Raw genomic sequence first — 57,671 nt, forward strand, 5'->3', positions numbered from 1 at the left:
TCCACATATTGCGTGACCAGCCTCATGATAAGCAATAATCTCTTTCTCCTCAGGAAGAATAATTTTATTCTTCTTTTCAAGACCTCCGATAACACGATCAATTGCATCCTGGAAGTCGCTCATGTCAACTGCATCTTTGTTTTTTCGGGCTGCGATCAAGGCAGCTTCGTTACACACGTTGGCTATGTCTGCGCCGGCAAATCCAGGTGTTTGTTCGGCAAGTTTATGAATATCTAATGTTTGCGAAATCTTAATTGGCTTTAGGTGCACTTTAAAGATTGCCTCACGACCTTTTACATCTGGTCTGTCAATAGATATTTGTCTGTCGAAACGTCCTGGTCTTAACAAGGCAGTATCAAGTACATCCGGGCGGTTGGTAGCAGCAAGTATAATGATACCTATATCTGTTCCAAAACCATCCATCTCTACTAGTAACTGGTTCAACGTGTTTTCCCTTTCATCGTTGCTCATGATGGCATTTCTACCCCGTGCACGACCTATTGCATCAATCTCATCTATAAAAATGATACATGGAGCCTTTTCTCTTGCCTGCTTAAACAAATCTCTTACACGGCTTGCACCTACTCCTACAAACATCTCCACGAAATCACTACCACTTAAACTGAAGAAGGGTACCTGCGCTTCACCTGCCATAGCTTTGGCAAGTAATGTCTTACCTGTACCCGGAGGTCCTACCAAAAGTGCACCCTTCGGAATTTTTCCACCCAGCGCAGTATATTTTTTAGGATTTTTAAGAAAATCAACAATTTCCATCACTTCTACTTTGGCTTCATCCAAACCTGCAACGTCGCCAAAATTTATGTTTACCCGAGTACCTTTTTCAAATAAAGTAGCCTTAGATTTTCCGATGTTAAATATTCCGCCCGGTCCACCTCCACCACTAGGTCCACCCATTTTCCGCATAAGCAATACCCATAAGCCAACAAATAATGCTATAGTTACAAAAGTGTTTAAAACCGGTCCATACCATTCACCTTCGTTTGTTACAAGCTCAGGTACTTCATTAATGCGCAGGGGGTTTGCTGTAGAGTCTCTGAAAAAAGCGTTTTGGCCTGCGTTGAAACTCTCCCAATCAGTTACAGTAAATTCAAAATGCGGTCCTCCTTTGGTATTTCCGTTAGAAGGTCTTTTTAATTTACTTGTATAAAAAGGCTTACTTAAACTTTCTTGTTTAATGTAAACCCTAACTGATTCTTTATTTTTTATAAGCTCTAGCTTTTCAACATCTCCTTTTGCCAGCATTTCTTGCCTGAACTCCATCTCGTTCGTTTTAACAGCATCAGCAGACATATTAAATAAGTTAGCTGCAATTAGTACAACTGCTATTATCGCATATATCCAATAAATGCTGAATTTCGGGCCTTTACGCCCAGTCTTATCATCACCCGATGGAGGAATACCAGGGATATTTCTAAAATCTTTTTTTACTTTTTTATCTTCTTGTGCCATATTTCTTCATCTCTGTAAGGTAGAAACTCCCTTTTTTAATTTTTTACGGTGATAATTAATCCGCGTGCTCCTCTCTTTGTGCATCACTCCACATTTCTTCAAGTTGGTAAAACTTCCTTGGTTCGGGAAGCATCACGTGCACAACAATGTTTACGTAATCTATCAGCACCCATTGCAATGCCTGGTAACCTTCATGTTTGTAGGCTACTTCGTCGCAGTTCTTCTTAACCTCTTCTTCTATAGACTCTCCAATGGCTCGTAACTGTTGTGGGTTACTGGCTTCGCAAATAATAAAAAAGTCTGATACTGCCTCGTGAATTTTACGTAGATCAAGCGAAACGATATTTTCGCCTTTTTTCTCCTGAATAGCTTTAATAATCGTCTTAAAAAGCTTAGAGCTTCGGGTAAGTTTGGTGGCCGTATTTTTTTTACGGGTGGATAATAATGAAAGTGGTTCCAATAAATTCAAATCTTTAAATTAATAATACTGTTTGTGTTAGCGATAAACGCAGAACTTAGGCTTTAAGTTCAAACGGAAAATGATACGTAATTCTGTTTAATCAACTTGAGTTTTACCTCAGAAACGATTCAGGATTCTATCTTTGTCAAAAATACTAATTCTTTGCCAAGACATAATCCAGTTGGTAAACCGTTTTTTGAATTAAGTGAAGTAGAAAGCTCCAACAACTATGCCATGCAAATGGCACAAGCACATTTGGCAGTACATGGTACAACATGGTTTGCTCATTATCAAAACGCGGGAAAAGGCCAGCGGGGAAAGCGGTGGAATGCGGAGCGCAGCCAGAACGTAATGATCAGCTCCATCCTCGAACCAAAGATGCTTCTGGTTGAAAATCAATTTCTTTTAAATGCTACAGTCGCTTTAGCCTGTCATGATTTTTTCAAAAGATATGCTGTTGATAAAACTTACATTAAATGGCCAAATGATATTTATTGGGGAGACAGAAAGGCAGGTGGCGTATTAATTGAAAACGTATTAAGTGGAGAAAATTGGAGATACGCTATTGTTGGAATTGGAATAAATATTAACCAAACTTTGTTTCCTGAAGAAATAAGAAATCCTGTTTCGTTGAAGCAAATAACCGGAAAAACATACAATGTAATAGAACTTGCAAAAGAACTTTGTGCAAGTTTAGAGAATCGTTGGCAACAGCTCCTGACTTCGCCTGCTCCAGCTATAATAGAGGAATATTGCCTCCATCTGTACAAGATCAATCAGCAGGCAGCTTTCGAGAAAGACAGCGTGCGCTTTAACGGTATTATTAAAGGGGTTAATAAAAACGGAGAACTGTTGATAAGTAAAAACAACAGTTCTCCTGTTTCTTATAACGACGTTAAATGGGTTTTACCTTAATTAAAATGCACTTCTGAAAGTATTGAAAGGTCTTTCTCTTTTTGTCGTGCATCTATTTCAAAGCTATTGTTCTCGTACCCTTTATTGAAAGACTCTAAGAGATAAAAAAAGATAAACCGTAATATGCCCAGTTTTGCATATTGTTTTACATGCGCAACTTCATGTCGTACCCATCTTTTATTTCTTAAGAAATCTGCTTTAGAAGAATTGTGTAGGTGAATAGTTCTACCTACCACCATCGCCATTGAGGAACTATCCAATTTCCTGGCAGCAATTTTTGCCAACCACGAATTTTCTTTAATTTTTACCTTGGTCAAAGTGTGGGTTATTTCAGGGTGTGCTAATAAAAGAGTGGGGGTACACGAATATATGATCATTTCATTAATGTCAAAAGTTTAATTACGCTTACCGAGTATGATTCTCCTCCTCCTTTACATAACCTTTCAATCGCCCTTAGTTCCACGCGTCTAAAACTTGTTGAGTTTGGTTTTTTGTATCAGGCTTTGTAATGATCTTCTTTATCTTTCCCTCTTCATCAATCAGATAAGTTGTTCTTATAGTACCAACTGTGGTATTACCCATAAATTTTTTCTCTCCCCAGACATTATACATTTCAACTATTTTCTTTTCTTCATCAGCGATTAAAGGAAAGGGTAACTGAAACTTATCTTCAAATTTTTTGTGGCTTTTTACACTGTCGGTACTTATTCCAACCACTTGAAATCCCTTATTAATCAAGTCATGGTAATTGTCTCTGAGGTTACATGCTTGTGCTGTACAACCCGGAGTATCATCTTTAGGATAAAAATATAAAATCACTTTCTTGCCTTTAAAATCGCTTAATGATACTTTGTTGCCATTCTGGTCTACTCCTTCAAAAACTGGCGCCTGGGCTCCTTCTGTCAATTGTGTCATAATTGTTGGGTTTAAAATAATTTCAGTTAACAGCTCTTATCTGTAAATTGTTTAAAACCTAACAATTGGTATACCTAAGTCTTTTTCGACTTATGTCTTAAAGAAGAAAATCAGGAAGCTTTGGTTGCAAGCAGGTGAATAAAGATGCCGTCAAGGTTATGTCACTCACTGCTATGAAAAAGAGGCAGCCATGGTTTTAATATAAGTGCCACCAAAGTGGGTGGCTACAGTCGATTGCTTTTAATGAGCATCCATACCTATTATAAGAATTTTAATTGCTGAAACAGGAGTTTTTGTAATTCGTGTTCGGGTTTGCATAACGCAGGTGTTGGTTTTAATAATAGCAACTTCTGACCAGTAAAAAAGTACGGGATTTCGAGTTGCCACACTTTCTAAAACCTACGCTTCTTTTACATGTAGACCTGTACCATGTGTTTTTACTAAGCTTAATTGAATGCAGTTAAAGCTCGGTTACCTGGAAACTTGTTACCCAACGAATCCTCGGTTCTTACCGGGTAAAAACAAAAGTCTTCTCGTTTACGTTTCCTGCAAGATCTTCAACTGTAACTATGAGTTCATGTTTTCCCGGAGATGTTCTGTAGTCGAAAGTATGAATAAAAGAGTCTTTTTTTCTGCTAAATAGCAACCAGTTGCCATCAAGCAAAGCTCTAAAGCTTTTAATTTCTCCAAGGTTATCTGTTACCAGAAAAGAAATTGATTTTTTGCTGCTAACAGAGCCCCCATTTACAAAACCTGTTGCAGTAATTCGTGGAGCGATGTTATCTATCACCAATTTTACCATTCCAAGGTCTCTGAATTTTGCTTCCATCCAATCATTTACCCAGAACCCTTTTACTACGTCTGTTTTTCGATTGTTAACCAGTTGCACCACTACTTTTTCTCTATCCTCTGTAGTGAGGAAATCAGAAGGTTTTATACGTACAGTGAAACTGTCGTGAACCGGTGTTGTATTATTATGCAGGTAAAGAATGGGCGACACTGCCTTGGTATCATTAGAAATAACAGATTTGTAAACAAAAGGAACAGTGTCATAAAAAGCTTTTTCTGAAAAAACCGCTTCAACATCGGTTGTTTTAAAAACGTTTTCTTTCCCCGGTATCATTGAGAGATTATTTGCATTAAACATCAACTTTTCATTTGCTGATCCGTCCCATTTCAACTTAAATTTTATCACGGACGCGTTACCTGCTACATCTTTAACTACAACTTCAGCCTGATGAATTAACGTATCTGAAAGCACAATTTGGCCGTCATCGTCCTGTGAAAATATAAGACTGTAATTACCCGGCAGTCTACTTAAGTGTTGAATAAAGTTTCCACCTGACAGCCTTGTTTTGTAATCGATACTTGCATTTATATACCTTGTCTCATCATACGAAAAGTCGTTTAACTTAAAGGTTGATCGCAAAGAATTATCAACTGAAATACTCGCCTCATAAATACCATAATAATTTGATACAGCAGTTATTTTATCACCTGCAGCAATACCGAAACTTACTAAAGGAGACTGTAGCGTTACAACGTTACTTGTTGCAGAATAATTTCCATTTGATCCTGATATAGGTATTGAAGTAGGGCCGACCTGGTATGTGCTGTACCTTCTATCGTAAGCATAAAGGCGGAAAATAGTTGGTTTAATATTATCGTCTAAACCGAAATTGAAAAGCCAGGGATTTAGATTGTTGCCTGTTTTTGTATCCCTGATTTCAAAATGAAGATGTGGACCTGCTGACCCTCCTGTGTTACCACTGAAAGCTATGAACTGACCTTTTGTTACAGGAAATTGATTAGGTTCAAACTCAAACTCCTGCTCCCATTTTTGATCGTTATATTGTTTCTCTTTTAAATAGTCATCTAAAGGCTTATAAAAGTCATTTAAATGAGCATATAAAGTAGTATAGCCGTTAGGGTGGTTTATATATATAGCTCGACCAAAGCCAAACCTTTCAATTTTTATTCTGCTTATATATCCTTCGGCTGCCGCATAAACAGGCAGGTTTTCTCGTTGATTGGTACGGATATCAAGACCCATGTGAAAGTGATTTGGCCTTAACTCCCCAAAATTCGCAGCAAGTTTAATAGGGATATCAAGAGGATTTCTAAAGTAGCCTTGCGGATACTCTGCTGTAGTAGTTTGCGCTTGCATCTTTGGTTTAGTCACTGGGGCGTCAGAAACTTTTGAGAATAAAGAATACGCAAACAAAAGGAGGAATACGAGTAATGCTTTCATCAATGCTTTAGTTACTATTATTAAAGTTCACGTGAGAAAAACAAAAATCTTACCATAAGAGAAGTTGTTCTTAACATTAACCTTCTAAACTACCTCATACAACTTTAAGCGATTGAGCTATTAGCAGTAGGAATAAAATTTATTAGAGTTTGGTAACGAAGACTTTTTAAATTCATTGTTCTGGTGCTTTTTTTAATTGCTTAGGCAAAGAACCAGAAACATAGGCAATAATTGCAAAAACAGATTTAACGGCTTAGGGGTGCGACGCAAGAATGTTTAATAGTAGCAATCAGGCTGACTGCCGTAATACAAACCCAAATAAAACCCGTTCTAAATTAAGGTGTTAAAGCTTTTGGACCTTTGCCTATCGAAAATCAGGAAAAGAGGAATGGTTTCTTTAAGCCATGGGTGTAATTGAACAGTCGAAACTGCTCCATGGAAAACTGTATTTTTGCAAGGCTATGAATATAAGTGATGATTTACAGAGTCGTTGGTGGAACCTGGAGGCAAAGCTGGTAGAACGTTTTGGTAAAAAGCCGGATATGGAAGCCATACTTTTTCTCGTTGGAATGCAGGAGACAGGATTTGTGCAATCTAAAATAACCAAAGAACAAAAGCAGGATCTTATGCATGTTGCTGTTTGTACCTTGCTAAGTCAAAGCGGTTACTACCTGATAGAAGGAAAAGATGAAGAAGGCTGGCCGCATTTTAAACAGTTAAAAGAAATACCTTCTTTACATGTTATTGAACAAGAGAATTTTTTAAAAGACCATGTATTGTTATACTTTGAAAAACACGGATTGTGATAAATAATATTTTGAGAAGGCTAGTTCCCTTTGTTGTCTTTTTTTGCTACCAGATTGAACAAGTAACAGCACAGCCTCCGGTTAAAACAGTTGTGAGAAAACAGCCTGTAAAACAAGGTATGGCCAAAACCGGATTAGCAGCTATTGCGCCGTGGAAACAAATTGCTACAAAAGAAAGACTGGTAGAGATAACTACCGATTATGGGGTTATGATTGCAAAACTCTACGACAGTACTCCTTTCCATCGTGATAATTTCGTAAAGCTTGTAGAGCAGAAGTTTTACGACAGCTTATTATTTCACAGGGTTATTGATCAGTTTATGATACAAGGCGGAGATCCTGCCAGTAAAAATGCTGCTGTCGGGACGCGTCTAGGTTCAGGGTCACTTCCTGGTGATAGAATTCCTTCCGAGTTCAAATCCAACTTCATCCATAAAAAAGGAGTACTTGCAGCAGCAAGAGACGAAAACCCAGCAAAGGCAAGTAGCAATTGCCAGTTTTATATTGTACAAGGGAAAAATATGACCCAGCAAGAATTGGATAACGTGTATGACCAGCGCGTAAAAGCTTCAAACCCATTATTCAGTTATACGTCCAGCCAAAGGGAGGTATATACCCGAATTGGTGGAACGCCTTTTTTAGATCAGAGTTATACTGTGTTTGGAGAAGTCGTCAGCGGGTTAGATGTAATTGATAAAATTGCAAAAGCACCTAAAGACGCAACTGACAGACCTCTGGAAAACATTCGCATGACAATCAAGCTTTTAAATTGAATGTTTTTGAGATAAATAATTTAATATTTGTAAATATAAAATCGAACGTATGAATTTTCCTGAGAACTTGAGGTATACAAAAGATCACGAATGGATTAAATTGGAAGGCAATACTGCAACCATTGGCATTACTGAATTTGCACAAAGTGAACTGGGTGATATAGTATATGTTGATATAAACAGTGTTGGCAAAACACTAAACGCTGAAGAAATATTTGGTACCGTTGAAGCGGTAAAAACTGTGAGTGATCTTTTTTTACCGCTTGCAGGTACAATTGCTGAGGTCAACCCTGCCTTAGCCAATCAGCCCGAGCTTGTAAACGCTGACCCTTACGGCAATGGATGGATGATTAAATTAACTGTGAGTAATATTACTGATTACGAAACATTAATGAGTGCCGAAGCATATTCTAAACTTGTTGCTTAAAAAAATCCGGCGAGAACTACTTTCCGTACATTAGTTAAGTTCGCTTTCGCCCTTCATTATTTTTCTAACTCCGCTGCTATTTGAATACCGGCAATTTATATCATGAAAGCGAATTGGTGTCGTTGCTAAAACAACGTCATGAGCATGCATTCAATTATTTGTATGACCATTACTCGGGCTCTTTGTATTCTGTAATTGTTAGCATTGTTCCCAACAGGGAGCTAGCGAATGATTTGCTGCAAGAGGTTTTTGTGAAAATATGGCGACAAATTGCAACCTATGATAATGAAAAAGGCAGGCTGTTTACCTGGATGCTTAATGTGGCCAGAAATGCAAGTATTGATGCAGTTAGAAGTAAAAATTATCAGCAAAACCAGCAAAACAGGGAACTGACGGAAAACATATATGAAGAGGGCGGAAGTGTGCAGATGAATACCGACAAAATAGGGTTGCGAAAAATAGTGTACAAATTAAAGGATGAATATAGGGTGTTGGTGGAGCTATCCTACTTTGAAGGATACACACAGGATGAAATTTCAAAAATGTTGAAAATTCCATTGGGTACAGTGAAAACCCGGCTTAGAAGTGCCTTAATTCAATTAAAACAAGTCATCAAACCTTAGTGGATATACACGCTTACATAGAAAGTGGAATCATTGAGAGTTACGTACTTAGCCTTACGAGTACTGAAGAGTCTGTTGAAGTTGAAAAATTCCGAACTGAATATGTTGAGGTTGAAGCAGCTATAGCTGAGTTTTCGCAAGCGCTAGAGCAACATGCATTTGAAAATGCAATTATTCCCCCACCTGAATTAAAGGCTAAAGTATTAGCTGCGATCAAAGAAGCGCGTGGGGTAGAAGAGCCGACCACCGCAATGGCACCGCAAACCGAAAAAAGCTTCGTTGTTCCACTCCATCAAACAACCAGTTGGAGGATGATTGCTGCAGCCTCAGTTATTTTATTTATAGTCAGCGCAGCAGCGAATTTTTATTTATACCAACAGTACAGAAACAAGGAAGACGATTACGAGGCCCTTTTATCTCAAAGAGAAACGTTACAAGCAAAAAACGATGTTTATCACACACAGTTAAAAGAATGGCAATCGGCTGCAGCAATGATGGCAGACACCGGGATGGCCATGATTAAAATGGCAAGTGCCAAGGGAAAAGACGATGCCGCTACTGTATTTTGGGATAAACGTAACAAAGATGTTTTTGTAATGGTAAATAAATTGCCTGAACCACAAGTTGGAAAGCAATACCAGTTGTGGGCTATGGTTGATGGACAACCCGTAGACGCAGGTATTCTTGATCTCTCTTGCACTAGTGTTTGTAAAATGAAGAATGTTCCAAGGGCGCAGGCTTTCGCGATTACATTAGAAAGGGAAGGTGGCAATAAAATTCCTAATCTTAAAGCTCTTTTTGTTATAGGAAATGTGTAGTTCTTTTCTTTCATCCCACTTGCCATAAATATCCCTTTATCTTTAGCGAGTTTTTTAACGTTGAAACTGGCTGCTGATTTATGAGATTTAATTCCTTTCTTCCTGGTATCATTTGGTTTGTTATTTCTGCTTTTTTGCTTGCTCTTCCTGGTAGCGATCTTCCACACGCTGACTTTTTCAACATTCCCTATTTTGACAAGTATGTTCATTTCGCAATGTTCTTTCTGGTTACGACCTTATTTTGCTATCCTTTTATTCAATCTTTGTACACCGGGTCGGTGGTAAGAGCATGGTTTATTAAGGTAACGGTGTATTCGATCGTATATGGGATTACTATGGAATTTGTACAAAAATACCTGGTGTACGGGCGTTCTTTTGACCTTATTGATATTGTCTTTGATACTTTGGGTAGTGTGGCAGGACTGCTATTGATGATGAAATATCACAACAAAAAAATAGGCCCCAATAGAAATCGGGGCCGCAACCAAAACTAACTGCTTATGAGAAAATTTGACTACTTTCTTATAGTAATCCTATATGTTTAAGACAAAGTTTATGCCAACCTTGTTTGTTCTGTTGTTAACTATTTTTCCTTACCGGGTCAAAAATAAGAATGTGCGAAATAAATAAGGAAAGCGCATACAAAATGTCAAAAGAACTTTAAATATCCTTTTTTCTACTTAAACATGCCGCCTATTTTACCCATTATTCCACCACCATCTTTATCTCCACCCCCGAGGCTGTTCATAATGCTACCTAATCCACCACCTCCGGTTAAACCTCCCAGTACGTCAGACAAATCGAAACTTTTATCATTAGGATCGTTTGTTTTATGAACAAACTTTTGCAACACCATTGGAATGAGTGAAGCTGCTATTCCACCGGCTTTACCTGAGTCTAGTCCAAATTTTTGCATTAGATTTTGTGCAAAACCCGATTGTATATTTTGCGCAACAGGCGAAGTCGATGCGCCTGCCGGCCCGTTTTTAAATAAGCTTTGCACCTCATCAGTATTTCCGTTTGCAACAGCAGTCTTTAGCCCGCTTATGATAGAACTTGAAGCATCAGCCACGGCTTCTTCGTTTCTTTCATTAGGAATCGCCGGGTTATTAATAATAGCATCACCGGCATGTTCCCTTACCAGGTTTTGAAGATTTTCAAGCATAATTATGGTTTTACATCTTTTCTGAGTAAAAAGATTAAGCCATCGTTCCTTAAATATGAATTCGATTAGTTAACTCTCCTGGTTAGTCATTTTTGCGGCGTTCTCCGCCATTTGCAATTGCTCAATAAATTCATCAATGTCACCATTAATTACTGCATCTAAGTTGTAAGAGGTCAACCCGATCCTATGATCAGTAACCCTTCCCTGTGGCCAGTTGTAGGTACGAATTTTTGCACTACGGTCACCGGTACTAACCAAGGTTTTACGGTGCCGACTAATTTCGTCCTCCTGTTTGCGAACTTGTTCCTCGTAAAGCCTGGTCCGCAACATATTCATAGCTTTCTCGCGGTTACCTAACTGGCTCCGTTCGGTCTGGCAAACAACCACCGTTCCTGTAGGAATATGTGTAAGCAAAACTTTTGTTTCCACTTTGTTTACGTTTTGGCCACCCGCACCACCACTTCGCGCGGTTTCCATTTTTACATCGGCTTCATTCAGTTGAAAATCAATCTCCTCTGCCTCAGGCATAACAGCTACAGTTGCCGCAGAGGTGTGTACACGTCCTTGTGTTTCAGTATTCGGAACCCTTTGTACCCGGTGAACTCCGCTCTCAAACTTCATTATTCCATACACATCTTCTCCCTGCAGTTCTACCAAAACTTCCTTATATCCTCCTGCAGTACCTTCATTTTCACTAACCAACGCAGTTTTCCAACCCCGCTTACTGGCATAGCGCAAGTACATATTTAATAAGTCACCGGCAAATAAGCTAGCTTCATCGCCGCCGGTGCCTGCCCTTATTTCAAGAACGGCATTCTTATCATCCTGCGGATCTTTAGGAATCAGCAGCTTTGTTAATTCTTTTTCAAGTTTTTCTTTTTTCTCTTCCAGTTCTGGCATTTCCATTTTAGCAAGCTCTCTCATATCATCATCATTGCTGTTCAATGCATCACGGCCTAAATCATAATCTGCCAATACTTTTCTATATTCCTCTGCAGGCTGCATTATCCTCTCAAGGCTTCGGTATTCTTTACTTAACCGCTGAAACTCTTTTTGGTTACCAATAATTTCAGGATTGGTAAGTGCAACTCCAACCTGTTCAAAGCGGCCTTTTATAGCATCAAGTTTATCTAACATCTTAATTATAATAAATTATTTTTCTGGACCAACTGTGGTAATTCACCTCATCATCGTTGTGTCACTCACTTGTACTTGTATTTATTTCCAAAACCCAAAACCCAATTTTTTTTGTGGCCGCTAAGTTAAGCCTTTCCACTTCCATTGCGTAACCTTCGGTTGTCTTACTTTTGGAGTAATATGCGTTTTCGAAAATTTCAGGCGGATCATCTTTTTACCGGAACGGAAATGCTTCCTTCAAACCAGGTGTTGATTTGTAACGAAGATGGAACCGTGCAACAAATCGTAGACGAACAAGAAGCTGGCGATAACATACAAAAGTTGAGGGGTGTGCTCACACCAGGGTTTATCAACTGTCACTGCCACCTGGAGCTTAGCCATATGAAAGCTTTGATACCTGAAAAAACAGGATTGATTGATTTCGTGTTTTCTGTAGTAACACAAAGACATTTTCCTGAAGAAGAAGTGCTGGAAGCCATTGCCGCGGCGGAAAACGAAATGATACAAAACGGTATTATAGCCGTAGGCGACATTTGCAACAACCTGCTTACACTTCAACAAAAGGAAAAGCAAAATCTTCGTTATTACAACTTTATCGAAGCAAGTGGCTGGATACCGGCAGTTGCCCCTCAGAGATTTGAAAGAAGCCTTCTAAATTATCATGCTTTATCAGCCACCTCTCCAGCCTCAATTGTACCACATGCACCTTACTCAGTATCTGACTCTTTGTGGAAACTTATCCAGCCATTCTTCAAAAACAAAGTAGTAAGCATCCACAACCAGGAAACGGTTTTTGAAGATGAGTTGTTTATGCAAAATTCCGGTGATTTTGTTAGGATGTACGAAATGATGAAGCTTGATACTTCTTTTTATAAAGCTAGTGGTAAAAGCAGCCTTCAAACATACTTCGGTAACCTTTCTGGAGCGACTCGTGTTCTACTGGTTCATAACACCTTTACAAAAGAAAATGATGTGACCTTCTTGAAAAAAGAAATCACTGATAACATTGTTTTCTTTTGCCTTTGTATAAATGCAAACCAGTACATTGAACAAGCTGTGCCACCAATAGAAATGCTTAGAAAGAACAATTGCAGAATTGTTTTAGGTACAGACAGTCTTGCGAGTAATTGGAGCCTCAGTATTTTCGACGAAATAAAAACGGTTCTAGCGGGTTTTCCACAGGTGGCGGTTGAGGAAGTGTTAATGTGGGCTACCCTAAACGGGGCAAAAGCCCTTGAAATGGACAACCAACTTGGAAGTTTTGAGAAAGGAAAAAAACCAGGAGTTGTTTTGCTTAAGAATCTAAAGCTGTCAGATATGGCAAGTTTACAAACAGCGTTACCTGAAAGACTGTTGTAATCCCTATAACCTATTTTAGAAATCGGCGTAAAGCCCTATTTTTATTTGTATTAAAATCATGTCTTTGAAACGTAGTTCCGTTTTTGTCTTTTTACTTGCCGTATTCGCTTTAATTAGTGGTTACCTGCTATCTGCTATTTCACTTGCTGGCAGAACCGGGATTAACTTATTTTATACCCAATACAAGTTTCTCAAAGATTGGTGGAAAGGCGCTTTACTCGTATTTGTCGTTTGGGTAATATTGTTAGCGATCCAATTGTATGTTCATAAAAAAGCGAGTAAAAGTGCATCAATCATAGTACAGGCAGCCCTTTTGATTATTGCACTTGCAGGACTGTACATGTCATATTCCGACTTTCGAAATTCGCTTTCGCACCGCTGGTTAGGAGAACGTTTTCATCTCGGAGTTTATCTTTTTTGGCTCGGTTGGATAGCGATATCGGTTTTTATGCTACTACAGAAGAAAATCGGCCGAATAGAAGATGGGGGAAAAGAAGAAATTAGCTGAGTTGAAAGGGAATTATTTATTGGTGAATTGGGAGAGTGGTAATGAATTGGAAGAGCGGTAATATTGTTGCACGTTAATCTTCATATTACCTCTCCATGTGTTACTTCCGGAAATAAATTGAGAAAGACACATGCCAGTCCGAAAGTTTTGTTATTTGCCCGCCAGCCATTCAGCTACCTTAGGAAAAGCTATACAAAACCATGCAGTGTATTTGTGGGGATAAGATTGAATAGTTGCCGAAAGCTCATCCATTTTTTTGTAACAATAATCTTTTACTTCAGAAGGATTAGGATTTATTTTACCGGAGTAAATTCCTACATAAACATGATCAAATTCATGTTCAATTAAACCATTATCAAAAGCGGCATTATAATGAAAATCAAAAATTTTTGTAAGGGTTGTTGTAAAGCCTAGTTCTTCATGCAAGCGACGTAGAGCTGCAGCTTCAACATCTTCCCCCGGCCTTGGATGACTGCAACAGGCATTGGTCCAAAGACCACCACTGTGATACTTTACAAGAGCCCTTTGCTGCAGCAACATTTCATTCCTTTCATTAAAAATAAAAACACTGAAAGCACGATGCAACGCACCTTTTCTATGCGCCTCCATCTTCTCCATACTTCCTACCTGCTCGTCTTGCTCGGTTACCAGAATCACTTCTTCCATGCCGTAAAAATAAGGGAAAGCTATAGCTATAGCTATAGCATATTAAACTGAATACGCACACCTGCCTTCGCCAATATCATTGCTTTACTGTAGTTAGGGATTCTAATGCGTTCTTCCATTATTTGCTTTGCCTTTACTTTTCTTATTTTATCAAATAAAGACATGTAATATTTATAAGCCACGTAAACTCCAAAACGTGCTTTTATGGGCAGTTTTACAATTCCTTTATAGGCCTCTTGAAAGTCGTTAAATATGTCTGCTTCTATTTGTTGCTTCTCGTATTCGTTGAAATTCAAAAAATTACAACCAGGAAAGTACATTCTTTCCAGTGTTTGTGTATCGGCTTTCAGATCTCTTAAGAAGTTAACTTTTTGAAATGCTGCACCCAGGCTTTGCGCATAGGGTTTTAGTGAATTGTACATTACTTTATCACCTTCACAAAAAACATATAAACACATGAGACCGACCACTTCGGCACTTCCATAAATGTATTCGTTATAAGTGGTGTTGTCGTATTCAAGCTTATACAAGTCCTGTTCCATGCTCCCGAAAAAAGCATCAATAAAGTGATTCGAAATTTTATACTTGTTTACCGTTTCCTGGAAACTTTGGAGGATAGGATTAAGACTAATGCCTCTTTCTATTGCATCGTACGTTTGAGACTTAAACTCTTCGAGCAAAAATTTCTGGTCATAATTATGAAAAGTATCTACTATTTCATCAGCAAAACGAACAAAACCATAAATGTTATAAATGGGAGTTCGTAAATCTTTATGCAATAACCTGATAGAAGACGCAAAAGAGGTGCTGTATTTCTCAGTTGTTATTTTACTGCACATATGACCGACTTCATTAAATAAGTGCATCATAACCTTTTAATTTTCCTGTTATTATTTAGTTCAAACATCTTTATTTAGATCGGCATTTATTGCCAATCTTTTACAACTTGTTTTGCCACAACCTCACCGCTTATCAAGCTTGGTGGAACCCCCGGCCCAGGTACAGTTAATTGCCCTGTGTAATATAAATTTTTAACTTTTCTACTTCTAATAGAAGGCTTTAAAATTGCAGTTTGTTTTAAAGTGTTAGCGAGTCCGTAAGCGTTACCTTTAAATGAGTTGTAGTCACTTACAAAATCGCTATAGGCATACGTTCTTTTATAAACAATATTCTCTGTTATACTCTGGCCGGTTTTACTCTCCAACCTTGCAACAATCTTTTTAAAATAATGTTCACGAAGTTGTTCGTCATCGTTCTCTAATCCCGCCGCTACAGGCACTAGAAAAAATAAGTTTTCACAGCCTGAAGGAGCCAGAGACTCATCGGTAGCAGTTGTAATGCTTACGTAAAACAAAGGTTCGTCCGGCCATTCTTTTGTGGTATATATTTTTTCGGCATGATTCTTAAAAGGCGCGTCAAAAAAAAGCATGTGATGCTTTATATTTTCAAGTTTCTTATTTAGCCCTACGTAATATATTAAACAACTTGGAGCCATTACACGACTTTGCCAGTATTTCTCACTGTAGCCTCTGTACTCAGTTTCAAGCAGGCTAGTTTCTATGAAATGATAATCAGCGCTACCAATCACAACGTCAGCTTCGTAATCGCCGTCGGAAGTTATTACCCGACTCACGATACCGTTGTTAACCTTTAATTTAGTTACATTTTTTTGAAAGTTGAATATCACACCCAATTCTTTAGCAACTTCAAAAATGCCCTCCACTACGCTATACATGCCTCCTTTTGGAAACCACGTGCCTCCTATAATATCGGCATAGTTCATAAGGCTGTAAAGGGCTGGAGTATTTTCGGGTAAAGCACCTAAAAACAAAACCGGAAATTCCAACAGTTCTCTCAATCTTTCATCTTTAAAATAGCCTGCAACATGTTTTTTCATTGAGCCAAAGAGATCCAGTTTAAAAACACCTTTTATTACATCCCATTCTACAAATTCACCAAGAGATAATCCAGGTTTCAGAACTAACTTTTGGATACCTGTTTTGTATTTATATTCTGCCTCTTTTAAAAAAGCATCTAATTGAACACCAGCACCAAGCTCAAAGCTTTCAAAAAGTTTTTTTAAGTCAGAATAATTTGCAGGTATATCCACGCCACCACTCTGCCAATAAACTCTGTAAGAAGGATTTAACCTAATAAGTGTATAGTAGTCGGAGACTTGATGACCGAAATGATTAAAAAATCGTTCAAAAACATCCGGCATCCAATACCAACTCGGGCCCATATCAAAAGTGAAACCTTCAGCCTCCATTTTCCTAGCCCTTCCACCTGGTATTGAGTGTTTTTCTATTACGGTAACTTGCCAGCCTGCTTTCGCCATAAAACATGCGGCCGATAAACCTGAAAAACCACTTCCAATAATTACCACTTTTTTTGCTGCCATTTATAAAAAAATCAATATCGCTGGATTTGCGCTTTTAGAAGTTTTCGTGCGAAATGTATCCTGCTCTTTATTGTACCCAAAGGCTCTTTCAGCATTCCTGCAATTTCGTGATATTTAAAACCATCGAAATAAAGCATGAAAGGCTTTTTAAAAATGTCGGGAAGCTCGTGAATGGACGATTGGATTTCTTTTAATTGTAAATTAGCTTCAGCGTTATTATGTGTGGTAGTTTGATTATAATCTAACAGAAAATCATTTGGAGTACTATCTAATACAGTATTTTGTCTTGCCTTTTTGCGATAATTGTTTATAAAAACATTGCGCATTATTGTATAAAGCCATGCTTTAATATTAGTACCTACGTTATACTTCTCTTTGTTACACAATGCCCGAAATAAAGTTTCCTGGAAGAGATCTTTAGCGGTTTCATGATCGCGTGTAAGCGTTATAGCAAAAGGCCTTAAAAATTCAGCATTGGCCAGTAACATTTGGTTGAATTCAATTGTAGACATGTATTATTGTGTTTATACTTTCACTTAATAAAATTAAACAATAACAAGTAAAATCACGAACGTTTTGTTTAAGTTTTTGTTTTTTTTATTAAACATAGCATGTTTTAGTAATTATGATTCCATCGCACTATTAGATTAAATTAATAGTTTATAAAGTAACAAATTACTACAGAATTTTCCGGTAAAACAGGCGCATTTCAAGCAAGTTTCTGAACGGCACGCGCTATTTTAACGAATACTACTTTTATCTACGAATAAAAAACAAAGCGGATTTGGAAAGGGGAAAATATTGATGAGGAAAATTTGAACAACGAATTAGGAGATGTATTCTTTTACTTCTTCAAGAGATTTTTTGAAGTAAAAATTGGGAGGGATATTCTTTTTGTAGGTTAACGTAAAAGGGCCTGATAGTAACACGGGAATGTCGCCGATCTTTAAATGTAGCTGATGTAAGAATTTTTCAATGTTGAAGTTAGCAGCGAGGGATGTTAAGTGAGTATATAGGTAATCTGGTTTCTTGGCTTTAGCAATAAAATCTACATCCTGTAAGGGAACATCAGCACCTAGATAAAGGACTTTAACTCCCTTATTTTTAAGCAAATAATAAACATACAGCAGTCCAAGTTCGTGAAATTCACCCTCGGGCAGAAACAGCAACGCCACTTTTTCTGATTTGATCTGACTTACAGTTGTTTCAATGCCTACCAGTAATTTTTGCCGAACAATATTTGTAACAAGGTGCTCCTGTGCAGAGTTGATGTTATTTGTAAGCCATAGAATTCCAATTTTTTCAAGAAAAGGAAACATTATTTCATTAATAATCTTTTCCAGGCCTTTTGCTTCAATCTGGTCGTTGAGCAGTTCTTCAAACAAATCCAAATGGAGGTCAATCATAAAACTGATTAACTGGTTTACGATCCACTCCTGTTGAGCGTACCGGTGAGAAAGAGAAACAAGTTTTTGATTAATCTCAGTAAAATCCATTTTATTGATATGCGAGATCTTAAATCCATACTTATTAAGAAGTGCAATATTTAAAATGGTCTTTAATTCTTCGTTACTATAATACCGGATGTTTGTACCAGTACGCTGAGGTTTTAAAAAGTCGTATCGCTGCTCCCAAATACGAATAGTATGAGCTTTTACACCCGAAAGGTTTTCAACATCTTTTATAGTAAACGCATTCATGTTATTGCAACAATAATATTTACAAATGGTTTAGATCGAACGAACGTTATAAAAGGCATTTCCCCTGTAAGCGAAAAAGTTTGCAGATGAAGAAGATTAGTAATTTGAATTATAAAATTAAGAATAGCGTGTGTACTCTACGAAGTTGTAAGTCGGGATTGTTTACATTTTGTAGTAATCCTTGTACCAACTTACAAATTTTTTAATTCCATCTTTTACGACTGTTTCAGGTTTGTAACCCAAATTAGTGAAGAGGCCGCTTACATCGGCAAAAGTGGTTGTGACATCGCCGGGCTGTAATGGGAGATATTCTTTTTTAGCTTCGATCCCCAGCTCTTCTTCGATAGCTGTTATAAAGTCAAGCAGTTTGACGGGTTCGTTTTTTCCTATATTGTAAATTTGATAAGGAGCTTTAGAATTAGATGGTTCTGGCGCTTTACCACTCCAACTTACATTTCCCCCCGGAGGATTGTCAATAACACGCACTACACCTTCAACGATATCATCAATATAAGTGAAGTCTCTGGCCATGTTGCCATTATTAAATACTTTAATCGGGCTACCTTCTATAATAGATTTGGTGAAAATGTAATAAGCCATATCTGGTCTTCCCCAAGGGCCGTACACTGTAAAAAAACGTAAACCCGTGGTAGGAACATTAAAAAGATGACTGTAAACATGAGCCATCAATTCATTGCTCTTCTTGCTGGCCGCATACAGCGAAATAGGATGGTCTACATTATGAGCCGTTGAAAAAGGAACACATTCATTTAAACCATAAACGCTACTACTGCTGCCGTATACCAGGTGCTTGATTTTATGGTATCTACTTAATTCAAGGATATTAGTGAAGCCGATAATGTTGCTGTCGATATAAGCCTGGGCATTTGTGAGGCTATAACGTACTCCTGCCTGCGCGGCAAGATTTACAACCACATCAAATTGCTGCTGTTCAAATAATTTATCCAACGATGCTTTATCTTCCAACTTCACCTGGATAAAAGAACAAGTCGGTATAGTAGCACTTTGAATTAATTCGTTAGGAGTAATTGAATTTCTATCAAAACCAAGTTCAGTAAGCCGGTCATACTTCAACTGAACGTCGTAATAGTCGTTAATACTGTCGGCTCCAACCACAGTATCGCCCCGTGATGACAATCTTGCAGCCAAATGAAAACCTATAAATCCCGCCGCTCCCGTTACTAAAATTTTCATCAGAGTTTATTGTTTAGCTACAGCATAATAACCGCCTCAGCTATTGCTGACTTTTTCTTTTTTCTCTTAGTAAGATCTGGTACAGCTTCTTTGTTATTTCAACTTCTTTTTGCTTCGAAAATTTGGCTGATACAAACTTGTAACCTTCGTTGCCCATTTGCCAGCGCAGCGCTCCATTCTCAATGAGTAAACGCAGTTTTTTGGCAAATGTTGTTTCATCATTGCTTTCGCTAAGAAAGCCTGTCTTTCCGTCAACCATGGTATCTATTACACCTCCAACATTTGTTGAGACTACAGGTCTTTTGAAGTATTGTGCTTCTATTATTGATAACGGAGTTCCTTCGTTTAAAGAAGTTAGTACGATGATATCGAGTCCGTTCATTACCTCGTACATCTCGGTGAGCCATGAAGTGAAGACAATTCTGTTTTCATTGGTGATCGAGCTTGTATTAAAAGAGATTTTTTTTAGTTGCAAATCTTTTTGTACCTGAACTTTTAAGTCTCCATCTCCGATAATGAAAAATGCGGTTGGATGAGCCGGCGGCGCAGTGATAAGATCTTGAACAACCTTATTAAAAAAAGAATGATTTTTCACCGCTACAATTCTTCCTACGATGCCAACGGCAACATCATTAGGCTGCAATCCGTATCTATTTCTAAAACTATCGCGAAGGGTTACAGAGTCATTAAGTTCATCGAATGCAAAGCCAAGCGGAATAATATTGATTTTGGCAGCAGGAAGTATTTTATATTTCTCTACTAATTCTTTTTTCTGAGCATCGCTTAATGCGACAGCACACGTTGTTATTTTCCCTATCAACCTTTCAACCCGGGCTATGAAACGGGATATTGTTGTGGAAAAATAAGAATGAAAAAAGTGTCCGTGAAAAGTGTGAATGATAACGGGAACACCTGCTAACCATGCTGACAGCCTACCAATAAAGCCAGACTTTGCCCCGTGAGTATGAACAATATCAGCTTTAAATTTGATAATGGTATATAGAACGCTAAGGAAGGCGAAGACATCAATCAAAGGGTTAATGCTACGTTTTAAATAGCTTATCTTCTTCAAGTGAAGACCGGGATATTTGTTGAGTAAAAAGAGCGGTTCTACTTCATCCTTTTCTTTTTGACCGTAGATAATAAGTATTTCAAAATCCTTTTGCAGGAAGTAGGCAAGGGGAAGCGTATCAACTGCCTGACCTCCGATTACAAAACGGTTGAGGATAATAAGGAGGCGCGGTTTGTTCAGACCATTGTTTTTAAGCGGCACTTACTCAAGTTTCTATTCTCTTTTCAAGCTCAGTTTATTAAAACGGCACCTTTTACCGGGGCAAACATCAATAAGTAGTCGAAGCGAGGTAAATACCGTTACTTAATAAATTTTGTCACTTTTTCATTGACGATACTTTTTATTGTTATTTCCAATCCTTTCTGCAAAGTAAAGGGTGGTTTGTAGCCCGTGGTATGAATAGTCGAAGATTCAAATTGTGTAGTCGCACAAAATTTTTTCACTCTAACTGCACTGATTGGGTTCTTCTTTTTAACTATTCCTAATACAATATCCAGGCTTTTGGCAACAGAATAACCAATAAAATATGGGATTTTAAAGGGAATAGTTTTTGTTCCCAATGCCAACCCAGATTGTTCTACCAGTTCTTTTGTTGAAAGATCAGGCTTGTCTATGTAGTTGAAAAGATGAAATCCTTTAAAATTTAAATTAATACAGTGAGCAATGAAGCCTGCAATATTTTCAACATATGCCATTGACTTTTTATTATTGCCATTACCGATCATTATAAACTTGCCGGAAGCTATCTGTTCGAGCAGGTTGTATACATTTCCCCGGTTGCCTGGACCAAACACAACAGTAGGTCTTAAAATAATCAGAGATTTTCCGTTCTGGTCATTGTCATACCATCTTCTTAACACGCTCTCTGCCTCTAATTTACTTTTGCCGTAATGATTAAAGGGATCGGTAGCCGAAAACTCGTCGGGCTTGTGTTTGTTTAAGCCATATACTGCAACAGAGCTGGTAAAAATGATGTTATGAATATTTTTTTCTGTCATCACTTTCAGCACATTTTGCGTACCCTCTACGTTTACATCGTAGTACCGCGAAGTGGGAGAAACATCGTCTCTGTGTTCAGCAGCAAGCAAGACAATCAGATCGGTTTCGGCTGGTACGCTTTGGCAAAGCTTTTCATAGTTGGTAATATCACACCCTACAGATGAAAGATCAGGATGTTTTAAACTACTAACCTTATCTATGTTTAACAAATGATGAGTAGGTGAAATCAGATCAATTAAATACCCACCAATAAAACCAGACCCACCAATAATGCAAATATTCATTGTTCCGTTACAGATTTAATTAAAAGAATATAGAAAGGTAATAAAAGAGGGGCTAACAATAGCCCGCAGCGTGAATGCTTTAACTAGCAGGTATTTCCATTTTTTTTTGAGCCACAACTATATGGTCAGAAGTAAGTGTTTTATGTGCTATTATTTTTAATTCAAAATAATGGCAAATTTGCTCGAGAAGATTGAAGTCGAAAACATGTTGATGAAGGCATCTGTTGTGGAAATTATCCAATGAACGGTTTTTGAAATCATTATACGAGCCCGCCAGTGGATCATATTTCAGGTCATGCAGCAGAAGTATTTCATCCAGGTGAGTTAGGTCGTCTTCTTTTATGTTGTTTTTAAAATCCTCAAGAAGATGATTAAAAGTGGTTACAGGTCTATTATGGTCGAAATTTGATTCTTTTCGCGGTAAAACCAAAACCACGGCTCCACCATCTTTTAATAAGTTAAGCCAATTAGAAATCGCCTTTAGGGGATTAGCAATATGTTCAAGATTATTGCACGATAATAAGAAGTCATATTGTTTCTTTGGGATTGATGCAACGTCTGCTCCCTCGCAAATATATTGGTAACCTAATTTGTCTTTAAAATATTTATAAGTCTTGCCTTCCCTAATATCAGTTTCCCATGCGGTGTTCGAGCTAAAATTGCAACCATCCACACTGCGGGCCAAAGTATATATTGGAAATAATCCTTTATTAGTAAAAAAATGACTTGGACCTCCTATTTCGATACCGGCTTTATCCAAAAAAAAGCTTTTACTTCTACTGAAAGCGCTATTTGCCGCATTGAACAATTTGTCACTTAGCATTCCTATTCTAACTGTCGCATTTCGGCTTCGGACTGATAAAAAATCTTTCATTACTTTTATAAAAATTGAACGTTAACGAGCTCTTGATGAAAAAATTTTTTCGTGTATTCTATTCCCAAATTTTTAATTCTTTCTTTCCCGTTCTAATTATAGGAATTTTAATAAAACTTAAAAATAGTAATGATATTGCTTCAATCTTTTTACTTATAAACTTTTCTAACATTTATCTTCTTTTTTCTGATTATTCGTCAAATACTATTTTTTTAAAGGCTGCTCTTAGTGAAGGAGGTATCTCATCTACTCGGGTATCTTCCAATATTATTAACGACATACACTCTTATATTGGGATTAAGATTTTAATTCTTATTATCGGTTTTATTGTTTGGATACCTATCGTCTTTTATACACCGATATTACAAAGACATGCATTGTCTAATATTTTAGCTTACACTTTCATCGTTGGAATAAATATTAATTTCTACTGGTTATACATGTGTAGCAGTAAAGAATATTTTTTTATCATTTCGAACTTTATTAGCCGGATATTTTTTTTGTGTCTACTCCTTGCATTTATCTTCTTCAATTTCAATATGTCGTTCCTGATGCCCTTAGTTGGGTTGGCTACAATTGTAATTTCAATAGTTACTTTTATAAGATTTTGTGCTGTCTATAAAATTAGAGTAGTTGTGTCTGGAGGTATTGTAAAAAATGCTGTTACAATAATAAGAAGAGACTGGCCGTTTGTTGCCAATTCATTTTTAATAATGACGCCTACAACCTGCCTTAGCTTTTTTGTCGGATTTATAAAAAATAGCCAACATGTTATAATATATGCATTTGCAGAGAAAATATTTATGGCCATCAGAGCATTACTTGCCGTTTTTGTCAATAGTATATTTCCTGTTATTTGTGCAGAAGGTTCTGTTACTAGCAAAAAATCAAATCGTCTATTTCTATTTTTTTATTTACTAATAGTGGTAGGGTGTGCGTTTACTTATTTTATTTCACCAATCGTTTTTGATTACTTTAAGCAGCCAAAGGAGTTGAATTATATCTTCTACAAATGTCTTTTTTATTTTATGCTAACCATTATAATTATTAGCATAAATACCCGCTATTTTTTAAATCTTCTGGTTCATAATCATTTTAATGATTCTAGAAATTCTCCTTATTTTCTCGCTTCAGCTATTATTATACTACTAGTGTTTAGCATCAATGCATTCTTTATAAATTCAGTTTTTTCCATTATACAATCTCTGCTAGTGGCTGAAATATTGATTGTGCTTAATCTTGTTTTTTTAAACTATCGTACACGGCCCGGTTTTGCCACTTAAACCGTCATACCAGCCTCTTAAAATATATCTTAAATAAGTGCGCTTTTTATCTACCAGTGCAACGAAAATAAAAACACGTGATATTGAATAGAAGAATTCACGAACCTTATACCTCCAGTTGATATAATTTGTTTTTAACATAAAAACCGAATTGCGGGCGAGGTAATACCTTCTTAGAGGAGAGTGAATCGATATTTCTCTTCCTAAAACCTTTAGTCGCGAATCGCCTACCTGATGATACATTTTAGCAAAGGGACATGCAAACAAATGATAGCCTTTTGACTGAACTCGAAACCCCCATTCTATATCTATATAATCTATAAAAAACGCTTCATTCATACCGCCCACATCCTGGTAAGTACCTCTCGGTATTAAAGATCCTGAAGCAATAATGAAAGAAGCCGGAATAGGTGTTGAGATGCCTGCCACAGGATATTTCTTCTTTAAAGAAAAACCGGAAAAAACAGAAATAGGATAATTGTTCTGGGTACGTGGGTCGACGTACACAGGACCTAATGCACCCACCTTTACGCCCTCTCTTATAAGTCTTTCATATTCTGAAGCCAGTACTTGTATCATATCTGGTTCGGGGTGACTATCGTGATCAAAAATTACTACTCCCTGAACTGCTTCATCTGAGAACACTTTCTCTATACCCCTGTTTTGAGCAAACCCTATTCCTTTGTTCTCTCCTAAAAGCATTAAGTGAATGCTTTTATATCGTTCTATAAAGTTTTGAACCTCATTTATATTCTTACTTCCATTATCAACAATTACAACGGTTTTTACAGTTTCAATTATATTCTCAATTAAAATTGTAAGATCTGAGATAAGTGGATTATAAGTTACTACTACTGCACCTGTTATCATTTATTGCATATGATTTTTAATTTGAAGATTGTACGTGTCCCTATTTAATATAAAAGTTACTTACTTTAAAAGCATTAACATTCTTCCTTCCCCAGGATCGAAGCTAGAGGTGGTTACTACGGAGTAATTGGTTTTCTTATTATATAAAACCTTCTTAACTCTTTCATAATGGCTATGAATATTACTGCGATACCCGACAGAACGAACAGACAATTTAACTCTATTACGAAAATCTCCTTTTAAAGTAATTTCTACGTCTTTAAGAGTGCTATTTGTACTCTTATTAACAATCCATATATAACTGACTTCATCTTGCCCCTCCAATTTTTTCGCGCCAAAAATGCCTAACAATATTTCATTTTCATTGACGTTGCGAACTATACCTTTATAATTTTCAATAAGCTCCGAAGGTTTGAAAGGGTAATGAGCGTTTAAAAAAGTATTGCTTTTATGTAGAGTGGCCAGATTTTGAAATCTTATCACAACTGGTCCGACAACAGATTTTATAAACGTATTAATCTCCTTAATCTGCGAATATTTTTTATCGTCTTCGTCAATTGCAGAGGTTAAATTTGGAGTGTTTTTGTAAACGTGGTACGGCCAATAGGTGAGACCTTTTACCCCGTAAGCAATTGGACAAAAGGCCATAAATTTGAGTTGAGCCCCAGTAGCACTAGCAATGTTTCCGTCATTGTTTACAGAATGAATAGTAGCCCAAATGTTTTTTCTTTTAAAGACATTTCTAAATAATTCTAGATTGTAAAAATATGACGATAAAAAAAAAGCAGTTCTATCAGGGTTTATTCTAAAAGGATAATGATCAAAGGCAATAATGGATATTTTATTGGAATATTTAGAAAAAACGTTCAGATAGGCCAGGTAAGAAGTATCAGTTTTAAAAGCATAACGAGGTAATAGATTGATGAACGTGAACTTTTCTGGAAATTGCTTTGTAAAAATGTCTGTCCATCTTTTTATGGCTTCAAAAGCCATAGGATCTTTCGGCTCATCTCCAAGATATAATCCTGGCAAGTCACCCGCAGCTTTTAAAGCAGTATTATTTTGATAAAAACTCCACATGCTTTGATTCGAGTTTGTGGAGTCTGGAATTGAAAAAAGGGAAATTCTAGACTCCGCTATGAAAGTGGCTAACCCAAATTTTTTCAACAAAGCAAGATAATATCGTTTAATCACCGACGGTGCATAAGTAGTACTTTGAGGAAGGAACTGCATACCATCTATAATAAGACCGAATTCACAATCTTTCAACTTTTTATAGTTGTATACGTCTAGATTATTAAAACTTCCGGAATTATAATTTGTAGTATTTAAAGCAGGCGGCCAATATGCAGCTAATACAAATTCTTTTTGCTTTTTTTGGCAAAAGGAGAATTTGCAATGCAATGTGAAAAAGCCTATAAAGGCAACAGATATTATAGCAAAGCGCATTGGAAATTATTATACAAACGATAGCAATTTTGTGTAAAATAAATTTGTCGTAATGAGTATTAAAGCAACAATAACAACTGCAATAGCACCGGCTCTTTTAGGTAATACAATATAAACTAAGAAAGGAATAATTATAAGTTCTACAACGCCGAAAAACTCGCTTATTCTTACTGAAAAAGTGGGAACATCTGCAAAAGCTACCATGGAACAAACAGAAAGAATGTAAATTTTTAATAACAGGATTGAATACTTATTTGCTTTTTGTATTAAATCAATAAAGGATAAAAATAAAAAACAAAAAATAAGTCTCATAATTTGTAAGATGTTAAAGACGTTTATTTTATCCTCATTTATTGCCATTACTTCTTTGTTGGCCTCTAACTTATACTGCACGTTTTGAAGAGGTAGGAACTCCAAAAGTGAGGTGAAATGAATATTACAAAAGTGAAGAAAATAGACAGCGAGAATTGCAGCTCCCCAAAGTTTTACTTTAATATTTGAAGGTGATAAAAAATAAAGGGGTAAAATAATAAATGAAGAATAATGAAAAAGAATAGCAAGAACAGCTAAAGCAAAAAAGTAAGCAAGTTTTCTGTCAAACAATGGCTGAATAGAAAGAAGAAAAATGCCCGATGCTACTCCAGCCCTTATTTGCGTCATTTCATGCAGAAGAAAAAATGTAGAAAAATAAATAAGAACAGATAATGTAGATTGATATGACAAAAGACGAATAGCAAAAAATTTTAGAGTTACTCCTAAAAATGCATAAATGATAAATAGGCCGACGACATTATCATTTGAAGATTTTATCAACCATGATATAAAAACAAATGTTGGCTCTGTTAAAAGTAACGTTAGGGTATCAAAGCCTTTATACAGTAAACTATAATTCTCATAATCGCGGTCTACTCCCTCCCCTCTAAAACCAGCAATTAGTATTAATATAATGCCTATAACAAAGTAAAAAAATATGGGTTGTTTCTTATCTATAAAAAAAACTCCTACTGTGGCCAGGCAAATGAAAACAAAGTATAATATTATATAGTCAGACACTTCCGGCGGCTTGAAAAATAAAAGTCATACTAATCTTGCTGTCTTTTAAACATGGATGACTGGCTCGCTTTAAGAATTATTTTGTTCAACTGCTCGCTAGTTTTATTATAACTATAGTACTGATTATAAATTCTTCGTGATTGAATTGATAACTCCTGAAGTTTGCCATTGGTATAATAATCGAGTATATGGTTGGCTAAAGACTCATCATCTTCGATCTTGATTAAGTTTCCATTTACGTTATCATGCACAATTTCTCTTATTCCTCCAACGTCTGTGGCAATCACAGGCTTTCCCATTTGTATAGCTTCAATTAAAGAAAGGGGAAGTCCTTCATAAAAAGTTGGAAGAATTACAATATCACTTTGGCTATAATATATATCTACATCTTTTGTTTCACCCACTATCACGACGTGGGCTGTAAGTTGTAATTTCTTAATAAAGTCCTCAATAACTTTTCTTTTAGGTCCATCGCCAACAAAAGTCAGCTTTAAATCATTCAGTTTTCCTGAGTTTATAATTCTTTCAAATGCCCTTATTGCAGACAGATGATCTTTCTGGTCCCTAAAACCGGCAACCATAAGAATATTATTATAAATCTTAAAAGGAGAGGAAGTTGTAGTGTTTTCTTTCTCGACATGCATATTCCCACATACATATATCCTGCTAGCATCTTTAATATTCAACGTTTTAATGCCATACTCTGCAGTGTAGTTTGAGACGCATTGGTAACTGTCGCTGTATCGTTTTAAAATACGCTCAATTACCAAAGCGATGAAGCGTTGATGTGCACTAGTACCGATTTCAAAGGGCCAGCCCTGCACGGTAAAAAGGTTTGGAATTTTTTTTTGATAACAAGCAACTCTAGCTATAATACCTCCTATTGTCGAGTGAGAAATAACAAGATCAGGCTTAAAGCTTTGTAGTATCTCAACTGTTTCAACGATCGCTTTATAACCTGTAATTGGATTATAAGAGTTTTTAAGCGAACCAACAAGTACTACTTGAACTCCAATGTCTTCTAAAGCCCTAGATGCTATTCCAACTTCACCAGTGATGACCAAGCAAGAGTGATTTTTAGATAGATGATTTTTAATGCTTTCAACAGCATGTCGTTGAGCACCATACATGTTGTTTAGCTTGGTAATTACGTGAAGAAGTTTCATTAAATTGAGTATTGGTGCCCCCTACTAGTTATCGCTATTTCTTGTAATATTAGTTCTAATCCAGCGGGAAAAAAGCAAATAAAGAACAGTAAGAATAGCACCTATTATTGAAAAAACGATACCGGTTAAAAGTCGCCCTGGTTTTTCTTTCTTTAAGGGTAAACTAGGTTCGTCTATAATTTGTATTAAGGGTGTTTCCTTTAAAAGGGTGATTTGAGATATGCCTAATTGTTTCAATAGTTCTGTGTATAGTGCCGAATTTGCCTGAGTATTCAGCTGGATCCTTTGGGTGTTTGCTCTTACCACCTGCCTTATCGGATTTACGTTCAGATCATTCGATACAGCGTAACTTGTTATGTTGCCATAAACAAGTGCTTTTACAGAGTCCGTCAATCTACTAACTAACTCATAATTTTTTCTAGCTTTTTTACTTTTATATTCAACATAGTATCTGGATGCGTTATCTATCAATATTGTGACAAATCTTCTCGAAAATTCTTCATTAACATCCTTCACTTTTACTGTTATGTAATTCAGCTTTTTATCTTTCTTGCTAATATCAAGCTGATCCAAAATGATTTTTTTGTACACCGCTTTCAAAACACTATCTCTTGCTCTATCTTCATTAAGTAGGCTCTTTTCAAACTTAATTTTCTTAAGTACCGAATCTTTAAACCAATATTTATTTATTTCATGGTTTTCGATATACTTGTCTATCATCAATTTGTCCCCCCCGGCGCCAGGTGCTTCCGATAATAAAGTAGCTTTAATAATCCTCCAACTTCGTAGTAATTCCATTAGGTTATCCCCTTCAAAGGCACCACCTGATCCCCCACCTAAATCAAATCCAAATTGTGCGGCCAGGCCGCTATATCCGCTTAAAACATTGTCACTCCCCGTTTCTGCAGAAAAGACAAGCTCAGCCACAAACGCGGGCTTTTTTAACCAAGCATAGGTAATACCTATGAGTCCAAAAACTACTGAAATTATGAGTATTATTAAGTATTGGGACAATAAGTACTTGAAAGCTTTTGAGGTATTCTTGTAGAGAATTATTAAATTAATGGGTTGGGTGTCTTTTTCATTCATAAAGGATCTATACTTATCTTGGCTACTATTTTGTAGCATTTATTAATAGCGACAACAAAACACCTGCGAAGGATGTAATTGCGGTTGAGATTCCAATTACTTCTCCTGTGCTGAGTCTCCTTCTTTCTACCTCATGTTTTTTTGGTACGATTACTTCAGAACCCGGAGTAATTCTAGGGTAATTTTTGAAAAACAAGAAATGACTTGTTTTTGCAGCATTGCCGTTGGGATACAGTACATAAATTTTAGACTTGCGAGCGTTGTCTGATACGCCGCCGGCCCGACTTAAATAATCTTTCAGATCCATTCTTTCCTGGTACACTACTCTTGTTGGAAATAAAACCTGTCCACTTATTCTTACGTCCATTTTTTCTTTAGGTATTGTAATTACATCACCCTCTTCCAACACCAAGTCATTTTTAGAACCAGGGTTGTTTAATATCGAATTTAGGTCTATTGCAATTTGGTCAAAACCTCGCTCTACCTGCTGCTCTAATTTTCCGGAGGTATCTTTCAACGTTTCCTGTATCCTGTTTATCTTCTGGCTGTTAAGCTGATCAATAACTGTTTTGTTATTTCTCCTTGTTACATACCCTCCTTGCTCAAAAGCTTGTAATGTAAGCCCTCCTGCTCTTTTAATAACGTCGCTTATGCGGTCACTTTTATTCTTTAAAACATAAGCGCCGGGATAAGGTACTTCGCCTTCCACCGACACACTTACCTGGGGCTGGTAGGAAGGATTTTTTCTTACAATTACAGCATCGTAAGATTGGAGTTTTATATCTGAACCTTTTTCTTGCAAGTCACTTAAAGAAGTAATATTAAATACTTCAGAAACGCGGATATCACTAATATTAAAAGAGTCTGTCTTGAGTCTTCGTGCCACTTCAATTCTTTGTGGAATGGCCGCATCTGTAAATCCGCCTGCTAAAAGTATAAGGTCCTTTAAAGACATATTTTCCACAAAGGAATATCCACCTGCATTTCTAACCTCTCCACTTATACTTACTGTAGTATTTTCTCTTAGCTGACTTACTGAAGATATTGTTACCCTGTCATTTGGTTTAAGTGTAGGGTTCGCGGATGCTTCCTTAACGACGTCTATCGGACTAAAAGATAAATATTCGGGCGTCAAATCTTCCCTGCTCCGTAGAATTAAACCCCGGCCATTATAGGCATCTTGTTTAAGCCCTCGGGCTTTGTTTATTAAGTCTTTTAAAGTCATCCCTTCAGTTAATTCATAATCTCCGGGTAAATACACCGCACCAGAAATGGTAACGCGGTTAATAAAACGCCCTAAAATCTTCTTAACTACAAATGACTCCGACCTGCCCGGCCTGTAAGCAGCAAATTGGTTTTGATTAATATCTATTATTCTGTTTTCTACATCTGTTACTTTATAACCAGTTATGCTAGCGGTATACGCACTGTCAGAAAAACCCCCCGCAAACTCCAACAATGTCTGCAGTGTTTCATTCTGTTTCATTTCGAATAGTCCTGTTCTTTTCACCTCTCCCTCAAGCGATACTCTTACTTTATATGCTGGAATTCTAATCACATCCTGGTCTTGCAAAAGAAGGTTGCTTCTTTGGTCTGCTTTAACAAGAAAATCATAAATGTCTAAAACGGCTACAACTCTTCCGTTCCGAACAATTTCAATATTTCTCATGCTACCCATCTCTGTCGGCCCTCCAGAAAGATATAGCGCGTTAAATGCGGTTGCTAAAGAGGGCAGCGTGTAACTGCCAGGCTTTTTAACTTCTCCTAAAATAGTTACTTTAATACTCCTGATCCTGCCAATAGATACACTGACTTTTGTCAGGCCTGTTCTTATATTAGCATAACCCGCCGTGCTTAGCCGATTTCTAATTCTTGCGGTTGCTTGCTCAATTGTTAGCCCTGCTACATACATCACCCCCACGTATGGAATGTTTATATCCCCTTCCGGACCTACTTTTAAATTGTACTTTGCCTCCTGGTAACCAAAAATATTTATGTTGATTTCATCATTGGGCCCTATTACATATCCAACGGGAGTTGCAATATTTATATTGGGTTCAAAAGAAAGCACTCCATTATTAAATATTTCAAGTCCAAATATCTTTCTTGGATTAATTACCTCCACTGTTTTGTTCGTTGTGTCCGATGTACGTCGTTCTCCGCCTCCTGTGTTATCTACCTGCGCAGTATTGTTACCGCTAATTACATTGTTCGATACTTCCAATCGTCCTCTTAAATTTGTCGCTTCCGCCGGGTTCATTCCTCTTGCCAGCAAGAGATCGTACGCCTGCTGCGTTGACAAGTTATTTTTACTTAAGTAGGTTTTAATTTGAGTCAGCTGTTCCTCACTAATGTCTGAGGATTTTGCATTTGATAAATTAGACGGTAAAGAAGGGATTTGAGCAAACAAAGAGAAAGACAGTAGAATTAGAATACTGGCAAAAAAGATTTTAAACTTCACTATTTCGGATTCTGTATGTAAAAGAACCGCAATTTAAAGGGTTTGGGGTAGAATCGGTCAAAATAATTTGTAAAGGTTTCTGCGCTTTTTCGTCCTTATTTGATCAGAATTAATGCAATTCTCCTGGCAGTTAATTATTTTCCTTTACCCTGAATGATCAATCTAACAGTGGCCATAATGATATTGAGGTCCAATGTGAGCTTTTGATTTTTTAAATAAACCTGGTCAAATTTCATCCTTTGTATCATCTGCTCGATATTCTCTGCGTACCCATATTTAATTTGCCCAATAGAAGTTATGCCTGGTTTAATTGAAAGTAGCTTTTTATATTCTGGAGCCTTTTCAATTATTTGTTCAATAAAGAAACGTCGTTCCGGTCTCGGCCCTACAATTGACATCTGTCCGAAGAAAACATTTAAAAATTGTGGCATTTCGTCTAGCCTGGTTTTTCTCATTATCCGCCCCCAACTAGTTACTCTCGGATCATTTTCTTTTGCTAACTGAGGCCCGTTGCATTCCGCGTTCAAATGCATGGTTCTAAACTTGAATATAAAAAAGGGAACGCCATTTTTTCCTATCCGTTCCTGTCTGTAAAAAACGCTTCCTTTCGTAGTCAGCTTTGTAATTAGCACTAGTAGTAAAAAAACGGGAAAGCCAAAAATCATTATAAGGGATGAAGCAACCAGGTCAAAAGCTCTTTTTGTCAATTTAGCTTTTTGGTCTTCAAAAGCATTAGACGAAATATGTATTACAGGAAAGTTATGATAGTTTAAAAGTTGAGTGTTAGCAGAGTCTATTTGTAAGTCCGAAATCAACTTAATTTTCACCCCCATTTTCTCATATTCTAAAACATCGTTTATAAATTCTCTTTTAATTTCTTTAAAACAAATAAATAATTCATCAATTCGATTAAAAGCTATAAAGTTTTTAATCTCTTGCATCGAGTATTCGCTTAAATGTTTTGTCGATGGTTTTATAAGATTATAACCGTACTCGGGGTGGTTGTTAAATGAGTATTCAACTCTCTGTAAAACTTCATCGTCGCCCAACAACCAAATTTTCCTTCTATTGTATCCCTTAACTCTTAGATAACTGGCGCCATAAATTATAATGATCCGTTGAAGTACCAGAATTACTGAAAATGATAAAAACTGGGCGACAAAAAACAACCTGCCAATATGGTACTGCTTAAGCAAGTATAATATTCCTAAAACGACTATAACATGAATGATGGATGAAGTCAGCACTTTGTGCAGGCTTTCCCAATAATTTATGGGGCGTGAGAAATGCATATTGCGGGTTGCAAATGCAATAGACATCCATGTGATATTGTAAACGAAAAATAACTGGTAGAATAAAGAAGAGAAAACAACGTCGTTAGAAATAATAGAATAATTGATAAATAATGAGAGGTTTAATATCAGAAGATCTAATACTAAAACAATGGCAGCAGAATACTTGGAATACCGTTGTGACATGTTTCACAATTATACCATAAATACAGGTATAATTCGCAAATGCTTTTTTATAAAAGCAAGAAGAATGTCGAATAATAATTAGTTAGCCAACGGTATAACTTTACCCCGCATCGTTGTGTCACTCCCTTCAGCTTGTATAACTTTTCTCTTCGGTTTTTAAAAAGCAGCAGAAATACTCCTACTGCTCCTGAAAGTGCACCGACACTTGTTTTAAAGCTGATCCTATTATCTGGTGCATGTCGTAGTAGCGATATTCTGCCAGTCTTCCACCAAAAATTACATTTGTTTCGCTATCAGCTAATTCCTGGTACTTCTTAAAAGTAGCGGTATTTTTCGCATCATTAATAGGATAATAAGGTTCCTTTTCTGATGTCCACTCTTCAGGGTATTCTTTGGTAACTACGGTTTTTGGTTGTGTTCCAAACTCAAAATGCTTGTGTTCAATCACTCTTGTAAACGGAACTTCTCTTTCGGTATAGTTCACTACCGCATTACCCTGGTAATTTTCAACATCATGTGTTTCATGCTCAAACTTCAAACTGCGATACTCCAACTGTCCAAACTGGTAGTTGTAATACTGGTCAATCTTTCCTGTAAATACAATTGTTTCAGCTAAAGCGTTCCATTCTTCCCTGTTTTCAAAGTAGTCAACATTCAATCTTACTTCTATATCTTTTAAGAGACCTTCTACCAATTTATTATAACCCCCTATAGGAATGCCCTGGTATTTATCATTAAAGTAATTGTTATCGTAAGTAAACCTTACTGGCAATCTTTTAATAATAAAGGCTGGAAGTTCTGTTGCTGATCTTCCCCATTGTTTTTCAGTATAACCTTTAATAAGCTTCTCATATATGTCAGGTCCTATTAACGACAATGCCTGCTCTTCAAGGTTCGAAGGATCTTTAATATTAAGCGCTTCAATTTGAGACTGAATTTTGTCTTTCGCTTCCTGTGGTGTTTTTACTCCCCAAAGCTGATAAAACGTGTTCATGTTAAAAGGAAGATTATAAAGCTTATCCTTATAAAGAGCCACAGGGGTATTTGTATATCTGTTGAACTCTACAAAAGAATTTACATAATCCCAGATCTGCTTATCATTAGTATGAAAAATATGGGCGCCATACTGATGCACATTAATTCCTTCTACTTCTTTGCAGTAAACGTTACCACCGGCATGGTTGCGCTTGTCTATGATTAAACACTTTTTACCTCTTTTTTTTGCCTCGTGCGCAAATACAGAACCAAATAGTCCACTTCCTACAATCAAATAATCATATTCCCTGGTCGAGCTCATTTATTAAATTTTAATTTTATTATTATGCTGTAAAAAATAATGATGCCAAGGCAGTTCTAATTGCAGGAGAAAGTGAATTTTTAATTAAGCGGGTGAAATATATAATACGTTTGTTTTCTTCTTTGATAAAAAATCTTGCTTGCACTTATTGAAAAAAATCTTTCTCTAAAACAATTCCCGCAACCTCTCTTAAATATTGTTGCGAACCAGCTATAGAATAAAATTTATCATCTATTGCTATTCTTCTAATTTTTGGAAGTACTGCTATACAACCTTCGTTTAACAGGTCGTTACCTAGTTCTAATATAGCAGATCCGAATCCTCCCTGGGCCTGATGCTCTTCAATAGTTATAATAGATCGATGGTTTAAAAAGATCTCTTTAAGTTGACTTTTATTAATGGGCTTTATAAAGGGAAAACTATAAATGGCGGAATTAAGATGATTATCGTTTACAAAATCACAAACATATTTAAGCATCGAACCTGTTGACAATATAGCCGTTGTTTCCCCTTTCTTAACTTCAATAATATCTCCGATCGTTAACTCCCTAAGGTCTGTATGTACCACAGGTTCTCCTGCCTTACCTAACCTCACATAGCACGGGCCTTTATGCGTTGTGCAAAATGTGGTGATCTTCTTTGATTCCAACGGATCGCCCGGTGCGCAAACAACCATGTTGGGTATTGTACGAAGCATTCCAATTTCTTCCGTGGCATGATGAGAAGGTCCCAACGCTCCATAAGAATATCCTCCACCAACAGCAACTATTTTTACATTAAGATTGTGGTAGCATATGTCGTAACGTATTTGCTCCATGCAGCGAAGGGTAGGAAAATTGCCAATTGAATAAATGTAAACGCAATAACCTTCCAAAGCTAACCCGGCAGCAAAACCTGCCATATTTTGTTCAGCAACACCAACATTTAAATAGCGGTCAGGAAACTGCTGTACAAAAGGTTCTACCACGCTGTAACCAAGGTCACCTACTATCAAAAAAACTTTATCGTTTTTTCGGGCTTCTTCAATTAACTGATTTATAAAAGCCGTTCTCATGATTGGTTTAACTGTTTAACGGCATTATTATAAAGGTCAATATTAGGAGAACGGTAATGCCAAAGAATAGTGTTTTCCATAAAATCTACCCCTTTGCCTTTTATAGTATGTGCTATAACCACTTTAGGCAAACCATTTTTGTTCTCGCTCAACCCAGATAAAGTTCTACTTATTTCCTCATGATTGTGGCCGTCAATCTCTACCACCTCCCATCGAAATGCTTCAAATTTTGCCCTTAGAGGCTCAAGGTCAATAACATCTTTTACAAATCCCAGGCTTTGAATTTTATTATAGTCAATTATCAAAACAAGATTGTCCAACTTATGCTGAGGTGCTAGCATAATTGGCTCCCAGTTTGAACCTTCATTCAGTTCGCCATCACTTACAATACAAAATATTTTAAACGTTGCCTTTTTTAGTTTGGCAGCAAAAGCGACACCAGTGGCAATAGACAATACATGGCCCAAACTTCCCGATGAAATTTCGACCCCAGGTACTTTATGACTAGTATGCGACAAAAACATACTGCCGTCCATTGCGTACGTATCTAGCTGTTCTAACGGGAAAAATCCTTGTAATCCTAGTGTTGCATAAAGGGCCGAGCAGGCATGGCCTTTTGATAAAAAGAATCGATCTCTAAAAGGATCTGCAGGATGTTTAGGATCTATATTAAGAACTTCAGCATAAAGCACTGCAAGAATATCAGCCATCGAAAAAGCGCCACCGACATGTGAAGCGTTGGCGCGATGAACCATTTCAAGCACTTTTATTCTGATCCCGATAGAGAGAGACTTAGCATCCATCAACTGGTATACTTGTTTATATAGTAATCAATTGTTCGTTGTAAGGTCTCATCGAAATTATGTAAATCGATTTTTCCAATATTAGAACTGAATTTCGACATATCGCCTTCCATATGCATTGACTGGTAAGGCCTGTAGGGCAGTGAACCAAAGTTGAGTGCAACAGTGGAGTTAATACCGTCGCGAATTTTTTCAATCAAATATTTTAGGGTAACTGCATTATCGGAGGAAATGTTATAAACACCACACGTAGCAGAGGCTAGATCTTTATGAACCAACAGGGACACATATTCCGCAAAGTCCTTCACATATAAATAAGCATACTTCTGCATTGCAGGCGTTAAATCCATACTGTTTTTGTGAAGTATAGATTTAATTACAGAAGGGATGAGCCAGCTTCCATCTTCCTTCTCACCAAACATCGGGAACAACCGCAACCAATACCAATTAATGCTATTGGCCTCACAAAAACTTTTGATCAACACAGATGCCATTAATTTAACCGCACCATAAGCTGTATTAGGGTTGGTAGGATAGCTTTCATCTACTTTGCCTGAAAACGTTCCGTACTCAGCCTGTGAGCCTAGCCCAATAAATTTCGATACTTTCAATTCACTTCCCACTTGCAACAAGTCTAAAACCAAATTCAAATTGCTTAGCTGCTCTTTCCATTCCGTTCTTTTATCGGCGCTAACACCGGCCCAGGCCGAATGAATGAGGATGTTTGGTTGATGGTGAATGACCTGTTGTTTCCAATCAGTATCGTCACCATTTATCCATGTGATTTTGTTCAGAAAATTTTTGCACCTGTGTAAATCAGAAGTTGAACGTTTTAACCCTATAACCTGGTCGTGGTGGTCTATTAAACTCTCAGCAATATAAGAACCCAGAAAACCGGTTACGCCGCTAATTAAAACCTTACTCATAAATATTCACTTTCTACGGCCGCTTACTCAATGATGGCGTAAGAGATATATGCGTCAAACATTGTCTTTCGCAATCTGACATTTCTTATTCCTAAGGTTTCTAATAACGCAACTGTTTCGCCAGGAAAGACTTTGGCATTTAACTCGTCAAATGCCAGAACAGCACCTTTAGGCATTCTTGGAACAATATGTTCAAGTGCCAATTTTGTAGGTTCATAAATATCAAAATCCAGATACAGCATACTTACTATCAGGTGCTGATTTTGTTTTATAAAGTTTGGTATCTCTATTAAGGCGTCGCCTTTAACCAATTCTATTTTTGGCAAATGATTTAGTGGCCGGTTTTTATCGTACAAATCAACCGCCTGCGTTATTTCTTCCTCAATACCTTCATAAACCTTTAAGTCTCCTTTTTCATAGTTCCTATGAAAATTTTTATCTTTTTCAGAAACGTCAGGAAAGCCGGCAAACGAGTCGAATCCTATAATCTTCCTGGTATGATTGTAAGGCTCGTAAATAGCAGATAATTGAGCAAAAGCCAGGGTGCCTCCACCTTGAAAGCAGCCGCATTCAATTATAGAACCCGGAAGGTCAAGTTGTAACTTAAACAATTCATGTTTTGCCAGAAACCTTGATAGGTCTTGCCTTCTTACATATTTAGCAAAGTTTTGAAGTTTAGAAGATACTGATAGGGGAGAGCTGTCAAAAAACCTTTCGTATTCGCTGAACAGTTCTATCTCTTTTGAGGTATGATTGGCCAAGTTTGCCTGAATCTCTTCAAGTTTCATTTAATATTTTTTTAATTAAGCTGCAGGTACCCGTCAATCTGTGCCCCGGTTACCGAGTTAATGTTGTTGGGAGAACAATAAAATGCCTTGTACCAATAGATCGTTTGTTTTACAGCTTCTGCCGTATCCCATTTAGGGGTCCATTCAATTTCTGTTGTCGCTTTACTTATATCTAACTTAAGCAAACCTGCTTCATGCGGCTCACCATCTGCTTTCATTATTTCAGCCTCACCCGCTCCCCAGGTATTTATTGCGAGGTTTACAATTGCTTGTACTGAAAGTGAGTCATCTGCTACGGGACCAAAATTATAAGGTTGAGAGTAGCGCTGGGGATCGATGGAAAGCTTTCCTCCTAATTGAAGATAACCTGATAAGGGCTCCAGCACATGCTGCCACGGACGGATTGATGAAGGATTGCGAACCCTGATTTTCTCCCCCGTTCCAAGTGACCTTGCTATATCTGGCATTAGCCGATCTTGCGACCAGTCGCCGCCTCCTATTACATTTCCTGCTCTTGCCACTGCAATACCTTTTAAATGAGTGGGATACTCTGCCACATTAAAAAACGAATTTCTATAAGAATCAATTACTAATTCGCAACATGCCTTACTTGCACTATATGGATCATAACCACCTAGTCTATCATTTTCGCGATAGGGATAAATCCACTCATTATTGTGGTAAACCTTATCAGTTGTAATTAAAACAACGCTACAAGGCTTTTTTAATAAACGCACTCCATCCAGTAAATTTGCTGTACCAATTGCATTTACCTCAAAAGTTTCAGCAGGAATTTTATAGGAAAGTCTAACCAGCGGTTGGGCTGCGAGATGAAAAATAAAATCAGGCTCAAATTCAATAATTTCTTCAGCCAACCTATCTCTGTCGCGTATATCAGCTATAATCGAATTGCAAAGAGTATTACCATTTATTACATGGTACAAATCATTTTCAGTTATTGGCGCAAGGGCATATCCTTTTATTTCTGCACCTAATAAGGTAAGTATTTTTAAGAGCCACGATCCTTTAAATCCGGTATGGCCTGTAATAAAAATTCTTTTCCCCTTGTATACTTCTTTTAGAATTTCAAACATCTTTACCAGATTTTCCAATCCGCTTTATTCCAATCCCACATTTCGTTCAGGTCGTGCTTGTCTTTTAAGGTGTCCATTGGCCGCCAGAAACCATGATGCTTGTAGGCCTGCATCTGCCCTTCGGAAGCGATCTGCTCGAGCGGTTCTTTTTCCCAAACCGTACGATCGTTCTTTATATAATTAAACACTTCAGGCCCGCACACAAAAAATCCTCCGTTGATCCAGGATCCGTCACCTCTTGGCTTTTCGGTAAATGTATTTACCTGCTTGTTTGGGTCGATGTTCAATCCGCCAAACTTTCCTGACGGCTGTACTGCGGTTACAGTAATTAGCTTTTTCGAACTCTTATGAAAAGCTACCAACTCTGTAATGTTAACGTCACTAACCCCATCGCCATAGGTCAACAAAAAATCTTCATTTGCTATATGAGGTTGAATTCGTTTAATCCGTCCGCCAGTCATCGTTTCGTTGCCTGTGTCTACTAGCGTGATCTTCCAAGGCTCGGCTTGCGAGTCATGAACATGCACTGAGTTATTAGATAAGTCGATAGTTACGTCTGATTTATGAAGAAAGTAATTGGCAAAATATTCTTTTATCACATATCCTTTATAGCCCAAGCATACAATAAAATCATTGAAGCCATGAGCAGAATAAATTTTCATGATGTGCCATAAAATGGGCATCCCGCCTATCTCAACCATTGGTTTAGGCCGGATAGAGGTTTCTTCAGAAAGCCTTGTGCCGAGGCCACCAGCTAATAACACTACTTTCATGAATTTCCGGGTTGAAGTTTGAATAGGTGGGATGTGAAAGCGGTACTGCTGCCCTACTGTTAGCACAGCTTCGCTTCCCCAGTCCCAATATCGGATAGAGCTAAAGAAGCAAAAAAAGGTCTATAATACCCGCCTTTTTGAAAAGGATTGCATTATCAATACAATCCCGGGCAAATATAGCGCAGCCGTTAGTAGGTAAACAATCATCTTTAGAATCTGTATTGCAGGCAATAAGAGCATATCAAGTTAATTTTGACTGACCCTACTTTCTCTATTCAGGTCTCGCGGTATAAGTAATTTATTTTCATTTACTTTAGCTACATCTAATCTATGAACCAACGCCACTACTTCCCCGATGTTTTTCGTGGAGCAACTGTTGCTTAAATGATACTTGTAAATAACGCTGGAAGCTGGGCCCATATTTTTACTCCTTTTGAACACGCTACACGGCACCGGTGTACACCGACAGATCTTGTATTTCCTTTTTTCTTATTTGCCGAAGTTCTTTAATGTGTTTGGAAAAAAACCCTTGTTTATCTTTTTTTTTGAGCGACTTCTGGCTGGAAATACTTTCGTTAATACGGCGGACAGATTATTACCCTGGTTTTGTCAACATGTATGCAGACCGATAAGCGATAATCTTAAAACTGGTTCGCTGGTTTATGCCATTTGCATGGGTGCTTTTTATTGGCCGGTTGGTTATTTGTTACACAAGAAGAAAATTTGCTTAAAAGTGTAAGAAGTAAAAGGATAGCGTAACAGCTACATGGTAGTAAGCAAAACATGCTAAAAGCAAAATAGCAGTACAACCGATGAACGTACTGCGACGCAACAAAAGATTAATCAGGGTTGTAAAGCTTGTAACAAAAGAAACCCAACATTTAATATTTAAAGCGGGAACATGACTTCTGCCTTTGCAATACTTTCAGGCTTTCCTACATCTATCATTCTTGCTTCGGAGTGATCGAAGGATTTAATTGTGTGCTGCTTCATTAAATCAAGATAAACATCGACCATCGAAAACTTTCCTTGTTGGGTAATGAGAGAAAGCATTCGGGGCTCAATAATATGTATTCCGGTAAATGCTTTCTGCGTCTCATTTCCTTTTAAAGCTTCGGCTAATTTTTCTTCTCCCGTGCTTACATTTCTCCATCCGCAAAGGTTATTGCCTTCGTCGAATAAAAAGTAGCGGCTGGTTGATCGGTTGGTGGTGGCAAGCGTAGCTAAAGGTTTTTTTTCCTGGTGATAGCCGATCATTGCTACCAAATTCAACTCGGTAAGTATGTCAACATTCATTAGCACAATGGGGTTACGGTCTTGTAAATAATCAGCAGCTTTTAATAATCCTCCGCCGGTTTCAAGTACCTTTGCTGTTTCGTCGCTTATGGTAATATTGCTACCCCATCCATTGTTTTTATTAATTGCCTCAACAATTTGTTCTGCAAAATGATGCACATTTATAACCACGTCTTTTATACCGTACCGTTGCAGGTATTCAACGTTACGTTGCAATAAGCTTTTTCCATTTACTAAGGCCAATGCTTTGGGGTGCGAGTCAGTCCACGGCTTTAGACGGCTACCTATTCCGGCGGCCAGTATCATAGCTTTGGTTACTGTCTTTTGACCCTTAATATTTGAAGCTACTTCAACAGTTCTACTTTCTTCAGTCATCTTTTTTAAAACTTAGGCACTAATTAGTAAGGTGTATAATTAACCAATTAAAGCGCTGGCGTCAGGAGCATTTACCCAATTCTTTGCATCTTGTACAAGATGACATAGTTCAACTTTTACCCCAAATTTGTTTTTAAGATGCCTGGTTAAAGCATCTGCAGCATACACACTTCTATGCTGTCCGCCAGTGCATCCAAAACCTACCATTAAACCTGAAAATCCTCTTTTTATATAATCCTCAACGGAGATGTCTACAATATCAAAAACACTGTTTAAGAAGTCAGTAATTTTTGTCTTTTGCTCCAGAAAATCTTTAACCTCTTTATCTCTTCCCGTAAGATATTTATACTCGGCAAAGCGACCAGGGTTTAATATGCCTCGCATATCAAATAGAAATCCACCCCCGTTTTCGGTTTCATCAACCGGCAACTGCTTTTTATAAGAGAAGCTACAAACCTTGACCACCAAAGGCGTCTTTTCATCTGCTTTAACGGTTTCGAATCTTGAAATTATTTCATCACTTACTATCAGTCCGAGTATCTTGTCAAACTCAGGAGTTTCTAAACCGATTTGTTTATTCTCTATAAAAAACTTTAGGTTCCGTAATGCCAAGGGAATACTGGTTAAAAAGTGAGCCTTTCGCTCAAATAGCCCTCTGAAGCCATACGCGCCAAGCACTTGTAACAAACGTATAAGAACATAGCCGTTATATTGGCTTAAAAACATTTTGCGGTCAATTTGCTGATTCAACAACAACTCCACTTCATCAATATACCCATCGAGCAATTTTTCCTTCCAATCTTCGCTCAGGTTCGCTTTTGCCTGCCACAGTAACGAGGCCACATCGTATTGCAAAGCCCCCTTCATTCCGCCCTGGAAGTCAATGAAACGAACTTTGTCATTATTAACGATTACGTTGCGGCTTTGAAAATCTCGGAAAAGAAAATACTTCTGGCTGCTATTGTCGAGATAAGAGCTCAAGGTCTCAAAATCATCCAGCATTGCCTGTTTATCGTACGGAATTTTAAGGGTGTCAACAAAGTAATATTTAAAGTATAACAGGTCGCTGAGAATAGCCTGCTTGCCAAACTCCTTAGCTGTAAGGCATCGCTCATAGTCAAGCCCCTCATCGCCGATAATTTGCACTCTCGCCAACTCCCTCAACGTTTGGCGGTACAAACTATAAGTATAATCAGTATGACCATTATTTTCTAACTTATCAAGTAAGCTTTCCGTTCCCAGGTCTTCCTGTAAGTAGATTGTTTTTTCGTCGTTAACAGAATAAATCGTTGGCATAGGCAATCCGGCATTTTTAAAATGGTGCGAAAAATAAAAAAAGGTCTCGTTCTCTCTTATATTGATGTTATAAGTAGCAATGAAAGTTTCATCTCCCGCGTAAATTCTAAAGTAAATTCTGTCACTGCCCGATTGCGGAAGTTTTTCAATTCTTTCTTCTTTCACCTTTTTGAAAGCTTCAAATAAATTGCTGATCTCTGCTACAACTTCTTCCATTAATAAATTTTTGTGGGGCGGTAAATGTATACAAATTAATAGAACCGGGATGGCTGTATAAGGTGGATTTTGAGGAAATTTTTAGGTGTTCTAAACTAGGTTCTTACGTAGCAGTTTTCTGGGTTGGTTACCAGCATTTGTTTTTCATCGAGTCATCCTTGCGTCGCATTACGTTCATCCGCAAACCTTTGATCAGCTTTTTCTACACCGGCTATTGGTAGTTGTGCCACCCATTATGCTGCTATACAAAGTCGCGCTTTTTTGGTTGTTTGATGAATAAAAAAATGATTTACATTTTACAGAAAGGATGTTATGCCTAACCAATTAACTAAAAAAGAAGAGAACATTGCACGGGAAATAATTGAAAAAGCGTGCAGGCCGAGTGTAATACAGGTCTTGAAAGGCAAAGCAGGTTATAACAAAATGCGAAACAGGAGCGCTTAATAACCAGGATGGTTATCACAAATTGTGTAAAGAAATTAAAGATTACAATAAAATAATTCAACAGGAGATGTGGCGGATTAGGCGGATCGCAATAGCCGGTTACTGTAGCTGCGATATTAATTGACAAACAAATCTGGGAGAGGGGAATTGATGAATTTTTCCGGCGAAGCAAAACAACCTATTCGTAACTGAATCAGCTTTTGGAACGAATATGAAACCGAAACCAGAAATGAGGCTGCTCAGTCCATAACAAACAGTTCAAGTGAGTGACACAACAACTGCTCATATTTATATAACTGCTCGAACAAAAAAACACGCCACTACACTTTGGCTACTTTGTATTTTAAGAAGAGCTTATAAGTTGCATAACCGACAACAGCGCCCAAAGTGTTTAACATAACATCGTCAACGTCAAAAATTCCTAAGACTTTTACTAATTGAATTAATTCGAGGGCGAGGCTAATAGTAAAAGCAATTGTTGCGATTTTACGAAAAGAAGATAGCGAAGAATGTAACATTGGTAATAGAAAACCCAGGGGTGAAAAACCAATGATGTTGCCGGCAAGGTTCTGGATAACAAAGACATCTATGGGTTCTTTAAGTAAACCGTAAATAGTTTTGAACGGAATAAAATTAGCTCTGGCAAGATTTTGATGAAAAGAAAGAACTCCGTAATAAACATTATAGGTTACAGAGCCAAACTGAATTTTGAATAAGATTAATTTAGCCAGGAGTATCAGGTAGTGAAAAAGAATAACCGCACTAATATTTTTACTCATTTTACAAATTAAGGTCACAAAATAACCGCTGCTGTTTTAGTATTAAATGGAATGATGTGGTTTTTACAACTGGTTCCATGCCCAGGGATACAGAAAAATCTACTCGCCCATAACTTCCTTTACCTTTTTTCTTCGCCTTGGAGGGGTATCATCCATTTTTACAATTTTAGGTGTAAAGGTTCCTACAGTTTCAACCAGGTTTTTTTGAGCATTCATTACAGTATGAATGTCTTTATAAGCGAAAGGTGCTTCATCCAAACCTCCACCAATTAATTTTACCCCATGTTTTTGTAATTCATCTTTTAAAGCATTAGCTGTAATGGAATCGAGCGCGGCAGTACGGCTCATTTTTCTTCCGGCACCATGTGAGGCCGAGTTAATGCTGCCGCTTTCGCCTTTGCCTTTTACAATAAATCCCGGAGCTGTCATACTTCCAGGTATAATACCCAACACGTCTTTTCCGGCGGGTGTAGCTCCTTTACGATGTACAATCACTTCCTTTCCCTCATACATTTCTTTCCATGCAAAATTGTGGTGGTTCTCAACCATCTTTAGTGGTTGTCTGCCTAACTGCCCGGCTATTTTATTATGAATAACGTGGTGGCAGGCACTTGCATAATCCCCGGCGAGATTCATAGAAAGCCAGTATTCAATACCTTCCTCTTCGTCTAAAGTAAACCAGGCCAGGTTAGCAGCGTCTGGAGGCAAATGCCTTTTGTGTTTTGCGATTTTTGTGAAGTGATTGGCGACATTGGCACCGATCGCTCTCGAACCTGAATGTGAAAGCAATCCAAGGTAACTGCCAGCTTCAATACCGAAAGCGGCATCTTTTTGCAATATGTCAACAACTCCAAATTCAACAAAATGGTTTCCTCCCCCGGACGATCCAAGCTGGCTTTCCGCTCTGTCTTTTAGCGTTCGAAGAATAGGTATTTCACGAAACTCTCTACGATATAATACTTCATGATCGGAGCGCTTTTTAAACTCACGTCCACTTCCAAATAAAGTAGCTTCATTTAGTTCCCTTGAAAAATAATCTGTACGAAACCCGAGTTCTTTAGGATCAATATCAAAAACCGATAAGCACATCCTGCAACCAATGTCTACGCCGACCCCGTAAGGTATTACAGCATTTTCTGTCGCCAAAACACCACCGATTGGCAATCCATACCCTTGATGTGCGTCGGGCATTAACGCTCCTGAAATTGAAACAGGCAGCCGAACTGCATAGTTCATCTGTGTCATTGCACCCTCTTCAATAAACTCAGCACCAAAAATATTGTATGGAACCCCTGTTACTTTGAGGTCTACTGTGGCTGCCGCTTTCGCTGCTACTTTCTCCTCCCGATCAATTAATGCCCTTGCAATTTTTCCTAAAATCTCGTCTTCCGCATATTCCTTCGGTCTTACCAATACAGCCTTTAATAAGCCTAGTGCATGCTCTTTAGAATTACGTTTGTAATTCTTTTCCATTATGTCAATAGCAAGGCTTATTACAGGGCTTTCGGGATAACCAATTGCTCTTAGATCCTTTCCTGATAAAGTAAGTTTAGCCATAACAGTTGTAAATAAAACGCCTTTCTGCTTTTTCTATAACCTGAAGCCAAGCAAATACAATGCCTTTAGGGAAGCATTAAAAAGAAAACGAGGGATGTAAATATTTCAGGAAACTACAATAAGCAAAGATTGTGGGCACGAAAATTTAATTCATTTTTAAAAACAGGAAAAAAGTATATTCGAACAATAAATAAATGCGTGCCATGAAAACGGTAGAAGATATATTGAGAACAAAGGAAAATGTGTCAAATACAATTGAACCTACAGCAATGGTAATAGAAGCACTGCAAAAGCTGATTGCAGTAAACTTAAGCTACCTTTTAGTATTTGAGGGCGGGGAATATGTGGGTATTTTTTGCGAGAGAGATTACACCAGGAAACTTGTATTACAAGGACGTTCAAGCAGAGATACAATGGTACGGGAGGTAATGACTACTGAACTGCCAGAGGTAACACTAACCGACACCGTAGAAGATTGCATGTATCAAATGAATACCCGTGGTGCACGCTACCTTGCTGTCTTTAGTTATAATAATGAATTTGCAGGTATTGTAACTATTCACGATCTGCTTCGCGAAGTATTAGCAAGTAAAGAGCAGGTATTTGACCACACCCTTGCAAACTCTCTCCTTGACACCGAAGAAGGTGGCAAATTCTTCTAGATTAATTATCCATATCGTAGCACCTATTTACACACGTCTTCTAAAATATAGTTTGTGTTTTAAGGAAAGGGAATGTGCTGATGAAAGATTCTTACATAGAAAAAATAGATGCAACTAATGTTCACATATTAAGCGAGGTTGCATTAAGGGCTTATGCCGATCATTACCTCCATCTTTGGTATGACCAGGGTAAGTGGTACGTGGAAAAATTCTTCTCCGTTGATAGATTAACTACAGAAATTAATGATAAAAATAGCTGCTTCTATATTGCTTTCTTCAACAGCTCTCCGGTAGGTTTTTTAAAGCTAAATATAAATGCACCACTAGAAGGATTTGAATATAAAGACGGATTGGAGCTTGAACGTATCTACTTAAAGAAAGAGGTTATAGGCAAAGGGATAGGACGGAAACTAGTTGAATTAACTATAGAGATCGCAGAAAAATTTAATAAAAATTTTGTTTGGTTAAAAGCTATGGACACCAGCCAAGAACCAATTGAATTTTATAAAAAGATGGGTTTTGCAATAACCGGAACCTATCGCCTTAAACATGAACTTATGAAAAAAGAGTTAAGAGGAATGGTGATTATGGCGAAAAATTTAGCAGGCAAATAACACGCTGGAATCACTCATGTTTATTTGCCTGCTATAATGAATTAACCTTATTGAGGTATTGAAAATAACAACTTTGATGATGGTCATGTATGTCTCAAAAGGTAGCCAATCTTTCTCCCGTTTTCACTAAATAAATTACCGTTTCTGTCAATGAATATTTGCTGACGATCATCATAAATTACATAAGGGTAATTAGACTTGTTTGTTGAGGCTAACTTTGCCACTGTAACAGCCTGATTGCCTCTTAACATAATGACTTCATTTTGAGAAGTAATGTAATATTGCTGCAGATTATTTCCATTAAATCTAATGTCGTAAACAAGCTGCACATTTGAAGATCCGTTACCTCCCCTGCGACGGTTCCTTTGACCATAAGTTCCATCGTTAGTTTGCGGATAGTTACCGCGATTATCATCAGAAGGGTAAGTGCTTCTTCCTGAAGGATTTCTTCTGGGATCAGCCGGATAACTACCTCTGCTGTCCTGTGGCGCGGGATATGTTCTACCTCCATTTGAAGGCGCCGGATACGTTTCAGAACCATTTGGATAAGGATTTCTTCTATCATCAGGCGTGCCAATAGCAACATCGTTATTGCCCCTGTTTGGTTGCATAGTTGTACTATTCCAGCCTTTTGCTATTGCAGCTAATCGATCGCCCTCGCCCGGATGGGTCGCGCTTGCATACGGACTTGCGATTAATTTCATTGCCAGCTGAGCCTGTTGAAGGCTTGCACCCATTCTACGTAAAACCAGTCCTGAATACTCATCAGCTTCCAACTCTTTTGGTATTTGGCTTCCTCTTCCGTCTAAGGTGTGCCCAAGCAAATGATGTCCTATCTCATGCCCAATAACACTTATAGAAGCCCATTTATCTCTTGCTGCATTATCCAGTTGATCTATAAAAGAGGGATTGTACAAAATGTATCTTATGTTTTGATAAATAACAGCAGCAGCATTATCAACTTGTGTAGTTGCCTCCACCTTAAAGTTTTGCTGAATGTTAGAAACGTCCATAATATCATTAATAATGGAACGAGCTTCACTAACGCTTGAAAAGCCAATAGCTGTAGACGGCTTTTTTGCAAGAATAGCAGCCATGTTTATAGGCCTATCCAGGTGAAAACCTCTGGGTGCATTCTGTGCCAATAAGCTGAAAGAGCTTATTAATAAAAAGCAAAAAGCGTATATTTTTTTCATGATGTTTTATTTTCAATGTCAACGTATAATATTAAAAACAACGCCACATTTTAAACAAAAAGAGTATTTAACAAGCTTTTGTATTAAACGGCAGCTAGCTGTTTTGGCACAAAAAACATGTGCCAATGTTGGTTTACCAGGCATGCTTTAAAACGCTGATGTTACATCGTTGCGTTGTATTTCGTTCGTAAAAATTTCATTTAAAAGGGTAATTGGATCTTGAGCAAATTGAGCGCTCATTCCGGTGCGGCAAACCTAATGAGAGTAATAACTCGTTCTCTGTTTTCTCAAATACATATCACAGCTCAGGTGCTCTTGCTTCTACAGCTCATCTATCTTTTAAATTTCAATTTTTTTATTATTGCTAATAGTTTTAGTAAAATTGCTAACTTTATTGTCATTAAAATTTTATCCCGTTATGAAACAGATAGAAAAATCTTTTAGTTGGGCAGAACTTGGAAGGTATGAGTATTTGCTCGTAGCCCATCCTGACGCCGCGGTAAATGCCAAAATAACCGCTGAAAAGGAAAGCTTTACAGCAGAATATCATCAAAAGATTGCAGCGAAAACAAAGCCTCATATTACGATTGCCAGTTTTGTAGCACGCGAGGCTATGGAAGAAACAATTCTTCGCTACACACAACGCATTTGTAGCCGGCACCACAGTTTTGACGTTTCTTTAAACAATTATAGCGGATTTCCATCAGCACATAGCGTTTACCTACGCGTTCAAAACCCGCAGCCCTTTAGGCAGCTTGCTAAAGAGCTTAAAGTAGTAAGTAATTATATAAGTTCATGTGCCTGCCCACCTGCCAATCTCATTGGCAATCCGCATGTAACTATTGCAAGACGAATTCCGGAAACGGTTTACCTGAAAGCAATAATGGATTATTCGCAAAAGACCTTTTATGAAACGTTTATGGTGCATGAGCTCGTCCTTTTAAGAAAAAGCTGCCAGTTCGATACATCCAAAATTGTTCACGTGTTCCGCCTGCAACCAACGCAAGACCGGTTTTTCGAAACTTGTTATTCAACTGAATTAAAACCTTACGAAAATGAATAATAATATTTTAACTCTTCCCGGGTATCATATGTGTGAGTACATGCTAGTACTGCATCCCCACGAGGAACTTCGAAATAAAATCATGAATACTAAAAAAGAGTTTGCTTCAAAGTTTGAAGCTCCTTCGGCAGAAAGAGGAATGCCTCACATCACCCTTGTTACATTTAGGCAGTTGCAAATGATGGAAGACCGGATTCTTAACCGTTTAAAGATGATTGCTATGGCTATGCCCGCTTTTAAGGTAGAGCTTAAAGATTTTGGCAGCTTTCCATCTCACTCTATTTATATAAATGTTGCCTCTCAGGTGCCCATTCAAATGCTGGTAAAAAGCCTGAAGCCTGCACAGTTACTAATGAAAACAAAAGAGTACAAGCCATATTTCGTCGATAACCCTCACATCGCCGTCGCGCGCAAATTACTTCCATGGCAGTATGAAAAAGGCTGGCTCGAATACAGCCACAAGCATTTTACTGGTCGCTTTATCGCAAGCGATATGCTATTGCTGCGCCGTTTGGAAGGCGGTAAATCTTACCAGGTTGTTCAGAAGTTTGAGTTTATGAATTTGCCGGTGGTAACAACGCAGGGAAAGTTATTTGCGTGACGCGGAATTGTATGAACGGCAATATAGGATTTTGCCGGATTTAGTGGAAATGAGGAAGATATTATTGAGCAGGCATTTGTGGTACTATAATGCTTTCGTTGCGTCGCACCCTTTTACAGTTGATAATACTATTCAACTTGTCACTCCACCTAAGGCAAGAAAAATTGAGGGCTTACTAAAATCGAATTGACATGACAACGAATAAAGAATCAAGCCCGCCAGAACAAAACAGCCAGGAACAGGTAAACCAATACCTGAAAGGTAGGGGCGCACAATTAAATACAAAAAATAGGTTCCTTAAAAATACGCAGGTAAAAGAGCATATTGAAGGCATCGACGACTGGACAGAAAAAAACCAGGCAACTCAATACTTTGAGGACAATGCAAAGGGGATCGTCAACAAGGTAGAAAGCCCTGACCTGGGTCTCATGTACAGCATGAACCCTTACCAGGGTTGCGAGCATGGATGCATTTATTGCTACGCCCGAAATTCATTTGAATATTGGGGCTACTCTGCAGGGCTTGACTTTGAACGAAAAATTATTGTAAAGAAAAACGCAGCAGATCTGCTCCGTAAATTCTTATTACATCCAAAGTGGGAGTGCGTTCCAATAAGCCTTAGCGGCAATACCGACTGCTACCAGCCCGCCGAACAGAAATTTAGGCTTACAAGAGGGTTGCTTGAAGTATGTAACGAGTTTAATCAGCCGGTAGCAATGATTACTAAAAATGCAGGTATGCTCAGAGATAAAGACCTGCTACAGGAAATGGGCAAAAAAAACCTTGTTTCCGTACTTGTATCCATTACGTCTTTTAATGAAGACCTCCGGCGAGTAATGGAACCAAGAACGACAACCGGCAAACAACGCTTGAGACTAATTGATGAAATGAGCAAAGCCGGCGTAAGAATGGGTGTAATGCTAGGTCCGATGATACCCGGGTTAAATGAACATGAAATGCATGACATTATTAAAGCAGCAAGTGAGGCGGGTGCTACATTTTCTGCCTATACCTTCATTCGTTTAAATGGAGCTATCAAATTGATTTTTCATGATTGGCTGTATAAAAATTTTCCTGATCGTGCGGATAAGGTCTGGCACTTAATAGAGGCAAGTCACAACGGAAAAGTAAATGACAGTCGTTGGGGAACACGAATGCGCGGCGAAGGAAATGTAGCAGAAATGGTAGCACAGCAATATCGTAAGTACACCGCAAAGTATGGGTTGAATCACGAAAGACTTGATTTGGATTGCTCGAACTTTAAAAGGCCGGGGGAGCAGATGAGGTTGTTTTAGCTAGCATTAGAATACGTTGAGCCGTTGATAAACATAGAGTGAAAATTGAGGATAAAAACATTCCTTCATACTATCTAGCTTTCTTTTTAAAAAATGATCGAGGAAATGACTTTTTAAAAAGTTTAAAAATATCAGTCAGCACAACAATTATTTTTTTAATTATGGCACAATCAAGCATAGAATGGACGGAGATGACATGGAACCCGACAACCGGCTGCAACAAGATTTCAGCAGGTTGTAAGTATTGCTATGCAGAAGTAATGACAAGGCGCTTGCTTGCAATGGGAATTGAAAAATATAAAAACGGGTTTAAAGTGGCGGTACACTAAGATGCTTTACACATTCCTTATACATGGAAAAAACCGAAAGTTCTATTTGTCAATTCGATGAGCGATTTGTTTCATCCCGAAGTTCCTTTTTCATTCATTGCTAAAGTTTTTGAAGTAATGAACAATACCCCGCAACATACTTACCAGGTTTTGACAAAAAGGGCAGACAGGCTGTACGAGCTTCATCATCGTTTAAACTGGACAAGAAATATTTGGATGGGCACTTCCGTCGAAAATGAAAAGGTAATTGACAGAATTGATTTCTTAAGAGAAACAAATGCCTTGGTTAAATTTCTGTCCTGCGAGCCTTTAATTGGTCCTTTAAGGCAAATAAATTTGGTAAATATTGATTGGGTGATTGTTGGTGGGGAAAGTGGCAGAAAAGCGAGATCAATGGAAGAAAAGTGGGTTTGGGATATCTACAAGCAATGTCAGGATGAGGATGTGGCGTTTTTCTTTAAGCAATGGGGTGGCGTTAATAAAAAGAAGTCAGGAAGATTACTGGGCGGAAAAACTTTTGATGAAATGCCTGCTATTGTTGGGTAAGGCTTTACGAGTTTAAACTGAAGCCGCCAAAAGATTTGCAGACGAAGTGATTGCGACGCAACGATGACCCAATAAAAAACCAGGGCTGGTGTCGGAACAAAAAAAAGAATTAAGCTTTCAACAGCTTATTTTTTTGGCATAGTTTTACTAAAAATATTAGTAAAACAAAAAGACAAACTTATATGGAAAGCGAAATTTTTAATAGCATATATAAAGGCACAAAAAATTTTACTCAACATGATGTTCACCGTGCAAATGCAACCGGGTTCAGCACGCCTGCTGACGAATACATGGAACGAGGGATAGACTTAAACGAGCAGCTTATTAAAAACAAACCTGCAACTTTCTTTTTTAGAATGAACGGTGATTCCATGGAAGGCGCTGGTATTTTTAGTGGCGATGTTCTTATTGTAGATAGAAGCATTACGAATGTAAACGGCAAAGTAATAGTTGCTGTTTTAAATGGTGAAATGCTGGTTCGCCGGCTCGATAAGACTTTTAACAAAATAAGACTGGTACCCGAAACAGCTAAGCTTGCTATTATTGATGTGGATCCTTTTTCTGACTTTTCTGTTTGGGGGGTGGTAACGTACGTGGTGCATGAGCCTTGAAGTAAAAAGTAAAAAGCAGAACTTTTTTTTGGGACCGATTCGTTGATACTTAATATCAAGTGTGGCAAAACAAGTAAATCAAGTAGGAGATAGGCAAAACGGGAAGGATTTATGAAAGCTATAGTGGATTGCAATAATTTTTATTGCTCGTGTGAGCGATTGTTTAAACCTCACCTAAAGACAATTCCTGTTGTTGTGCTGAGCAACAATGATGGCTGTATTATATCGCGAAGTGACGAAGCGAAGAAATTGGGTATTAAGATGGCGCAGGCATACTTCTTAAGCAAACCCTTATTACAACAATACCGTATTACCGCATTTTCCTCCAACTACAATTTATATGGAGACATGAGTAAGCGCGTGATGGATACAATGCAAAGTATGTTTCCATCTACTTGTATAGAAGTTTATTCTGTTGATGAAGCATTTGTGGACTTGTCTAATGTTCCGGCAAAAGACTTACACGCGACGGTAAAAGAGCTAAAAGAAAGAATAGGGCAATGGACGGGTATACCCGTTTCGATAGGGGTTGCCTCTACTAAAACGCTGGCAAAAATTGCTAACCGGCTTGCTAAAGAAAATAAGGAAAAAAGCAAGTGTATGTTAATACTAGACACACCCGGAAAAGTAGATGCAGCACTAAAGCGAACGCCTATAAAAGAAATATGGGGTGTAGGAAAACAATATGCCACAAAGCTGGAAAAGCTTGAAGTGAAAACCGCTTTTGACTTAAAACTAATGCCGGAGGAGTGGGCGAGGCAACACTTAGGTGGGGTGGTAGGGGTGAGATTGATAAGGGAGCTAAAGGGAATTCATTCTATAGGTTTTGACGAACAACTATCAACTAAAAAGATGGTTTCATGTACGCGGCGTTTTGGTCATCCACTAACTGATCTACATCAGATGAAAGAGGCAGTTGCGATGTATGTTAGCCGTGCTGCAGAAAAACTTAGAAGGCAACAAAGCGCCGCGAGGCAAATGACGGTTTTTGTAATTGAAAAAGCTTTAGATAAAGGAGACATTTATAAGCCAAATGAGCCAGTTAAAAGAGAGGCTGTTTTGCCCGTTGCTACTTCAGTAACAACTGAGTTAATAAAACCGGCAATTGAGTTGTTGGAGAAATTGTTCGTAAAAGGAGTTGCTTATGAAAAAGCAGGTGTGGTTTTTAGCAAGCTTGTTCCCAATGAGTCTTTACAAGCAAACTTCTTTGCAGCCTCTTCCACCACTGAGCAGCGGCTTTTAATGAGTAAGGTGGATAATATAAACTTCAGCATGCGAAATGAATTAGTGAAAATCGCCGCATCAGGTCAGCAACGGCCGTGGAAGATGAAGCAGGAACTGCTCAGCAAAAGATATACAACACGATGGATAGAATTGAGAGAGGTGAATTAATTGATCGTTAGGATTGGAAGTGTTGAATAGTTTGTAATTGATTTATTCGAAAGAGCAAGAATTATGAAAAAAAGTTAGCTACACAAAACGACCTTGTGAAGGCACTGTTTTTGTGTTTCGGTTTTAAAAACACCCATATGCAAGACCAATCATTTCAACTACTATTAAATGGTGTTCCATATATTGTTAAAGCGTCACCTTTTGACTTTAATGGAGATACCCGGTTTACCGTTAGCTATAATGGCAGCGACGATTTTGTTTTTACCTATGACCGAACTGTAGGACATTATGTGGCAATCGGAGATGATTCAGACACAGTGCCGGCAGACCTTGAAGTGGCAATAGCGGAAAGGCTATATGCCTTAGCGTAAAAGGCTTTTCTTTTATATGGATTGTTGCTTGTTGTGGTTCTTCTAAAAACATAACAAATTGAATTTTCGGATGAAAAATTTTCTTTAAACTATTAACGTTTGAAAGGCAGTTTTCAATTTTTTTTGTAACAGGCCTTAAACGAAAAAGAAATTAACCCTCTATTTTAATTGTAGGGGTTACATTTGCACAATTTGTTTAAATATGCCACGCGATAATACTATAAAATCTGTCTTAATAATTGGTTCAGGCCCTATTGTAATCGGGCAGGCTTGTGAGTTTGATTATGCCGGTTCACAAGCTGCAAGAAGTTTACGCGAAGAAGGGATTAAGGTTATCCTTATCAACAGCAATCCTGCAACCATCATGACTGACCCCATGATGGCAGATAAAGTGTACCTGCTTCCCTTGAATGTTGACAGTATTGAAAAAATACTGGCTGAAAACCAAATTGATGCTGTTTTGCCAACGATGGGTGGACAGACAGCGCTCAATTTGTGTAAGGAAGCTGATGAATTAGGGATTTGGGGAAAATACAATTGCCGATTAATTGGGGTTGACGTTGCAGCGATAGATACTGCCGAAGATCGTGAAAAGTTCAGGCAGTTGATGGTAAAAATAGGAATGGCGGTTGCACCCAGTCGTGTCGCTAACAGCGTGCTTGAGGGAAAAGAGTTTGCACAGCAAATAGGGTTTCCTCTCGTTATACGTCCGTCTTTTACGTTGGGCGGTTCAGGAGGTGGATTTGTACACAGTAAAGATGAATTAGATGAGGCCCTTAACCGCGGTCTTACTGCTTCGCCTATGCATGAGGTATTGGTTGAGAGAGCTGTTTTAGGTTGGAAGGAATATGAACTTGAATTGTTGCGCGACAAAGCCGATAATGTGGTTATCATTTGTACGGTGGAAAATGTTGACCCAATGGGTATCCATACAGGCGACAGCATTACTGTAGCACCAGCGATGACTTTAAGCGACACTGCTTTCCAAGAAATGAGGAACAAGGCTATTTTGATGATGCGCAGCCTTGGTAATTTTGCCGGCGGTTGCAATGTTCAGTTTGCGCAAAACCCCGATACGGAAGAATTAATTGCTGTTGAGATTAATCCGCGTGTGAGCCGTTCATCTGCACTTGCATCTAAAGCTACGGGTTACCCTATTGCGAAAGTTGCATCTAAATTGGCTATAGGGTATCACCTGGACGAATTGAAAAATCAAATTACTCAAACAACTTCTGCATATTTTGAACCTGCACTTGACTACGTTATTGTAAAAGTGCCCCGCTGGAATTTTGATAAGTTTAAAGGAGGAAATGATACACTTGGGTTGCAAATGAAGAGTGTGGGTGAGGTAATGTCGATTGGAAGAAGTTTTACTGAAGCACTTCAAAAGGCTTGTCAGAGTTTAGAAAATGATGCATTAGGATTGGGCTATTATGGTAAAAGCCTGATGGGAAGCAGTGAATTGATCGAATATATTAAGACACCGAAATGGGATAGAATTTTTAGAATTAAGGATGCTTTAATGCAGGGTGTTACAGTTAAAACCATTGCTACTGCAACGGGAATTGACCGCTGGTTTTTATTTCAAATTCAGAAAATTTGTGAAATCGAGAAGCAAATATTAAAATATACTATTGACACTTTGCCGGAGGATTTGTTGAAAGAGGCAAAGAAAAACGGATTTGGCGACGAGCAAATTTCGAGAATAATGCGGAATTGTACGGAGGAGCAGGTTTATGAAAAAAGAAAGGCTTTAGGAATTACGCGGGTTTACAAAATGGTTGATACATGTAGCGCGGAGTTTGAAGCAAAGACCCCTTATTTCTATAGTACGTTTGAGTAAAGCCTGTTTAAGTTTTTTATTGCCGCAGTTTTTTAAAAGTCCAGGAGTGCGACGCAATAATGTTTATAGGTGTTATAAGGTTTGCTTAACCTAAAAAACCTAAAATCTATTTCTACGATAAGGCTGCTTTAATGAGCAGCCTTATTTTTTACCAATTGAGGAGTTGTTAAGCCTGCCGCACCAGACTTACAACTTGTATGAACCGGGGTTATGTGGATAAAAGAAGAAGTAGGACGCAATGACACATAAAACAAAAGGCATCGTGTTACGTACAGTAAAGTATGGTGAAACAAGCATTATTACCACTGTATACACCGAGCTTTTTGGTATTCAATCCTATATTGTAAAGGGGGTAAGGCAAAGTTCAAAGAAGTCGTCGGCAAAGGCAATTTATTTTCAACCTGCCGCCATCCTTGATATGGTTGTGTACCATAACGAGTTGAAGAACCTGAACTTTATCAAAGAGTATCAATGGGCATATTTGTTTCAAAACCTGTTGTTTGATGTAGTTAAAAATACTGTGTCAATGTACATAGTAGAAATGCTGCAACATAGTTTGAAGCAACCTGAGGCAGGCGCTGAATTGTTTTATTTGACAGAAGATACCCTAAAACAATTAGACACGGCTAATTCAACCCTGACCGCAAATCTTCCTTTATACTTCAGTCTTCACCTTGCGGCAGAATTAGGTTTTCGCATTCGCGGAGACTATAACACGCAAACGCCGTTTTTGGATCTGCAGGAGGGCCAGTTCGTAGAACAA

General features: G+C 37.8%; 55 protein-coding genes and 1 pseudogene (2 of these 56 cut by a window edge). 21 read left to right on the forward strand and 35 right to left on the reverse strand.

The genetic code is table 11. The features are described 5' to 3' along the window. Window positions 1–1,470, reverse strand: partial view of an ATP-dependent zinc metalloprotease FtsH gene (gene ftsH, locus JWR87_RS03675; protein WP_297815698.1) — the 5' portion only. The gene continues 588 nt to the left of window position 1, outside the view; 1,470 of the gene's 2,058 nt are visible here — the first part of the coding sequence; its start codon is at window positions 1,468–1,470; its stop codon lies beyond the left edge, outside the window. Between the two features lie 55 nt (window positions 1,471–1,525). Beyond that, a complete protein-coding gene (gene rsfS / locus JWR87_RS03680; RefSeq protein WP_297815700.1) occupies window positions 1,526–1,939 on the reverse strand; it encodes a ribosome silencing factor in 414 nt (137 codons plus the stop codon). A 153-nt stretch (window positions 1,940–2,092) separates the two neighbouring features. On the opposite strand from rsfS, the gene JWR87_RS03685 reads away from it, so the two are divergent. After that, entirely contained in the window at window positions 2,093–2,845 is a 753-nt protein-coding gene (locus JWR87_RS03685; RefSeq protein ID WP_297815705.1) for a biotin--[acetyl-CoA-carboxylase] ligase, read from the forward strand. On the opposite strand, the gene JWR87_RS03690 is transcribed toward JWR87_RS03685, so the two are convergent. The 3 genes from JWR87_RS03690 to JWR87_RS03700 all read right to left on the reverse strand — a co-directional run bounded on the left by JWR87_RS03690 (window position 2,842) and on the right by JWR87_RS03700 (window position 5,942). Further along, window positions 2,842–3,162 carry a DUF4157 domain-containing protein gene (locus JWR87_RS03690; protein ID WP_297815708.1) on the reverse strand — a complete coding sequence of 107 codons (321 nt, stop codon included), beginning with the start codon at window positions 3,160–3,162 and terminating at the stop codon, window positions 2,842–2,844. The genes JWR87_RS03685 and JWR87_RS03690 overlap by 4 nt on opposite strands. Before the next feature lie 136 nt (window positions 3,163–3,298). Next, window positions 3,299–3,760: a thioredoxin-dependent thiol peroxidase gene (gene bcp / locus JWR87_RS03695; RefSeq protein WP_297815711.1), complete on the reverse strand. Its 462-nt coding sequence runs from the start codon at window positions 3,758–3,760 to the stop codon at window positions 3,299–3,301. Between the two features lie 508 nt (window positions 3,761–4,268). Further along, window positions 4,269–5,942 carry a M23 family metallopeptidase gene (locus JWR87_RS03700; RefSeq protein ID WP_297815714.1) on the reverse strand — a complete coding sequence of 558 codons (1,674 nt, stop codon included), beginning with the start codon at window positions 5,940–5,942 and terminating at the stop codon, window positions 4,269–4,271. 473 nt (window positions 5,943–6,415) lie between these two features. Between JWR87_RS03700 and JWR87_RS03705 the strand changes: the two genes are divergently transcribed. The 6 genes from JWR87_RS03705 to JWR87_RS03730 all read left to right on the forward strand — a co-directional run bounded on the left by JWR87_RS03705 (window position 6,416) and on the right by JWR87_RS03730 (window position 9,952). Continuing rightward, complete coding sequence (locus JWR87_RS03705; protein WP_297815717.1) at window positions 6,416–6,817, forward strand: hypothetical protein; 402 nt, start codon at window positions 6,416–6,418, stop codon at window positions 6,815–6,817. Next, window positions 6,814–7,590 carry a peptidylprolyl isomerase gene (locus tag JWR87_RS03710; RefSeq protein ID WP_297815720.1) on the forward strand — a complete coding sequence of 259 codons (777 nt, stop codon included), beginning with the start codon at window positions 6,814–6,816 and terminating at the stop codon, window positions 7,588–7,590. Before JWR87_RS03705 ends, JWR87_RS03710 begins: the two co-directional genes overlap by 4 nt. 49 nt (window positions 7,591–7,639) lie before the next feature. After that, the gene (gene gcvH, locus JWR87_RS03715; protein ID WP_297815724.1) at window positions 7,640–8,017 is read left to right on the forward strand and encodes a glycine cleavage system protein GcvH; all 378 of its coding nucleotides are present in this window, start codon (window positions 7,640–7,642) and stop codon (window positions 8,015–8,017) included. Window positions 8,018–8,097: 80 nt separating this feature from the next. Then, window positions 8,098–8,640: a sigma-70 family RNA polymerase sigma factor gene (locus JWR87_RS03720; protein WP_297815727.1), complete on the forward strand. Its 543-nt coding sequence runs from the start codon at window positions 8,098–8,100 to the stop codon at window positions 8,638–8,640. Beyond that, entirely contained in the window at window positions 8,640–9,458 is an 819-nt protein-coding gene (locus JWR87_RS03725) for an anti-sigma factor (protein WP_297815730.1), read from the forward strand. Before JWR87_RS03720 ends, JWR87_RS03725 begins: the two co-directional genes overlap by 1 nt. 80 nt (window positions 9,459–9,538) lie before the next feature. Then, entirely contained in the window at window positions 9,539–9,952 is a 414-nt protein-coding gene (locus JWR87_RS03730) for a VanZ family protein (protein ID WP_297815732.1), read from the forward strand. Between the two features lie 182 nt (window positions 9,953–10,134). Here the strand turns inward: JWR87_RS03730 and JWR87_RS03735 are convergent, their stop codons facing one another. Continuing rightward, the gene (locus JWR87_RS03735) at window positions 10,135–10,623 is read right to left on the reverse strand and encodes a hypothetical protein (protein ID WP_297815735.1); all 489 of its coding nucleotides are present in this window, start codon (window positions 10,621–10,623) and stop codon (window positions 10,135–10,137) included. A 69-nt stretch (window positions 10,624–10,692) separates the two neighbouring features. Further along, entirely contained in the window at window positions 10,693–11,760 is a 1,068-nt protein-coding gene (prfA, locus tag JWR87_RS03740; protein ID WP_297815738.1) for a peptide chain release factor 1, read from the reverse strand. A 180-nt stretch (window positions 11,761–11,940) separates the two neighbouring features. Here prfA and JWR87_RS03745 point away from each other — a divergent pair, with 180 nt between their 5' ends. Further along, window positions 11,941–13,119 carry an amidohydrolase family protein gene (locus tag JWR87_RS03745; RefSeq protein WP_297815741.1) on the forward strand — a complete coding sequence of 393 codons (1,179 nt, stop codon included), beginning with the start codon at window positions 11,941–11,943 and terminating at the stop codon, window positions 13,117–13,119. Between the two features lie 58 nt (window positions 13,120–13,177). Next, entirely contained in the window at window positions 13,178–13,627 is a 450-nt protein-coding gene (locus JWR87_RS03750) for a cytochrome d ubiquinol oxidase subunit II (protein ID WP_297815744.1), read from the forward strand. Window positions 13,628–13,777: 150 nt separating this feature from the next. On the opposite strand, the gene idi is transcribed toward JWR87_RS03750, so the two are convergent. The 9 genes from idi to JWR87_RS03795 all read right to left on the reverse strand — a co-directional run bounded on the left by idi (window position 13,778) and on the right by JWR87_RS03795 (window position 22,838). After that, complete coding sequence (gene idi, locus JWR87_RS03755; RefSeq protein WP_297815748.1) at window positions 13,778–14,293, reverse strand: isopentenyl-diphosphate Delta-isomerase; 516 nt, start codon at window positions 14,291–14,293, stop codon at window positions 13,778–13,780. A 32-nt stretch (window positions 14,294–14,325) separates the two neighbouring features. Beyond that, window positions 14,326–15,162, reverse strand: coding sequence for a phytoene/squalene synthase family protein (locus JWR87_RS03760; RefSeq protein WP_297815751.1), 837 nt, complete (start codon window positions 15,160–15,162; stop codon window positions 14,326–14,328). 56 nt (window positions 15,163–15,218) lie between these two features. Then, window positions 15,219–16,694 (reverse strand): phytoene desaturase family protein, encoded by a 1,476-nt coding sequence (crtI, locus tag JWR87_RS03765; protein ID WP_297815754.1) that lies wholly within the window; start codon window positions 16,692–16,694, stop codon window positions 15,219–15,221. 11 nt (window positions 16,695–16,705) lie between these two features. After that, a complete protein-coding gene (locus JWR87_RS03770) occupies window positions 16,706–17,206 on the reverse strand; it encodes an RNA polymerase sigma factor (protein WP_297815756.1) in 501 nt (166 codons plus the stop codon). A gap of 315 nt (window positions 17,207–17,521) precedes the next feature. Continuing rightward, a complete protein-coding gene (locus tag JWR87_RS03775) occupies window positions 17,522–18,394 on the reverse strand; it encodes a MerR family transcriptional regulator (protein ID WP_297815758.1) in 873 nt (290 codons plus the stop codon). A gap of 162 nt (window positions 18,395–18,556) precedes the next feature. Further along, window positions 18,557–19,609 carry an NAD-dependent epimerase gene (locus JWR87_RS03780; RefSeq protein WP_297815759.1) on the reverse strand — a complete coding sequence of 351 codons (1,053 nt, stop codon included), beginning with the start codon at window positions 19,607–19,609 and terminating at the stop codon, window positions 18,557–18,559. Window positions 19,610–19,649: 40 nt separating this feature from the next. Then, window positions 19,650–20,882 (reverse strand): glycosyltransferase, encoded by a 1,233-nt coding sequence (locus tag JWR87_RS03785; RefSeq protein ID WP_297815760.1) that lies wholly within the window; start codon window positions 20,880–20,882, stop codon window positions 19,650–19,652. Window positions 20,883–20,980: 98 nt separating this feature from the next. Then, window positions 20,981–21,964: an NAD-dependent epimerase/dehydratase family protein gene (locus JWR87_RS03790; RefSeq protein ID WP_297815763.1), complete on the reverse strand. Its 984-nt coding sequence runs from the start codon at window positions 21,962–21,964 to the stop codon at window positions 20,981–20,983. Window positions 21,965–22,043: 79 nt separating this feature from the next. Further along, window positions 22,044–22,838 (reverse strand): methyltransferase domain-containing protein, encoded by a 795-nt coding sequence (locus JWR87_RS03795; protein WP_297815766.1) that lies wholly within the window; start codon window positions 22,836–22,838, stop codon window positions 22,044–22,046. A gap of 551 nt (window positions 22,839–23,389) precedes the next feature. On the opposite strand from JWR87_RS03795, the gene JWR87_RS03800 reads away from it, so the two are divergent. Then, on the forward strand, window positions 23,390–24,121 hold the full coding sequence (locus JWR87_RS03800; RefSeq protein WP_297815769.1) for a hypothetical protein: 732 nt from the start codon (window positions 23,390–23,392) through the stop codon (window positions 24,119–24,121). Here JWR87_RS03800 and JWR87_RS03805 read toward each other — a convergent pair. The 18 genes from JWR87_RS03805 to JWR87_RS03890 form a co-directional block, all read right to left on the reverse strand. Beyond that, the gene (locus JWR87_RS03805; RefSeq protein WP_297815771.1) at window positions 24,086–24,991 is read right to left on the reverse strand and encodes a glycosyltransferase family 2 protein; all 906 of its coding nucleotides are present in this window, start codon (window positions 24,989–24,991) and stop codon (window positions 24,086–24,088) included. The genes JWR87_RS03800 and JWR87_RS03805 overlap by 36 nt on opposite strands. Window positions 24,992–25,051: 60 nt before the next feature. Next, a complete protein-coding gene (locus JWR87_RS03810) occupies window positions 25,052–26,440 on the reverse strand; it encodes a hypothetical protein (RefSeq protein WP_297815773.1) in 1,389 nt (462 codons plus the stop codon). A 9-nt stretch (window positions 26,441–26,449) separates the two neighbouring features. Continuing rightward, window positions 26,450–27,493 (reverse strand): EpsG family protein, encoded by a 1,044-nt coding sequence (locus JWR87_RS03815; protein ID WP_297815775.1) that lies wholly within the window; start codon window positions 27,491–27,493, stop codon window positions 26,450–26,452. A gap of 29 nt (window positions 27,494–27,522) precedes the next feature. Beyond that, on the reverse strand, window positions 27,523–28,659 hold the full coding sequence (locus JWR87_RS03820; RefSeq protein WP_297815777.1) for a glycosyltransferase: 1,137 nt from the start codon (window positions 28,657–28,659) through the stop codon (window positions 27,523–27,525). 24 nt (window positions 28,660–28,683) lie between these two features. Further along, window positions 28,684–29,748, reverse strand: coding sequence for a hypothetical protein (locus JWR87_RS03825; RefSeq protein ID WP_297815779.1), 1,065 nt, complete (start codon window positions 29,746–29,748; stop codon window positions 28,684–28,686). A 25-nt stretch (window positions 29,749–29,773) separates the two neighbouring features. Next, window positions 29,774–32,209, reverse strand: coding sequence for an SLBB domain-containing protein (locus JWR87_RS03830; protein ID WP_297815782.1), 2,436 nt, complete (start codon window positions 32,207–32,209; stop codon window positions 29,774–29,776). Window positions 32,210–32,343: 134 nt separating this feature from the next. Beyond that, window positions 32,344–33,687, reverse strand: coding sequence for a sugar transferase (locus JWR87_RS03835; protein WP_297815785.1), 1,344 nt, complete (start codon window positions 33,685–33,687; stop codon window positions 32,344–32,346). A gap of 178 nt (window positions 33,688–33,865) precedes the next feature. Next, window positions 33,866–34,984 (reverse strand): UDP-galactopyranose mutase, encoded by a 1,119-nt coding sequence (gene glf / locus JWR87_RS03840; RefSeq protein ID WP_297815788.1) that lies wholly within the window; start codon window positions 34,982–34,984, stop codon window positions 33,866–33,868. 145 nt (window positions 34,985–35,129) lie between these two features. After that, complete coding sequence (locus tag JWR87_RS03845) at window positions 35,130–36,038, reverse strand: transketolase C-terminal domain-containing protein (RefSeq protein ID WP_297815791.1); 909 nt, start codon at window positions 36,036–36,038, stop codon at window positions 35,130–35,132. Next, the gene (locus JWR87_RS03850) at window positions 36,035–36,841 is read right to left on the reverse strand and encodes a transketolase (protein ID WP_297815794.1); all 807 of its coding nucleotides are present in this window, start codon (window positions 36,839–36,841) and stop codon (window positions 36,035–36,037) included. Before JWR87_RS03850 ends, JWR87_RS03845 begins: the two co-directional genes overlap by 4 nt. Then, complete coding sequence (locus tag JWR87_RS03855; protein WP_297815797.1) at window positions 36,841–37,767, reverse strand: NAD(P)-dependent oxidoreductase; 927 nt, start codon at window positions 37,765–37,767, stop codon at window positions 36,841–36,843. Before JWR87_RS03855 ends, JWR87_RS03850 begins: the two co-directional genes overlap by 1 nt. Before the next feature lie 23 nt (window positions 37,768–37,790). Then, window positions 37,791–38,555, reverse strand: a complete 765-nt coding sequence (locus JWR87_RS03860; protein WP_297815800.1) for a TylF/MycF/NovP-related O-methyltransferase — start codon at window positions 38,553–38,555, stop codon at window positions 37,791–37,793. Window positions 38,556–38,566: 11 nt separating this feature from the next. Beyond that, window positions 38,567–39,649: a CDP-glucose 4,6-dehydratase gene (gene rfbG, locus JWR87_RS03865; RefSeq protein WP_297815802.1), complete on the reverse strand. Its 1,083-nt coding sequence runs from the start codon at window positions 39,647–39,649 to the stop codon at window positions 38,567–38,569. Window positions 39,650–39,651: 2 nt separating this feature from the next. Then, window positions 39,652–40,422 carry a glucose-1-phosphate cytidylyltransferase gene (gene rfbF, locus JWR87_RS03870; RefSeq protein WP_297815803.1) on the reverse strand — a complete coding sequence of 257 codons (771 nt, stop codon included), beginning with the start codon at window positions 40,420–40,422 and terminating at the stop codon, window positions 39,652–39,654. An 888-nt stretch (window positions 40,423–41,310) separates the two neighbouring features. Then, the gene (locus tag JWR87_RS03875) at window positions 41,311–42,093 is read right to left on the reverse strand and encodes a sugar phosphate nucleotidyltransferase (protein WP_297815806.1); all 783 of its coding nucleotides are present in this window, start codon (window positions 42,091–42,093) and stop codon (window positions 41,311–41,313) included. Between the two features lie 39 nt (window positions 42,094–42,132). Then, a complete protein-coding gene (locus JWR87_RS03880) occupies window positions 42,133–43,605 on the reverse strand; it encodes an RNase adapter RapZ (RefSeq protein WP_297815808.1) in 1,473 nt (490 codons plus the stop codon). A 764-nt stretch (window positions 43,606–44,369) separates the two neighbouring features. Further along, entirely contained in the window at window positions 44,370–44,828 is a 459-nt protein-coding gene (locus JWR87_RS03885) for a VanZ family protein (protein WP_297815810.1), read from the reverse strand. Between the two features lie 99 nt (window positions 44,829–44,927). Continuing rightward, window positions 44,928–46,385, reverse strand: a complete 1,458-nt coding sequence (locus tag JWR87_RS03890) for an RtcB family protein (protein ID WP_297815812.1) — start codon at window positions 46,383–46,385, stop codon at window positions 44,928–44,930. Between the two features lie 203 nt (window positions 46,386–46,588). Between JWR87_RS03890 and JWR87_RS03895 the strand changes: the two genes are divergently transcribed. Both JWR87_RS03895 and JWR87_RS03900 read left to right on the forward strand, forming a co-directional pair. Next, a complete protein-coding gene (locus JWR87_RS03895) occupies window positions 46,589–47,047 on the forward strand; it encodes a CBS domain-containing protein (RefSeq protein ID WP_297815814.1) in 459 nt (152 codons plus the stop codon). 80 nt (window positions 47,048–47,127) lie between these two features. Next, complete coding sequence (locus JWR87_RS03900; RefSeq protein WP_297815816.1) at window positions 47,128–47,661, forward strand: GNAT family N-acetyltransferase; 534 nt, start codon at window positions 47,128–47,130, stop codon at window positions 47,659–47,661. An 83-nt stretch (window positions 47,662–47,744) separates the two neighbouring features. On the opposite strand, the gene JWR87_RS03905 is transcribed toward JWR87_RS03900, so the two are convergent. Beyond that, window positions 47,745–48,857, reverse strand: coding sequence for a hypothetical protein (locus JWR87_RS03905; protein WP_297815819.1), 1,113 nt, complete (start codon window positions 48,855–48,857; stop codon window positions 47,745–47,747). Between the two features lie 418 nt (window positions 48,858–49,275). Here JWR87_RS03905 and JWR87_RS03910 point away from each other — a divergent pair, with 418 nt between their 5' ends. From JWR87_RS03910 to recO, 9 genes and pseudogenes are all read left to right on the forward strand, one after another. After that, window positions 49,276–49,920: a 2'-5' RNA ligase family protein gene (locus JWR87_RS03910; RefSeq protein ID WP_297815822.1), complete on the forward strand. Its 645-nt coding sequence runs from the start codon at window positions 49,276–49,278 to the stop codon at window positions 49,918–49,920. Further along, window positions 49,913–50,521, forward strand: a complete 609-nt coding sequence (locus JWR87_RS03915) for a 2'-5' RNA ligase family protein (protein WP_297815824.1) — start codon at window positions 49,913–49,915, stop codon at window positions 50,519–50,521. Before JWR87_RS03910 ends, JWR87_RS03915 begins: the two co-directional genes overlap by 8 nt. 191 nt (window positions 50,522–50,712) lie before the next feature. Continuing rightward, complete coding sequence (locus tag JWR87_RS03920; RefSeq protein ID WP_297815827.1) at window positions 50,713–51,816, forward strand: PA0069 family radical SAM protein; 1,104 nt, start codon at window positions 50,713–50,715, stop codon at window positions 51,814–51,816. A 161-nt stretch (window positions 51,817–51,977) separates the two neighbouring features. Then, window positions 51,978–52,691, forward strand: a pseudogene (locus tag JWR87_RS03925) (phage Gp37/Gp68 family protein). A gap of 182 nt (window positions 52,692–52,873) precedes the next feature. Then, window positions 52,874–53,302, forward strand: coding sequence for a translesion error-prone DNA polymerase V autoproteolytic subunit (gene umuD, locus JWR87_RS03930; protein ID WP_297815830.1), 429 nt, complete (start codon window positions 52,874–52,876; stop codon window positions 53,300–53,302). 111 nt (window positions 53,303–53,413) lie between these two features. Then, entirely contained in the window at window positions 53,414–54,694 is a 1,281-nt protein-coding gene (locus tag JWR87_RS03935; protein WP_297815833.1) for a Y-family DNA polymerase, read from the forward strand. A 137-nt stretch (window positions 54,695–54,831) separates the two neighbouring features. Beyond that, window positions 54,832–55,065 (forward strand): hypothetical protein, encoded by a 234-nt coding sequence (locus JWR87_RS03940; protein ID WP_297815835.1) that lies wholly within the window; start codon window positions 54,832–54,834, stop codon window positions 55,063–55,065. Between the two features lie 202 nt (window positions 55,066–55,267). Next, the gene (gene carB, locus JWR87_RS03945) at window positions 55,268–56,908 is read left to right on the forward strand and encodes a carbamoyl-phosphate synthase large subunit (RefSeq protein ID WP_297815837.1); all 1,641 of its coding nucleotides are present in this window, start codon (window positions 55,268–55,270) and stop codon (window positions 56,906–56,908) included. A gap of 238 nt (window positions 56,909–57,146) precedes the next feature. Beyond that, on the forward strand, window positions 57,147–57,671 hold the 5' portion of the coding sequence (recO, locus tag JWR87_RS03950) for a DNA repair protein RecO (RefSeq protein ID WP_297815841.1). 213 nt of this gene lie beyond the right edge of the window; 525 of the gene's 738 nt are visible here — the first part of the coding sequence; the start codon lies at window positions 57,147–57,149; the stop codon falls past the right edge of the window.

It is taken from the genome of Segetibacter sp., assembly GCF_025963695.1.
Lineage (GTDB): Bacteria > Bacteroidota > Bacteroidia > Chitinophagales > Chitinophagaceae > Segetibacter.

Bases quoted from the DNA above. Each gene is read 5' to 3' on its own strand.
- carB (WP_297815837.1), top strand. From the start codon at position 55,268: ATGCCACGCGATAATACTATAAAATCTGTCTTAATAATTGGTTCAGGC.
- JWR87_RS03845 (WP_297815791.1), bottom strand. From the start codon at position 36,038: ATGAGAACGGCTTTTATAAATCAGTTAATTGAAGAAGCCCGAAAAAAC.
- crtI (WP_297815754.1), bottom strand. From the start codon at position 16,694: ATGGCAGCAAAAAAAGTGGTAATTATTGGAAGTGGTTTTTCAGGTTTA.
- JWR87_RS03920 (WP_297815827.1), top strand. From the start codon at position 50,713: ATGACAACGAATAAAGAATCAAGCCCGCCAGAACAAAACAGCCAGGAA.
- JWR87_RS03855 (WP_297815797.1), bottom strand. From the start codon at position 37,767: ATGAGTAAGGTTTTAATTAGCGGCGTAACCGGTTTTCTGGGTTCTTAT.
- JWR87_RS03775 (WP_297815758.1), bottom strand. From the start codon at position 18,394: ATGAATGCGTTTACTATAAAAGATGTTGAAAACCTTTCGGGTGTAAAA.
- JWR87_RS03885 (WP_297815810.1), bottom strand. From the start codon at position 44,828: ATGAGTAAAAATATTAGTGCGGTTATTCTTTTTCACTACCTGATACTC.
- JWR87_RS03825 (WP_297815779.1), bottom strand. From the start codon at position 29,748: ATGAATGAAAAAGACACCCAACCCATTAATTTAATAATTCTCTACAAG.
- JWR87_RS03745 (WP_297815741.1), top strand. From the start codon at position 11,941: ATGCGTTTTCGAAAATTTCAGGCGGATCATCTTTTTACCGGAACGGAA.
- JWR87_RS03850 (WP_297815794.1), bottom strand. From the start codon at position 36,841: ATGGATGCTAAGTCTCTCTCTATCGGGATCAGAATAAAAGTGCTTGAA.
- rfbF (WP_297815803.1), bottom strand. From the start codon at position 40,422: ATGAAAGTAGTGTTATTAGCTGGTGGCCTCGGCACAAGGCTTTCTGAA.
- JWR87_RS03800 (WP_297815769.1), top strand. From the start codon at position 23,390: ATGCCCTTAGTTGGGTTGGCTACAATTGTAATTTCAATAGTTACTTTT.
- JWR87_RS03935 (WP_297815833.1), top strand. From the start codon at position 53,414: ATGAAAGCTATAGTGGATTGCAATAATTTTTATTGCTCGTGTGAGCGA.
- glf (WP_297815788.1), bottom strand. From the start codon at position 34,984: ATGAGCTCGACCAGGGAATATGATTATTTGATTGTAGGAAGTGGACTA.
- JWR87_RS03915 (WP_297815824.1), top strand. From the start codon at position 49,913: ATGAATAATAATATTTTAACTCTTCCCGGGTATCATATGTGTGAGTAC.
- JWR87_RS03910 (WP_297815822.1), top strand. From the start codon at position 49,276: ATGAAACAGATAGAAAAATCTTTTAGTTGGGCAGAACTTGGAAGGTAT.
- JWR87_RS03705 (WP_297815717.1), top strand. From the start codon at position 6,416: ATGGGTGTAATTGAACAGTCGAAACTGCTCCATGGAAAACTGTATTTT.
- JWR87_RS03905 (WP_297815819.1), bottom strand. From the start codon at position 48,857: ATGAAAAAAATATACGCTTTTTGCTTTTTATTAATAAGCTCTTTCAGC.
- rfbG (WP_297815802.1), bottom strand. From the start codon at position 39,649: ATGTTTGAAATTCTAAAAGAAGTATACAAGGGGAAAAGAATTTTTATT.
- JWR87_RS03805 (WP_297815771.1), bottom strand. From the start codon at position 24,991: ATGATAACAGGTGCAGTAGTAGTAACTTATAATCCACTTATCTCAGAT.
- JWR87_RS03750 (WP_297815744.1), top strand. From the start codon at position 13,178: ATGTCTTTGAAACGTAGTTCCGTTTTTGTCTTTTTACTTGCCGTATTC.
- JWR87_RS03770 (WP_297815756.1), bottom strand. From the start codon at position 17,206: ATGTCTACAATTGAATTCAACCAAATGTTACTGGCCAATGCTGAATTT.
- JWR87_RS03895 (WP_297815814.1), top strand. From the start codon at position 46,589: ATGAAAACGGTAGAAGATATATTGAGAACAAAGGAAAATGTGTCAAAT.
- JWR87_RS03940 (WP_297815835.1), top strand. From the start codon at position 54,832: ATGCAAGACCAATCATTTCAACTACTATTAAATGGTGTTCCATATATT.
- JWR87_RS03860 (WP_297815800.1), bottom strand. From the start codon at position 38,555: ATGAAACTTGAAGAGATTCAGGCAAACTTGGCCAATCATACCTCAAAA.
- JWR87_RS03760 (WP_297815751.1), bottom strand. From the start codon at position 15,162: ATGATGCACTTATTTAATGAAGTCGGTCATATGTGCAGTAAAATAACA.
- JWR87_RS03890 (WP_297815812.1), bottom strand. From the start codon at position 46,385: ATGGCTAAACTTACTTTATCAGGAAAGGATCTAAGAGCAATTGGTTAT.
- JWR87_RS03735 (WP_297815735.1), bottom strand. From the start codon at position 10,623: ATGCTTGAAAATCTTCAAAACCTGGTAAGGGAACATGCCGGTGATGCT.
- JWR87_RS03880 (WP_297815808.1), bottom strand. From the start codon at position 43,605: ATGGAAGAAGTTGTAGCAGAGATCAGCAATTTATTTGAAGCTTTCAAA.
- umuD (WP_297815830.1), top strand. From the start codon at position 52,874: ATGGAAAGCGAAATTTTTAATAGCATATATAAAGGCACAAAAAATTTT.
- JWR87_RS03900 (WP_297815816.1), top strand. From the start codon at position 47,128: ATGAAAGATTCTTACATAGAAAAAATAGATGCAACTAATGTTCACATA.
- JWR87_RS03795 (WP_297815766.1), bottom strand. From the start codon at position 22,838: ATGAAAGATTTTTTATCAGTCCGAAGCCGAAATGCGACAGTTAGAATA.
- JWR87_RS03810 (WP_297815773.1), bottom strand. From the start codon at position 26,440: ATGCGCTTTGCTATAATATCTGTTGCCTTTATAGGCTTTTTCACATTG.
- JWR87_RS03835 (WP_297815785.1), bottom strand. From the start codon at position 33,687: ATGTCACAACGGTATTCCAAGTATTCTGCTGCCATTGTTTTAGTATTA.
- JWR87_RS03875 (WP_297815806.1), bottom strand. From the start codon at position 42,093: ATGACTGAAGAAAGTAGAACTGTTGAAGTAGCTTCAAATATTAAGGGT.
- prfA (WP_297815738.1), bottom strand. From the start codon at position 11,760: ATGTTAGATAAACTTGATGCTATAAAAGGCCGCTTTGAACAGGTTGGA.
- JWR87_RS03790 (WP_297815763.1), bottom strand. From the start codon at position 21,964: ATGAATATTTGCATTATTGGTGGGTCTGGTTTTATTGGTGGGTATTTA.
- JWR87_RS03780 (WP_297815759.1), bottom strand. From the start codon at position 19,609: ATGAAAATTTTAGTAACGGGAGCGGCGGGATTTATAGGTTTTCATTTG.
- JWR87_RS03820 (WP_297815777.1), bottom strand. From the start codon at position 28,659: ATGAAACTTCTTCACGTAATTACCAAGCTAAACAACATGTATGGTGCT.
- gcvH (WP_297815724.1), top strand. From the start codon at position 7,640: ATGAATTTTCCTGAGAACTTGAGGTATACAAAAGATCACGAATGGATT.
- JWR87_RS03730 (WP_297815732.1), top strand. From the start codon at position 9,539: ATGAGATTTAATTCCTTTCTTCCTGGTATCATTTGGTTTGTTATTTCT.
- bcp (WP_297815711.1), bottom strand. From the start codon at position 3,760: ATGACACAATTGACAGAAGGAGCCCAGGCGCCAGTTTTTGAAGGAGTA.
- idi (WP_297815748.1), bottom strand. From the start codon at position 14,293: ATGGAAGAAGTGATTCTGGTAACCGAGCAAGACGAGCAGGTAGGAAGT.